This is a genomic window from Phycicoccus sp. Root563, from assembly GCF_001427915.1.
Lineage (GTDB): Bacteria > Actinomycetota > Actinomycetes > Actinomycetales > Dermatophilaceae > Pedococcus.
This window is the reverse complement of sequence record NZ_LMGM01000001.1, coordinates 2072588-2129059: the sequence shown is the minus strand read 5'-3', so window position 1 is coordinate 2129059 and position 56472 is coordinate 2072588. Positions and strand designations below refer to the sequence as shown.

Annotated in this window: 58 protein-coding genes, 1 tRNA gene, 1 other RNA gene and 1 pseudogene (1 of these 61 running past the window's edge); 46 read left to right on the top strand and 15 right to left on the bottom strand. The window is 72.0% G+C overall.

Annotated features, from left to right (window positions below):
* The 22 genes from fliF to ASD62_RS09985 all read left to right on the top strand — a co-directional run.
* Positions 1-371: the 3' portion of a flagellar basal-body MS-ring/collar protein FliF gene (gene fliF / locus ASD62_RS10090; RefSeq protein ID WP_056915850.1), read on the top strand. It extends 1222 nt beyond the left edge of the window; 371 of the gene's 1593 nt are visible here — the last part of the coding sequence; the start codon falls outside the window, past its left edge; its stop codon occupies positions 369-371.
* Positions 371-1390, top strand: a complete 1020-nt coding sequence (gene fliG / locus ASD62_RS10085) for a flagellar motor switch protein FliG (RefSeq protein ID WP_056915849.1) — start codon at positions 371-373, stop codon at positions 1388-1390. The genes fliF and fliG overlap by 1 nt, the downstream gene beginning before the upstream one ends.
* Entirely contained in the window at positions 1374-2039 is a 666-nt protein-coding gene (locus tag ASD62_RS10080) for a FliH/SctL family protein (protein WP_157581428.1), read from the top strand. Before fliG ends, ASD62_RS10080 begins: the two co-directional genes overlap by 17 nt.
* Positions 2036-3334 carry a FliI/YscN family ATPase gene (locus ASD62_RS10075; RefSeq protein WP_056915847.1) on the top strand — a complete coding sequence of 433 codons (1299 nt, stop codon included), beginning with the start codon at positions 2036-2038 and terminating at the stop codon, positions 3332-3334. Before ASD62_RS10080 ends, ASD62_RS10075 begins: the two co-directional genes overlap by 4 nt.
* Positions 3331-3759 (top strand): hypothetical protein, encoded by a 429-nt coding sequence (locus tag ASD62_RS10070; protein ID WP_056915846.1) that lies wholly within the window; start codon positions 3331-3333, stop codon positions 3757-3759. Before ASD62_RS10075 ends, ASD62_RS10070 begins: the two co-directional genes overlap by 4 nt.
* Positions 3756-4775 (top strand): transglycosylase SLT domain-containing protein, encoded by a 1020-nt coding sequence (locus ASD62_RS10065; RefSeq protein ID WP_056915845.1) that lies wholly within the window; start codon positions 3756-3758, stop codon positions 4773-4775. Before ASD62_RS10070 ends, ASD62_RS10065 begins: the two co-directional genes overlap by 4 nt.
* Entirely contained in the window at positions 4772-6358 is a 1587-nt protein-coding gene (locus ASD62_RS10060; RefSeq protein ID WP_056915844.1) for a flagellar hook-length control protein FliK, read from the top strand. The genes ASD62_RS10065 and ASD62_RS10060 overlap by 4 nt, the downstream gene beginning before the upstream one ends.
* A gap of 8 nt (positions 6359-6366) precedes the next feature.
* Entirely contained in the window at positions 6367-6858 is a 492-nt protein-coding gene (locus ASD62_RS10055) for a flagellar hook assembly protein FlgD (RefSeq protein WP_056915843.1), read from the top strand.
* Positions 6859-6861: 3 nt separating this feature from the next.
* Positions 6862-8106 carry a flagellar hook protein FlgE gene (locus ASD62_RS10050; protein WP_056915842.1) on the top strand — a complete coding sequence of 415 codons (1245 nt, stop codon included), beginning with the start codon at positions 6862-6864 and terminating at the stop codon, positions 8104-8106.
* Between the two features lie 270 nt (positions 8107-8376).
* Complete coding sequence (locus ASD62_RS10045) at positions 8377-8628, top strand: flagellar FlbD family protein (protein ID WP_056915841.1); 252 nt, start codon at positions 8377-8379, stop codon at positions 8626-8628.
* Between the two features lies 1 nt (position 8629).
* Positions 8630-9406 carry a motility protein A gene (locus tag ASD62_RS10040; RefSeq protein WP_056915840.1) on the top strand — a complete coding sequence of 259 codons (777 nt, stop codon included), beginning with the start codon at positions 8630-8632 and terminating at the stop codon, positions 9404-9406.
* Positions 9403-10311, top strand: coding sequence for an OmpA family protein (locus tag ASD62_RS10035; protein WP_056915839.1), 909 nt, complete (start codon positions 9403-9405; stop codon positions 10309-10311). The genes ASD62_RS10040 and ASD62_RS10035 overlap by 4 nt, the downstream gene beginning before the upstream one ends.
* A 2-nt stretch (positions 10312-10313) precedes the next feature.
* A complete protein-coding gene (fliL, locus tag ASD62_RS10030) occupies positions 10314-10781 on the top strand; it encodes a flagellar basal body-associated protein FliL (RefSeq protein ID WP_056915838.1) in 468 nt (155 codons plus the stop codon).
* 189 nt (positions 10782-10970) lie between these two features.
* Complete coding sequence (locus ASD62_RS10025; protein ID WP_056915837.1) at positions 10971-11843, top strand: flagellar motor switch protein FliM; 873 nt, start codon at positions 10971-10973, stop codon at positions 11841-11843.
* Positions 11844-11869: 26 nt separating this feature from the next.
* Positions 11870-12262, top strand: coding sequence for a flagellar motor switch protein FliN (gene fliN / locus ASD62_RS10020; RefSeq protein WP_056915836.1), 393 nt, complete (start codon positions 11870-11872; stop codon positions 12260-12262).
* Positions 12259-13251 (top strand): flagellar biosynthetic protein FliO, encoded by a 993-nt coding sequence (locus ASD62_RS10015; protein WP_056915835.1) that lies wholly within the window; start codon positions 12259-12261, stop codon positions 13249-13251. The genes fliN and ASD62_RS10015 overlap by 4 nt, the downstream gene beginning before the upstream one ends.
* Positions 13244-14218 (top strand): flagellar type III secretion system pore protein FliP, encoded by a 975-nt coding sequence (gene fliP, locus ASD62_RS10010; protein WP_235529307.1) that lies wholly within the window; start codon positions 13244-13246, stop codon positions 14216-14218. Before ASD62_RS10015 ends, fliP begins: the two co-directional genes overlap by 8 nt.
* A 17-nt stretch (positions 14219-14235) precedes the next feature.
* Positions 14236-14505, top strand: a complete 270-nt coding sequence (locus ASD62_RS10005) for a flagellar biosynthetic protein FliQ (RefSeq protein ID WP_056915834.1) — start codon at positions 14236-14238, stop codon at positions 14503-14505.
* Positions 14505-15281: a flagellar biosynthetic protein FliR gene (gene fliR / locus ASD62_RS10000; protein ID WP_056915833.1), complete on the top strand. Its 777-nt coding sequence runs from the start codon at positions 14505-14507 to the stop codon at positions 15279-15281. The genes ASD62_RS10005 and fliR overlap by 1 nt, the downstream gene beginning before the upstream one ends.
* A complete protein-coding gene (locus tag ASD62_RS09995) occupies positions 15278-16417 on the top strand; it encodes a flagellar biosynthesis protein FlhB (RefSeq protein WP_056915832.1) in 1140 nt (379 codons plus the stop codon). The genes fliR and ASD62_RS09995 overlap by 4 nt, the downstream gene beginning before the upstream one ends.
* A gap of 54 nt (positions 16418-16471) precedes the next feature.
* The gene (flhA, locus tag ASD62_RS09990) at positions 16472-18523 is read left to right on the top strand and encodes a flagellar biosynthesis protein FlhA (RefSeq protein ID WP_056915831.1); all 2052 of its coding nucleotides are present in this window, start codon (positions 16472-16474) and stop codon (positions 18521-18523) included.
* A gap of 1 nt (position 18524) precedes the next feature.
* Positions 18525-18857, top strand: a complete 333-nt coding sequence (locus ASD62_RS09985; RefSeq protein ID WP_056915830.1) for a hypothetical protein — start codon at positions 18525-18527, stop codon at positions 18855-18857.
* A 54-nt stretch (positions 18858-18911) separates the two neighbouring features.
* On the opposite strand, the gene ASD62_RS09980 is transcribed toward ASD62_RS09985, so the two are convergent.
* Positions 18912-19304 carry a hypothetical protein gene (locus ASD62_RS09980; protein ID WP_056915829.1) on the bottom strand — a complete coding sequence of 131 codons (393 nt, stop codon included), beginning with the start codon at positions 19302-19304 and terminating at the stop codon, positions 18912-18914.
* 85 nt (positions 19305-19389) lie between these two features.
* Between ASD62_RS09980 and ASD62_RS09975 the strand changes: the two genes are divergently transcribed.
* Complete coding sequence (locus tag ASD62_RS09975) at positions 19390-19971, top strand: GNAT family N-acetyltransferase (RefSeq protein WP_056917302.1); 582 nt, start codon at positions 19390-19392, stop codon at positions 19969-19971.
* An 11-nt stretch (positions 19972-19982) separates the two neighbouring features.
* Here ASD62_RS09975 and ASD62_RS09970 read toward each other — a convergent pair whose 3' ends face one another.
* Positions 19983-20516: a LytR C-terminal domain-containing protein gene (locus tag ASD62_RS09970; RefSeq protein WP_056915828.1), complete on the bottom strand. Its 534-nt coding sequence runs from the start codon at positions 20514-20516 to the stop codon at positions 19983-19985.
* 64 nt (positions 20517-20580) lie between these two features.
* Positions 20581-20877 carry a type II toxin-antitoxin system VapB family antitoxin gene (locus tag ASD62_RS09965; RefSeq protein ID WP_056915827.1) on the bottom strand — a complete coding sequence of 99 codons (297 nt, stop codon included), beginning with the start codon at positions 20875-20877 and terminating at the stop codon, positions 20581-20583.
* Between the two features lie 88 nt (positions 20878-20965).
* On the opposite strand from ASD62_RS09965, the gene ASD62_RS09960 reads away from it, so the two are divergent.
* Positions 20966-22570: a helicase HerA-like domain-containing protein gene (locus tag ASD62_RS09960; protein WP_157581427.1), complete on the top strand. Its 1605-nt coding sequence runs from the start codon at positions 20966-20968 to the stop codon at positions 22568-22570.
* 190 nt (positions 22571-22760) lie between these two features.
* On the opposite strand, the gene ASD62_RS09955 is transcribed toward ASD62_RS09960, so the two are convergent.
* From ASD62_RS09955 to ASD62_RS09945, 3 genes are all read right to left on the bottom strand, one after another.
* Complete coding sequence (locus ASD62_RS09955; protein ID WP_056915826.1) at positions 22761-23642, bottom strand: DUF559 domain-containing protein; 882 nt, start codon at positions 23640-23642, stop codon at positions 22761-22763.
* 165 nt (positions 23643-23807) lie between these two features.
* On the bottom strand, positions 23808-24731 hold the full coding sequence (locus ASD62_RS09950; RefSeq protein ID WP_056915825.1) for an AEC family transporter: 924 nt from the start codon (positions 24729-24731) through the stop codon (positions 23808-23810).
* Between the two features lie 10 nt (positions 24732-24741).
* Positions 24742-26649 (bottom strand): propionyl-CoA synthetase, encoded by a 1908-nt coding sequence (locus ASD62_RS09945; protein ID WP_056915824.1) that lies wholly within the window; start codon positions 26647-26649, stop codon positions 24742-24744.
* A 239-nt stretch (positions 26650-26888) separates the two neighbouring features.
* Here ASD62_RS09945 and ASD62_RS09940 point away from each other — a divergent pair, with 239 nt between their 5' ends.
* Positions 26889-27383, top strand: coding sequence for a hypothetical protein (locus ASD62_RS09940; RefSeq protein ID WP_157581426.1), 495 nt, complete (start codon positions 26889-26891; stop codon positions 27381-27383).
* An 8-nt stretch (positions 27384-27391) separates the two neighbouring features.
* On the opposite strand, the gene ASD62_RS09935 is transcribed toward ASD62_RS09940, so the two are convergent.
* Positions 27392-27949 carry a hypothetical protein gene (locus ASD62_RS09935; RefSeq protein WP_157581425.1) on the bottom strand — a complete coding sequence of 186 codons (558 nt, stop codon included), beginning with the start codon at positions 27947-27949 and terminating at the stop codon, positions 27392-27394.
* Between the two features lie 124 nt (positions 27950-28073).
* Between ASD62_RS09935 and ASD62_RS09930 the strand changes: the two genes are divergently transcribed.
* From ASD62_RS09930 to ASD62_RS09890, 9 genes are all read left to right on the top strand, one after another.
* Positions 28074-29900 (top strand): glycoside hydrolase family 3 protein, encoded by a 1827-nt coding sequence (locus ASD62_RS09930; protein WP_082580688.1) that lies wholly within the window; start codon positions 28074-28076, stop codon positions 29898-29900.
* Between the two features lie 11 nt (positions 29901-29911).
* Positions 29912-31261, top strand: a complete 1350-nt coding sequence (locus ASD62_RS09925) for an exo-beta-N-acetylmuramidase NamZ domain-containing protein (protein ID WP_056915821.1) — start codon at positions 29912-29914, stop codon at positions 31259-31261.
* Between the two features lie 18 nt (positions 31262-31279).
* Complete coding sequence (locus tag ASD62_RS09920; RefSeq protein WP_056915820.1) at positions 31280-33004, top strand: serine hydrolase domain-containing protein; 1725 nt, start codon at positions 31280-31282, stop codon at positions 33002-33004.
* A 29-nt stretch (positions 33005-33033) separates the two neighbouring features.
* The gene (locus ASD62_RS09915; RefSeq protein WP_056915819.1) at positions 33034-33921 is read left to right on the top strand and encodes a MurR/RpiR family transcriptional regulator; all 888 of its coding nucleotides are present in this window, start codon (positions 33034-33036) and stop codon (positions 33919-33921) included.
* Positions 33922-33991: 70 nt separating this feature from the next.
* Positions 33992-35002 (top strand): N-acetylmuramic acid 6-phosphate etherase, encoded by a 1011-nt coding sequence (locus ASD62_RS09910; RefSeq protein ID WP_082580686.1) that lies wholly within the window; start codon positions 33992-33994, stop codon positions 35000-35002.
* Positions 34999-36291, top strand: a complete 1293-nt coding sequence (locus tag ASD62_RS09905) for an extracellular solute-binding protein (protein WP_056915818.1) — start codon at positions 34999-35001, stop codon at positions 36289-36291. Before ASD62_RS09910 ends, ASD62_RS09905 begins: the two co-directional genes overlap by 4 nt.
* A complete protein-coding gene (locus ASD62_RS09900; protein WP_056915817.1) occupies positions 36288-37187 on the top strand; it encodes a carbohydrate ABC transporter permease in 900 nt (299 codons plus the stop codon). The genes ASD62_RS09905 and ASD62_RS09900 overlap by 4 nt, the downstream gene beginning before the upstream one ends.
* Positions 37184-38107: a carbohydrate ABC transporter permease gene (locus ASD62_RS09895; protein ID WP_056915816.1), complete on the top strand. Its 924-nt coding sequence runs from the start codon at positions 37184-37186 to the stop codon at positions 38105-38107. The genes ASD62_RS09900 and ASD62_RS09895 overlap by 4 nt, the downstream gene beginning before the upstream one ends.
* 13 nt (positions 38108-38120) lie before the next feature.
* Positions 38121-39065 carry an N-acetylglucosamine kinase gene (locus ASD62_RS09890; protein WP_235530676.1) on the top strand — a complete coding sequence of 315 codons (945 nt, stop codon included), beginning with the start codon at positions 38121-38123 and terminating at the stop codon, positions 39063-39065.
* Positions 39066-39290: 225 nt separating this feature from the next.
* Here ASD62_RS09890 and ASD62_RS09885 read toward each other — a convergent pair.
* Both ASD62_RS09885 and ASD62_RS09880 read right to left on the bottom strand, forming a co-directional pair.
* Positions 39291-39378 (bottom strand) — tRNA-Ser (locus tag ASD62_RS09885).
* Positions 39379-39419: 41 nt separating this feature from the next.
* Entirely contained in the window at positions 39420-39881 is a 462-nt protein-coding gene (locus tag ASD62_RS09880; protein ID WP_056915815.1) for a DUF3817 domain-containing protein, read from the bottom strand.
* Between the two features lie 59 nt (positions 39882-39940).
* On the opposite strand from ASD62_RS09880, the gene ffs reads away from it, so the two are divergent.
* Positions 39941-40039, top strand: an RNA gene (ffs, locus tag ASD62_RS19760) — signal recognition particle sRNA small type.
* Between the two features lie 146 nt (positions 40040-40185).
* On the opposite strand, the gene ASD62_RS09875 is transcribed toward ffs, so the two are convergent.
* Positions 40186-41598, bottom strand: coding sequence for a hypothetical protein (locus tag ASD62_RS09875; RefSeq protein ID WP_056915814.1), 1413 nt, complete (start codon positions 41596-41598; stop codon positions 40186-40188).
* Positions 41595-42278 (bottom strand): ABC transporter ATP-binding protein, encoded by a 684-nt coding sequence (locus tag ASD62_RS09870; RefSeq protein ID WP_082553437.1) that lies wholly within the window; start codon positions 42276-42278, stop codon positions 41595-41597. The genes ASD62_RS09875 and ASD62_RS09870 overlap by 4 nt, the downstream gene beginning before the upstream one ends.
* A 140-nt stretch (positions 42279-42418) precedes the next feature.
* Between ASD62_RS09870 and ASD62_RS09865 the strand changes: the two genes are divergently transcribed.
* The 4 genes from ASD62_RS09865 to ASD62_RS09850 are packed head-to-tail and all read left to right on the top strand — an operon-like array spanning position 42419 to position 46524.
* The gene (locus ASD62_RS09865) at positions 42419-44818 is read left to right on the top strand and encodes a DNA polymerase III subunit gamma and tau (RefSeq protein WP_056915813.1); all 2400 of its coding nucleotides are present in this window, start codon (positions 42419-42421) and stop codon (positions 44816-44818) included.
* Between the two features lie 5 nt (positions 44819-44823).
* Entirely contained in the window at positions 44824-45354 is a 531-nt protein-coding gene (locus tag ASD62_RS09860) for an SRPBCC family protein (protein WP_056915812.1), read from the top strand.
* 26 nt (positions 45355-45380) lie between these two features.
* Entirely contained in the window at positions 45381-45980 is a 600-nt protein-coding gene (gene recR, locus ASD62_RS09855; protein ID WP_056915811.1) for a recombination mediator RecR, read from the top strand.
* Positions 45973-46524, top strand: a complete 552-nt coding sequence (locus tag ASD62_RS09850) for a DUF5063 domain-containing protein (protein ID WP_056915810.1) — start codon at positions 45973-45975, stop codon at positions 46522-46524. Before recR ends, ASD62_RS09850 begins: the two co-directional genes overlap by 8 nt.
* Before the next feature lie 66 nt (positions 46525-46590).
* Here ASD62_RS09850 and ASD62_RS09845 read toward each other — a convergent pair whose 3' ends face one another.
* Both ASD62_RS09845 and ASD62_RS09840 read right to left on the bottom strand, forming a co-directional pair.
* Positions 46591-47727: an ABC transporter permease gene (locus ASD62_RS09845; protein ID WP_056915809.1), complete on the bottom strand. Its 1137-nt coding sequence runs from the start codon at positions 47725-47727 to the stop codon at positions 46591-46593.
* Positions 47724-48638 carry an ABC transporter ATP-binding protein gene (locus ASD62_RS09840; protein ID WP_056915808.1) on the bottom strand — a complete coding sequence of 305 codons (915 nt, stop codon included), beginning with the start codon at positions 48636-48638 and terminating at the stop codon, positions 47724-47726. The genes ASD62_RS09845 and ASD62_RS09840 overlap by 4 nt, the downstream gene beginning before the upstream one ends.
* A 181-nt stretch (positions 48639-48819) precedes the next feature.
* Here ASD62_RS09840 and ASD62_RS09835 point away from each other — a divergent pair, with 181 nt between their 5' ends.
* On the top strand, positions 48820-50103 hold the full coding sequence (locus tag ASD62_RS09835) for an aspartate kinase (RefSeq protein ID WP_056915807.1): 1284 nt from the start codon (positions 48820-48822) through the stop codon (positions 50101-50103).
* Positions 50100-51188 (top strand): aspartate-semialdehyde dehydrogenase, encoded by a 1089-nt coding sequence (locus tag ASD62_RS09830; protein ID WP_056915806.1) that lies wholly within the window; start codon positions 50100-50102, stop codon positions 51186-51188. Before ASD62_RS09835 ends, ASD62_RS09830 begins: the two co-directional genes overlap by 4 nt.
* Before the next feature lie 34 nt (positions 51189-51222).
* Here the strand turns inward: ASD62_RS09830 and ASD62_RS09825 are convergent, their stop codons facing one another.
* Complete coding sequence (locus ASD62_RS09825) at positions 51223-51717, bottom strand: hypothetical protein (protein ID WP_056915805.1); 495 nt, start codon at positions 51715-51717, stop codon at positions 51223-51225.
* Positions 51718-51848: 131 nt separating this feature from the next.
* On the opposite strand from ASD62_RS09825, the gene ASD62_RS09820 reads away from it, so the two are divergent.
* Entirely contained in the window at positions 51849-52709 is an 861-nt protein-coding gene (locus ASD62_RS09820; protein ID WP_056915804.1) for a LytR C-terminal domain-containing protein, read from the top strand.
* 93 nt (positions 52710-52802) lie between these two features.
* Positions 52803-53789, top strand: a complete 987-nt coding sequence (locus ASD62_RS09815) for a M15 family metallopeptidase (RefSeq protein WP_056915803.1) — start codon at positions 52803-52805, stop codon at positions 53787-53789.
* Here ASD62_RS09815 and ASD62_RS19750 read toward each other — a convergent pair.
* Complete coding sequence (locus tag ASD62_RS19750) at positions 53722-54141, bottom strand: hypothetical protein (RefSeq protein WP_082580681.1); 420 nt, start codon at positions 54139-54141, stop codon at positions 53722-53724. The two genes, ASD62_RS09815 and ASD62_RS19750, sit on opposite strands and share 68 nt — an antisense overlap.
* A 1-nt stretch (position 54142) precedes the next feature.
* Between ASD62_RS19750 and ASD62_RS19745 the strand changes: the two genes are divergently transcribed.
* From ASD62_RS19745 to ASD62_RS20685, 3 genes and pseudogenes are all read left to right on the top strand, one after another.
* The gene (locus ASD62_RS19745) at positions 54143-54688 is read left to right on the top strand and encodes a L,D-transpeptidase (RefSeq protein ID WP_082580679.1); all 546 of its coding nucleotides are present in this window, start codon (positions 54143-54145) and stop codon (positions 54686-54688) included.
* A gap of 43 nt (positions 54689-54731) precedes the next feature.
* Positions 54732-55931, top strand: coding sequence for a pyrophosphate--fructose-6-phosphate 1-phosphotransferase (locus ASD62_RS09805; RefSeq protein ID WP_056915801.1), 1200 nt, complete (start codon positions 54732-54734; stop codon positions 55929-55931).
* 187 nt (positions 55932-56118) lie between these two features.
* Positions 56119-56472: pseudogene (locus tag ASD62_RS20685) on the top strand (hypothetical protein); the annotation flags it as partial.

Below are 56472 nucleotides of genomic sequence, written 5' to 3'. Positions count from 1 at the left end.
CGGCCGCGGCCACGGCCAAGAAGGAGCTCGACGCGGCGGCCGCCGACAAGAAGCGCGCCGACATGATCAGCCTGGGCAAGACCGTCGGGCTCGGCGTCCTCATCCTGCTCGCCCTCGTCATCGGCCTCCTGCGCTCGCGTCGCCGTGGCGGACCGGCCGCCCCGCAGGAGATCGAGGTGTACCGGGTCCCGACCGGACCGGCGCCCGTCGACGCCCTGCTGGAGCAGGCGGAGTCGCGCTCGGCAGCACCGCACCGCGAGAGCGTCGGCGAGCTGCGTGCGCAGTCCCGCGAGACCATCGGCACCCTGGCACGCGAGCGCCCCGACGACGTGGCCCGCCTCCTGCGCGGCTGGATCGCGGACGGCAGCTGATGACCGTGATGACGACGGAGCTCACCGGGCTCCGCAAGGCGGCCGTGCTCCTGGTGCAGCTCGGCAGCGAGGACTCCGCGCACGTCCTGCGTTCGCTGCGCCCCAGCGAGGTCGAGGCCCTCACGGCCGAGATCGCCCGGCTCGACGGCGCCGACCTGCACACGCAGGACGTCGTGCTCGGCGAGTTCACCTCGATGGTCCGCGCCCAGGAGTACTACGTCCAGGGTGGCATCGAGCTGGCCGAGGAGATGCTCGTCAAGACCCTCGGCCCCGAGCGCGCCAAGGACGTCCTGTCCCGCCTGAACACCTCCCTCTCGCAGACGCCGTTCGCGTTCCTGCGCCGCGTCGACGCGCGCCTGCTGCTGACGTACCTGCAGGACGAGCACCCGCAGACCATCTCGCTCGTGCTCGCCCACATGGCCACCGACCAGGCCGCCATCCTGCTCAGCGGCCTCCCGGAGGAGATGCAGGCCGACGTCGCGCACCGCCTTGCTGTCATGGACCGCACCGCACCCGAGATCGTGCGGCAGGTCGAGAGCCACCTCGAGCACCGCCTGGCCAACCTCGTGCAGAGCTCGGACTACACGTCGGTCGGGGGCCTCGGCCCGCTCGTCGGCATCATCAACAGCTCCGAGCGCTCGACCGAGCGGCTCATCCTCGAGGGCCTCGAGCAGCGCGACCCCGAGCTCGCCGAAGAGGTCCGGGCACAGATGTTCATGTTCGAGGACATCGTCAACCTCGACGACCGGGCGGTCCAGGCCGTGCTGCGCCAGGCCGACACCAAGCAGCTGGCCCTGGCCCTGAAGGGTGTCTCGACCGAGGTGCGGGACAAGATCACGCGCAACATGTCCGAGCGTGCGGGCGCAGGCCTCGTCGAGGAGATCGAGGTCATGGGCCCGGTCCGGCTCAAGCAGGTCGAGGAGGCGCAGGCCGTCATCATCCGCCTGATCCGCTCCCTCGAGGAGTCCGGCGACATCATCGTCTCGCGCGGGGGTGGCGGCGATGACCTCGTCCTCTGACCTGCGTCCCGCGACGGTGCTGCTGCGCAGCTCCGCCACGGCCGGGGTGCGTCCCGCCCTGTTCTCGACCCGGCAGCTCAGCCACGCCTCGGGTGTCGTGGGAGCCGGCTCCGTGTCGTCCCAGCAGTTCGAGGAGGGGCACGACGCCGGGTACCAGGAGGGCCTGCTCGCGGCAGCCCGCGAGCAGGAGCTCTGGGTCGAGCAGGCCGCGGGCCGCGAGCAGGCCGCCCGGGCCGAACGCGACCGCCGGTTCGCCGCCGAGCTCGACGCCCTGCGGGCCGCCGTCGCCGACGCGACCGCGTCCGCGACCGTGGCTGACGTGTATGCGGTCGCCGTGCCGATGGCGGTCGAGATCGCCGAGGCCCTGGTGGGCCACCACCTGCGCGTCGACGACTGCGCCGCCCGCGACGCGGTCGAGCGCGCCCTCGTCGGCATCCCGCGGGGCTCCGACGTGACGGTGCACGTCCACCCCGACGACACCGAGCTGACCCCCGACTCCCTCGCGGACCTCGTGCCCGGCTGCGCCGTGCACGTCGTCCCGGACGCCTCCGTCGAGCGCGGTGGCTGCCTCGTCGACATCGGCGACCGCACCATCGACGCCCAGCTGGGCGCGGCGCTCGCCCGGGTCCGGGAGGTGCTGTCCTCGTGAGCCCCGTCCTCGACGACCTGCTGCGTGCCGCCCGGCCCCGCGTGACCGGGCGGGTGACCCGTGCCCTCGGTGTGGGCATCGAGGTCTCCGGTCTCGACGTCGCCGTGGGTGAGGCGGTCGAGGTCCTGGGCGACCAGGGCCCGATCCTCGCCGAGGTCGTCGCGCTCGACGGCGACGCCGCGCGCTGCCTGCCCGTCTCCGACCTGCGCGGTGTCCGCCGCGGCGCCGTCGTCGCCTCCACCGGTGGCCCCCTCCGGGTCCCGGTCGGGGCCGGCCTGATCGGCCGCGTGGTCGACGCCCTCGGCCGGCCCATCGACGGCGGGCCGGCCCTGTCCGACGTGACGTGGGAGACCTCGGACGGCACGCCCCCGCCGGCGATGACCCGCGACCGGATCGACACCCAGCTCGGCCTCGGCATCCGTGCCATCGACACCCTCGTGCCGTGCGGTCGTGGCCAGCGCATGGGCATCTTCGCCGGGTCCGGCGTCGGCAAGTCCAGCCTGCTCTCGATGATGGTCCGCGGCACCGAGGCCCCGGTCTGCGTGCTCGCCCTGGTCGGTGAGCGCGGTCGCGAGGTGCGCGAGTTCGTCGAGCACGACCTCGGCCCCGAGGGCCTCGCGCGGGCGGTCGTCGTCGTGGCGACCTCCGACGAGCCGGCCCTCGTGCGCCTGCACGCCGCCTTCACCGCCACCCGCATCGCCGAGTGGTTCCGCGACCAGGGCCAGGACGTCCTGCTCTGCATGGACAGCGTCACCCGCGTGGCCATGGCGCAGCGCGAGGTGGGCCTCGCCGCGGGTGAGCCACCGGCCACGCGCGGCTACCCGCCGTCGGTGTTCGGCCTGCTGCCGCGCCTGCTCGAGCGTGCCGGCACCTCCCACTCCGGCAGCATCACCGGCCTCTACACGGTGCTCGTCGAGGGCGACGACATGAACGATCCCATCGCCGACTCCGTCCGCTCGATCCTGGACGGCCACATCGTCCTCGACCGCCGGCTGGCGACCTCGGGCCACTTCCCCTGCATCGACGTCCTCGAGTCGGTCTCGCGGACCACCCGTGCCCTCACCGACGGGCCGCAGCGGGCGGCCGCGTCGTCCCTGCGCCAGCTGCTGGCAGCCCGTCGCGACGCCAAGGACCTGGTCGAGATCGGCGCCTACGTCGCCGGGAGCAACCCGCTGGTCGACCGTGCCCTGCAGTTCTCCGCCCCCATCGACCTGTTCCTGCGCCAGGACCTCGACGACGTCGCCGACCTCGGTGAGAGCTGGTCGGCCCTGCACCAGCTGGCAGGTGCGATGTGACCGCCCGTCGTGACCGCCTCGCCGTCGTGCTGAAGGTGCGCAAGATCCAGGAGGAGCGCCGTCAGGCCGATCTCTCCCGGGCCCTCGCCGACGCCGCCGTGGCCCAGGGCCACGCGGACGCTGCCCTCGAGCGCTACACCGACGTCACGCAGGCCCCCCAGGTGCTCGGTGCCGCGGCGTTCGTCGCTGCCCGCGCCCTGGCCAGTGGCCGCGCCGAGCAGGTCGCCGTCGCCACGAGCCGGCACGAGCTGGCCGTCGGCGAGAGCGACCGGGCGCGGGCGCTGCTCACCGAGGCGATGACCCGCACCTCGGGTCTCGAGCGCCTCGTCGAGCGCGAGGACTTCATCGCCCTCCGCGGGCTGCTGGCCGCAGACCAGCGGGCTGCCGAGGAGAGCGCCGGCGCGCTGAAGCGAGGCCTCTCATGAGCATCGACACCGTCGGCCCCGCGGGCGCGCTCGCTCGGATCGCTGCCATCCAGAGCCGGTTCACCGTCGCGGCCCCGACCGCGACCACGAGCACCTCGGCGACGTCCGCCGCCGCCACGACCGCCACCTCCGGGTCGACCTCGACGTCCTTCGACGACGTGCTCGGTAGCGCCCTCGACCAGGTCAAGGCCCTTCAGGCGCAGTCGATCTCGGGTGCCTCGAGCACTGGTGGCGACCTCGGTGCCCGGGCGGTGGACGCCGCGAAGAAGTACCTCGGCGTCCCCTACGTGTGGGGCGGCACCGACCCGGCGAAGGGCCTCGACTGCTCCGGCCTGGTGCAGCGGGCGTACGCCGACGTGGGCGTGACCCTGCCCCGTGTCGCCGCCGACCAGGCGCGGATGGGGACGGCCGTGCCGGACCTCGCCCACGCGCGGCCCGGGGACCTCGTCGCCTTCGGCAGCCCCGTCGACCACATCGGCATCTACGTCGGCGACGGCAAGATGGTGGTGGCCCCGCGGGCCGGCCAGGACGTCAAGATCCAGGACGTCTACCGCACCCCCACGGCCATCCGGCGCATCGCGGCGCCGGCCGACCCGTCCTCCGCCGCCGTGGGTGGCACGGGTGGCCCGGCCGGTGTGCCGGCCCAGCTCAAGAGCCTGTTCGCCAGCGCCGCCCAGCGGTATGACGTCCCGGTCGCCCTGCTCACGTCGGTCGCCAAGGCCGAGAGCGGCTTCAACCCGAACGCCGTCAGCCCCGCCGGTGCGGTGGGCCTCATGCAGCTGATGCCCGCCACCGCCCGGGGCCTCGGGGTCGACCCGCGCAACCCGGCGCAGGCCATCGACGGTGCGGCGCGCCTGCTCGCCAGGCACCTCGACACCTTCGGGTCCACCTCGCTGGCGGTCGCCGCCTACAACGCCGGCCCCGGTGCCGTGCAGCGGTACGGCGGTGTGCCGCCCTACCGGGAGACCCAGCAGTACGTGCAACGCGTGATCGGCTACATGGGAGGTGCCGCGTGACCCGCGTCGAGATGTTCCCCGTCGCCCCGGCGACCCCCGTCACCGCACCGGTCGGCGGCCGCAACGCCGACGACGGTGCGGGCTTCGAGGTGGCCATCCGCTCCCAGCTCGACTCCGGTCGCGGTGTCCACGCCCGCGACCGGGTCGACCCAGCGGACCCCCGTGGCCGTTCCACCGTGAGCGAGCGCAGCCAGCGCCCCACTCCTGACTCGGTGTTCGAGCGCCCGGACCGTCCGATCCAGTCGGACCGCACGGACCGCACCGACCACCCGCACCACCCGATCCGTCCCGGCCACCCTGGCCACCCCGCGCGGTTCGAGCGGCCGACCCGGGACGAGTCCTCGGCCGGGCCCGTCCACGGCAAGGACCCCTCAGCGAGCTCGTCGAAGGGCGCAGGGGACTTCGTCGCCCGCGCGTCGCAGCCGTCCTCCGAAGCAGACCACGCACCCGAGCCCGGCACGACGACGGCCGTCGGTACCCCGACGACCGGGGGCGAGGCGACGGTCGTCGCGGCGGGTGCGACCTCGTCCGCCACCTCCAATCTGAGCGCCTCGACGCCGGGTGCCCCCGACGGCACGTCCGCCGTCGCCGCGGCGACCCAGGCCGAGGCGACCGCTGCCACCGACGCCCTCCCCACCGGTGCCGGTGACGTGGCGGCAGGGACCCCGGCTGCGGGCACGACCGACGCCGACCAGGTCGCGGCTCGACCCGAGGGCGGCCAGTCCGGTGGAGCACAGCCCGGTGAAGCCCAGTCCGGTGGCGCCCAGTCCGGGACCGGGCAGGGCGGCGCCGGTCAGCAGGGTTCCGGCCAGTCCGAGGGCCCCGTCCCGACCCTCGTGCACGGCCGCCCGGCATCCCTCGGTGGCGTCGCCTCGTCACGCGCCGACGCCGGCACGGACACCTCGGTGACGGGGGCGGCGCCGACCGGCCAGGTCACGCCTGTCGACGCTGCCACCGTGCCGGTCACGGCGGGCGTCGCCCCGGCCCTCGCCGCGGCGACGGTCACCTCGGGACTCACCTCCACGGCCGCAGCCGATGCCGCTGCGGCGGCGTCGGCGACCGCACCGGCCGCACCCGCCACGGGCACCACCGCTGCGTCCCCCGCAGCGACGGCCCCGGCAGCCAACCCCGTGGTGCCGCTGCCCCCGCAGGCGCAGGTGCTCAGCGCGGTGTCGCCCCTGCTGACCGGTCCGGACGGGACGCACCGCGTCACCGTGCACCTCGAGCCCGAGAACCTCGGCAAGGTCCGGGTCCAGCTCTCGCTCAGTGGGGGAGAGGTGGCCCTGCACCTCATCGCCGCCGACGCCGCCACCCGGGAGACGCTGCGACAGGGGCTGCCGGAGCTGCGGGCGCAGCTCGAGCAGTCCGGCCTGCGGACGGCGGAGATGGACGTCCAGTCCGGACCCTCCGACCTCTTCGGCCAGGCCGGGGCGGGTGCCGGCACCAGCGGTGGCCACGCGCCGCGGACCGGGCACGGCGCCATACCGCACCACCGCACGACCACCGCCGACACCGCCCTGCCGAGCCCGAGCCCCACCACCCGCTCCCTGTCCCACGACGTCGCCCTCGACGTCAGAATGTGAGCCCGTCCATGACGACCCCGATCGGTTCGAACCCCGCGGCCACGGCCGCGGCGTTCAACGCCCAGGCTGCCGCCAACGCGGCCGCGGCGACCCAGGGAACCTCGAAGACGTCGACCGGCAACGAGATGACCGGCGACGCGTTCCTCAAGCTGCTCGTCGCCCAGCTGAAGTACCAGGACCCGAGCAAGCCCGTGGACAGCGCCGCCTTCATGGCGCAGACCGCGCAGATGCAGATGGTCGAGACCCTCCACGAGCTCGTGGCCCAGAACGCCGCCGTCATCGCCGGCCAGAACAGCCTCAACGCCCTGACCCTCGTGGGCCAGCGCGTCACCTACTCCGTGGGCAGTGCCACTGCCACCGGCACCGTCGACTCGGTCAAGCTCACCGCTGCCGGGCCGAAGCTCATCGTCAACCACACCGAGGTGCCGCTCAGCACCGTCACCGAGGTCGGCACCGCCACCTCGTCCACGTCTTCCGCCCCCACCACCGCAAAGGACTGACCCATGCTTCGCTCCCTCTTCTCCGCCGTCTCCGGTCTGCGCAGCCACCAGACGATGATGGACGTCATCGGCAACAACATCGCCAACGTCAACACCACGGGCTACAAGTCCGGCCAGACGGTCTTCGAGGACACCCTGAGCCAGGCCGTGCGCAACGCCGGTGGCGCCTCCCAGGGTGGCGGCGGCACGAACGCGGCCCAGGTCGGCCTCGGTGTGCGGGTCGCCGGCATCGCCACGAACTTCAGCCAGGGCAGCACCCAAGTGACCGGCCGCCAGGGCGACATGGCCATCCAGGGCGACGGCTTCTTCGTCGTCCAGAAGGACGGCCAAGCGATGTACACCCGCGCCGGGTCGTTCTCGTTCGACTCGCTGGGCAACCTGACCACGCCGGAGGGCGCCACCGTCCAGGGCTGGCCCGCCGCCAACGGCGTCATCAACACCAACGCCTCGACGAGCGGTCTCAAGCTGCCGTTCGGCCAGGTCCTCGCGCCGACGGCCACGGGCACCATCGACATCGGTGGCAACCTGCCGTCCGACGCGGCCAACGGCGCCAGCGTCACCCACAGCATCGACATCTTCGACGCCCAGGGCCGGACCATCCCCGCCTCGACGACGTACACCAAGACCGGCACCAACGCCTGGACCGCGACGACGACCGTCCCCGGCGCCAACGGCAGCCCGGTCACCGTCGGCACGACGAACCTCACGTGGAACCAGACCACCCAGAAGTTCAACACCGACACCATGACCCTCGGCCGCGCCGCCATGGCGACCGCGGGCTACACCTTCCCCGGCGACGTCACGATGAGCATCGGTGGCGACGCGACGCCGCTGACGCAGTTCGCCGGCTCCAGCTCGGCCACCGCCCGCACCCAGGACGGCTCGACCATGGGCCAGCTGCAGAGCTTCACGATGGACACCAGCGGCATCCTCGTGGGCGTCTTCTCCAACGGCCTCACCGAGAAGCTCGGCCAGGTCGCGATCGCGAACTTCGCCAACCCCGGTGGCCTCGAGAAGGCCGGGGACTCGATGTACCGCGGCAGCGCCAACTCCGGCCAGGCCCAGGTCGGCGTCGCCGGCACCGGCGGTCGCGGCCAGCTCAACAGCGGCGTCCTCGAGATGAGCAACGTCGACCTGGCCCAGGAGTTCACCAACCTCGTGGTCGCCCAGCGCGGCTTCCAGGCGAACTCCCGCGTCATCTCCGCCTCCGACGAGATCCTCCAGGACCTGGTCAACCTCAAGCGCTGAGCCTGGCGCTGGACCACCCACCACGGGCGGTGGGGTGCGGGAGAGCCGCGCCCCACCGCCCGTCGTCATGCCCGCGGTCGGGAGGCTCGTCGTGCCCACCGCCGGCCCGGTGGTCGGCCCGGCGCCATACCCCGCCGGTCCGGTCCGGCCGCCTGCGTCCCTTTCCGGACGTGGGCACCCAAAGCCCCTCAGGTATGGCGCGGGGCTGCCGATAAGAGGGGTGCGCGCCACGGATGGTCGCGCTTGTTTGGACCCAAGGACGGACGCACCATGATCGCTGTCACGCGCCGAAACGGCACATGTTTCGCACTCAACCCTGACCTCATCGAGCGGGTCGAGGCCACCCCCGACACCGTCATCACCCTCGTGGGTGGGACGCGCTACGTGGTGACCGAGTCGGTCGAGCAGGTCGTGGCCGAGGTGCGCGACTTCCGGGCCGCGGTCATCTCCGCCGCCGACTTCGTCCAGCACTCACCGTCGCAGCGCGCAGGCCTGCACGCCGTCCGGGACTCGGACATCTGAGATGGAGATCGCAACCCTTCTCGGCATCGTCGTCGTCTTCGGGGCGGTCGTCGCCTCCCTCATCATGGAGGGCGCCTCGCCGACCTCCATCCTCCTGCTCCCGCCGATCATCCTCGTCTTCGTGGGCAGCATCGGTGCCGCCATGGCCGGTGGGTTCATCACCGACATGGGGCTGATCTTCAAGCAGCTCACCCTGGCGTTCACCGCCAAGGAGCCCAAGAGCGACGAGGTCGTCGCCGAGCTGGTCTCCATGGCGGACACCGCCCGCCGCGAGGGCCTGCTGGCCCTGGAGGAGCGGGCCCGCAGCATCGAGGACCCCTTCCTCAAGGACGGGATCGAGATGACGGTGGACGGCACCGACGGTGACGAGATCTACGACGTCCTGCACACCCAGATCGCCACCCGTCGCAAGCGCGACAAGCTCGGCATCAAGTTCTTCGCCGACATGGGCGGCTACGCGCCGACCATCGGCATCATCGGCACCGTCATCGGCCTGATCCACGTCCTGGGCAACCTGGGCGCACCGGAGAAGCTCGGCGAGCTCATCGCCAGCGCCTTCGTCGCCACCCTCTGGGGCGTCATGAGCGCCAACGTCATGTGGCTGCCGATCTCGAGCAAGCTCAAGCGCGTCAGCGAGGCGGAGATCGCCCACATGGAGCTGCTGCTCGAGGGCGTCCTCGCGATCCAGTCGGGCACCAGCCCGCGGGTCGTCGAGAAGCGGCTCCGCGCAGCCCTGGCCGACGGAGGCGGTGGCGACGTCGCTGCCGAGGCCGCATGAGCGCCCGGGCCGGCGGCGGTCGCCGCCGGGCCGAGGAGCACGAGGAGCCCGAGCACGAGAACGCCGAGCGGTGGCTCCTCAGCTACGCCGACATGATCACCCTGCTCATGGCGCTGTTCATCGTGCTGTTCGCCATCAGCCAGGTCGACCAGGCCAAGCTCATCGCCCTGTCGAACGGGCTCGAGCAGTACTTCGGTGAGCCGGCGGCGGTGTCCGCGTCGACGGGCATCCTCAACGGTGGTGTCCAGGGCCAGCCCGACAGCAAGGCGATCGGTCCGACGCCCCCGGAGAGCATCGTCCCGGTCCTCGTGAAGCCCAGCACGTCGGGCGAGGCCTCCGACGCGGGCAAGGGTGCGGGCAAGGGCGCCGGCACCGGTACCGGCAAGTCCCAAAAGGACGACCTCACCGCCATCCGGGACCGCATCGCGAAGTCGCTGGCGGCCAAGGGCCTGTCCGGGTCGGTGCAGTTCCAGGTGCGCGACCACGGGCTCGTCGTCAACGTCGTCACCGACCGCGTGCTGTTCGACGCCGGTGAGGCGACCCTGCGGCCCGAGGGGCGCAAGGTGCTCGACGCCGTCGCCCCGATCCTCAAGACCCTGCCCAACGAGCTCACCGTCGAGGGGCACACCGACAACGTGCCGATCACGGGCCAGTTCCCCTCCAACTGGGAGCTGTCGACGGAGCGGGCGACCACGGTGCTGCGGTACGTCCTCAGCCGCGGGGTCGCCGGCTCGAAGATCTCGGCCTCCGGGTACGCCGACCAGCGCCCGCTGTCCTCCAACGCCACGGCCGCCGGCCGGGCCCGCAACCGCCGGGTCGCGATCGTCGTGCACGCCCTGCCCGAGTCCACCGTGCAGACCACCTCCAAGTCCGCCTCGTCCATCCCGTCCATCCCAGGAGACTGACCATGAGCGCCACCGCCACCGCGCCGGCCCCTGTGGCCGCCGCCCCCGAGCCCAAGGGCAAGAGCAAGAAGCTCCTGATCGTGATCGTCGTGGGCGTCCTCGTCCTCGGCGGCGCCGGGTACTGGTTCTTCCTGCGCCCCTCCGGGGACACCGCCGCCGCGAAGGTCCCCGTGCCCGGCAAGGTCGCCGACCTCGAGCCGCTCACCCTCAACCTCGCCGACGGCCGCTTCCTCAAGGTCGGGCTGTCCCTGCAGCTGTCCGCGGACGCGAGCGCCGGTCACGGCGCCGACGAGTTCAACGGCGCCAAGGCGCGCGACGCGGCGATCCAGATCTTCGGCCAGCGCACGTACGCCCAGCTCCTGGCACCCAAGGGGCGCGAGGCCGCCCGCAAGGCGCTCGACACCGAGGTGAAGCACCGGTACGAGGGCGAGGTCCTCAAGGTGTACCTCACCGAGTTCGTCATGCAATGACCCCCTGACCCGGGTGGGGACGCGTGAGGTCCCCCGTCCACGCGCCCCCAACCCGAACAGCTCCACCGCACCGCCGCCCACCGCGGCGGTGGTCACCCGGCCAGAGCCGCCTCCCTCGTGGGGTCGTCCTTTCGGCCGGGTTCTGGACAAAGCCTCAGGTGGGCACCCCACCTGCCGATCTGGGGCTTCGTGAGTGCCGAGCCGTTGTCCTACGACTTCCGCAGTCCGGGCCGGCTCAGTCGTGAGCGGGTGCGGGCCCTGCAGGTCGCGAACGAGACCTTCGCCCGTCAGCTGTCGACGGTGCTCTCGACGACCCTGCGGACCGTGGTCCACGCCCGCGTGCTCTCCGTGCGCCAGGTGACCTACGACGAGTACATCCGCACCGTGCCCAACCCCAGCCTCCTGGCGGTCCTCTCCTTCGAGGAGCAGCCCGGCACCGCGCTCTTCCAGCTGCCGATGGGCGTGGTCATGAGTGTCATCGACCGGCTGCTGGGCGGCGCCGGCGGCAGGGTCCAGCCGATCCGTGCCCTGAGCGACATCGAGACCACCCTCGTGCGTGACCTCGTGCAGCGGGTCGCCGCCGAGCTGACGTATGCGTTCGAGAGCCTGGCGCCCGTCCGGGCCGGCCTCGAGACGCTCGAGTCCAACACCCAGTTCCTCCAGGTCGCCGTGCCCGCGGACCCCGTGGTGGCCAGCGAGGTCGAGGTGCGCATCGGCGACCAGGCCGCGACCGCCACCCTCTGCATGACCCTCGCCACGCTCAAGCCGATCCTCGCGTCCGTCGACGCGCTGTCGGCCGTGGCCGCCGCCGACAGCCGCGTCCTGGCTGCGGCCCGCGTGGTCGAGGCCCGCCTCCAGCAGGTCGAGATCGACGTCACCGTGGCCTTCCGCGAGGTGACGCTCACCTCTGCGGAGGTCTTCTCGCTCGCGGTCGGCGACATCGTCCCGCTGCGCCACCCCGTGGCCGAACCGCTCCTCGTCGCCGCGGACGGCGTCCCGGTCGCCTCGGCCACCCCCGGCAGCCACGGCAAGCGGCTCGCCGCCCAGATCGTCACCCCCTGATCCCCGCCCCACCCGAAGGACACACCATGAAGTTTGACGAGACCCAGGTCGCCGACTCCCCGGTCGACGCGCCGGTCGACGTGCCGCTCGAGGGTGTCCCCGCGCCCGCGGCTGCCTTCCAGCCGCTGGTGGGTGGCTCGCCGTTCGCCGACGTCGACCCGCGCCGCCTGCACCTGCTGCGCGACGTGGAGATGGGCATCAGCGTCGAGCTCGGCCGGACGCGCATGAAGGTCCAGGAGGTGCTGTCGCTCGCCCCCGGTGTCGTCCTCGAGCTCGACCGCGCGGCCGGGAGCCCGGTCGACGTCCTGGTCAACGGCACGCTCATGGCCCGGGGCGAGGTCGTCGTCGTCGACGAGGAGTTCGCCGTCCGGATCACCGAGGTCGTCAGCGCAGAGGCTGACGCGCGGGGCCGGGCATGACCGACGGCTCGGTCGTGCTGGCGGTCCTGCGCCTGCTCGTCTCGCTCGCCGTCGTTCTGGTGCTGCTCGTCATGCTGGCCCGCTGGGCCTCCAAGCGCGGCCTCGGCTCCGGCCGTCCGGGTCGCTCGACGGTCGAGGTCGAGGTGCTGTCCCGTCGTTCGCTGGGCAAGGCCTCCACCCTGCAGGTGGTCAAGGTCGGCTCGCAGGTCATGGTCCTCGGGGTGACCGACCGTGGGGTCACCGTCCTCGGCGAGCTCGGCGACGAGGACGTCGTCCCTGCCACGCCGCCGCTGTCCGTCGTGCGCTCGGTGCTGCCCGCGGGCGTCTCGTCGATCGCTCCTGCCGTCTCCCCGGGTGCCCCGGTCACGCCCGCCGCCCACCCGCTCGTCGCGTCGGACCCCGGTGCGTCCGCTGCGGGGCCGTTCGATCCCTCCGCGTCCGCCCAGGCCTGGTCGGCGCCCCTCACCGCCCCGGTCGCGGCGCCGGCCGTCACCCCTGCGCGCTCGGCCACCTGGGCCGAGGCCGAGAACCGCGCCCTGGTCGCCGCCGGCCTGCAGACCCGCAGCAGCGCCCGCGCCGCCCGCGAGGCGAGCAGGGCGAACCGGCCCCGCCGCCTGTCCCTCGGCGCGCTCGCGCCCGCCGCCCGCCCCCGCCGCCAGCACCGGTCCGCCCAGGCGGTGCCGACCCTGCACGCGATCCAGGCCCTCCAGTCGGCCCAGGCCCCCGAGGCGGCGCAGGGTCTCCACTCGGCGCAGGGTCTCCAGTCGGCGCAGGGTCTCCAGTCGGCGCAGGGTCTCCACTCGGTCCCGGCGGCCCCCGCCCTCCAGCTGGCCCAGCCCGCGCAGAGCCGACGGTCACGTCGGTCGCGCACCATCGTCACCCCGGTCGACTCCCGCGCGACGCGTCGGGCGGCCCAGGCACCGACCGGGTGGCCGTGGAACGCTGCCGCCGTCGTCCTCGGCGCGACTGGGATCAGCCGACGTGGCTGAGCTCTCCCGCGCGCTCCGGCGTCCTGCCGGAGCCGTCTGGCTGCGCCGCGGTGTCGCGGTGGGACTGCTCACCCTCTCGGCGGTGGGCCTGTCGGGCGCCGTCGCCCAGGCCGCACCGTCCGCGGCCGCCTCCTCGACGCAGGTCGGCGTCGCGTCCGTGGCCCCCGGCTCGGTCACCGGCGTCCGGGCCGCCACGGCTCGGACCGCCACCCCCGCGCTCGCCGCCACGACGCCGTTCTCGGTGCCCGGCGCCATACCCTCGCTGGTCGCCGCGCCCACCCCCACCCCGTCGCCCACGTCGACCGGTGGCGTCTCCGTCGAGGTCGACCCCAGCCTGGGCAAGCCCAGCCAGACGGTCAGCATCATCCTGCTGCTCACGGTGCTCTCGGTGGCACCGGCGATCCTCGTGCTCTGCACCTCGTTCACCAAGATCATCGTCGTGCTGTCCCTGACGCGGAACGCGCTCGGCACCACGACCATCCCGCCGAACCAGGTGCTCGCCGGCCTGGCCCTCTTCCTCAGCCTCTTCATCATGTCGCCGGTGCTGTCGGCGATGAACGACTCCGGGGTGCAGCCCTACCTCAAGGGCGAGATCACGCAGAGCCAGGCGTTCGACGCCGGCGTGAAGCCGCTGCGCGAGTTCATGATGAAGCAGACGCGTCCCGCCGAGCTCGCGACGATGGTCAAGCTGAGCGACCAGGCCGCACCGGCCACCCCCGACGACGTCCAGCTCACGACGCTGATCCCCGCCTTCGTGCTCTCGGAGCTGAAGTCGGCGTTCATCATCGGGTTCGTCGTCTTCATCCCCTTCCTCGTCATCGACGTCGTCGTCAGCTCGGTGCTGATGTCGATGGGCATGATGATGCTGCCCCCTGCCCTGATCTCGTTGCCCTTCAAGCTGTTGCTCTTCGTCATGGTCGACGGCTGGAGCCTGATCGCGACCGCCCTCGTGCAGAGCTACCACTGAGGGACCGGGGGACGACAGTGACCGATGCCGACGTGGTGCACATCGGCCTCCAGGCGATGATCCTGGCGGCCAAGCTCTCCATGCCCGTGCTCCTCGTGGCCCTCGGCATCGGCTTCGGCGTCTCGCTGCTGCAGGCCGTGACCCAGGTGCAGGAGGTCACCCTCTCCTTCGTCCCCAAGCTCATCGGGGTCGCCATGGTCATCCTCGTCGCGGGTCACTGGATGCTCCAGGAGACCATCGCGTTCACCAAGGCGATGTTCACGATGCTCCCGCAGCTGCTGAGCTGATGCGGGCCAACCTGTCGGCGGACACCCTCGTGGTGCTGCTCCTCGCCACGGTGCGGATGTCGGCGTTCTTCGCCATCGCCCCGCCCTTCAGCAGCCGGTCGGTGCCGGCCCGCATCAAGGCGGCGCTGGCCTTCGCCCTGGCGCTGTGCCTCCTGCCGAACCTCAAGGACCAGTCGCCCACCATCAGCTTGCCGTCGCTCGTCGGCGCCACCCTGTGGCAGGTCGCGGTCGGCATGACGATGGGGTTCGTCGTGCACCTCGCCATGGCCGCCATCCAGGCCGCCGGTGAGCTGATCGACCTCGCCAGCGGGTTCACCCTCGCCAGCCTCTACGACCCGCTCTCCAACGTCTCCAGCAGCATGTTCGGCCGGGTCCAGCAGCTCCTCGCCATCACGCTGCTGTTCGCCGCCAACGGCCACCTGATCCTGGTGCGCGGGTTGATGATGACGTTCGAGACGGTGCCGCTGCGCCCGCTGTCGATCGGTGACCTGGCCCGCCTCGCCACCGACGACCTGGGCCGGTTCCTCGCCGGCGCGCTGCAGATCGCCGCGCCCGTGCTCGTGGTGCTGTTCCTCGCCGAGCTCGCGCTGGGCCTCGTGAGCCGGGCCGTGCCCACCCTGAACATCTTCGCGATGAGCTTCCCCGTGAAGATCCTGCTCGCCATCTCGCTGGCCGGGGTGGCGTTCTCGCTGCTCCCCGGTGCCGTGAGCAAGCTGCTGGACCAGGCGACCCACGACATGGTCTCGGTGGCCACGATGATGGGGACGCGCTCGTGAGCGACAAGGCGTCCAAGACAGAGAAGCCGACCCCGCAACGCCAGCAGGAGGCCAAGAAGGACGGCCAGATCCCGCGGACCGCGGACCTGAGCGCGTGGGTCGCGGTCATCGTCGCGTCGGTGCTGGTCCCGAAGCTGGTCCACGGTCTCGCCGACCTGTTCCGCGACCTGCTCGGGGAGCTCCAGCGCGTCATCGTCGAACCGGATCCCGCGATCGCGATGCAGGTGCTCAAGACGGCCGGCATCCACAGCCTGCTGCTGCTCGCGCCGCTGATGGGCGCCATGGTGGTCGCGGCACTCGTGAGCAACGCCGCCCAGGGCGGCATCCGTATCTATGCCAAGAAGTTCAAGCCGAAGTTCGAGACGCTCAACCCGGCCAAGGGCCTGAAGAACCTCGTGGGCATGCACGCTGCCTGGCAGCTGGTGAAGACCCTGCTCAAGTTCGTCGTGTTCGGCTGGATCGGGTACCGCGCCGTCCGCGACATCACCGAGCAGATCTCCACGAGTGGCCAGTGGTCCCTCGGTGCGTCGGTCGGGGCCGCGGCCGGCTCGGCCCTGAGCATCCTGCGCGTCATCGCCGCGGTCGGGCTGGTCCTCGCCGCGGCCGACTACGTCATGGAGCGTCGCCGCATCGGGTCGTCGCTGAAGATGAGCCTCGAGGACATCAAGCGCGAGAACAAGTCCTCCGAGGGCGACCCGCTGCTCAAGGGCATGATCCGCGGCAAGCAGCGCGAGATGAGCCGCAACCGCATGATGTCCGACCTCTCGTCGGCCGACCTGGTCCTGGTCAACCCGACGCACGTCGCCGTGGCGCTCGCCTACGAACCCGGCCGGGGCGCGCCCCGCGTCGTCGCCAAGGGGGCCGGCCTCGTCGCGGCCAAGATCCGTGAGGACGCGGCCGAGCTCAAGCTGCCCCTCGTCGAGGACGTGCCGCTCGCACGCATGCTCTACCGCAGCTGCCAGATCGGCCAGGAGATCCCCGCCGAGCTGTATGACGCGGTGGCGGGAGTGTTCGTCTTCGTCATGGGCCTGCGCCAGCGCGGCGCCGCGCGAGGCTTCCACCGCAACCCCAACGCCGCCCGCACGGCACCGCCGGCCCTGCTCGAATCCTCAGGTGCCCGCCGTGCGGGTCGATAGGAGGCGTGCCATGACAGCTGCCGTCACCACCCACCCCGCGCAGGCCGAGGTCCGATGAAGAGCCGGATCGGCCAGATCGGCATCCCCGCGGGCATCGTCGCGATCGTCGTGATGATGGTGGTGCCGCTCCCGAGCGTGGTCCTCGACATGCTCCTCGCGGTGAACCTCACCTTCTCGGTGCTGATCCTGCTCGTGGCCCTGAACGTCAAGCGGCCCCTGGACTTCGCGGTCTTCCCGTCGTTGCTGCTCATCGGCACGCTCTTCCGCCTGGCCCTCAACGTCAGCGCCACGCGCCTGGTGCTGCTCGACGGCTTCGCGGGCAAGGTCATCGACGCGTTCGGCCACTTCGTCGTCGGCGGGTCGATCATCGTCGGCCTCGTCATCTTCATCATCCTCGTCGTCATCCAGTTCGTCGTCATCACCAACGGTGCCGGGCGCGTGGCCGAGGTCGGGGCGCGGTTCACCCTCGACGCCATGCCCGGCAAGCAGATGGCGATCGACGCCGACCTCAACTCGGGCCTGATCGACGAGGACGAGGCGCGCCGCCGCCGTGCCGACGTCTCGGCCGAGGCGGACTTCTACGGCGCGATGGACGGTGCCTCCAAGTTCGTCAAGGGCGACGCCATCGCCGCCATCGTCATCACCCTGGTCAACCTCATCGGCGGCCTCATCATCGGTGTGGCCCAGCGCGGCGAGAGCCTGAGCGACGCCGTCGCGACCTACAGCCTGCTGTCCGTCGGCGACGGCCTGGTCTCGCAGATCCCTGCGCTGCTCATGTCGATGTCGACCGGTCTCATCGTCACCCGTGCCACCACCGCGCAGGACATGGGCAGCGACCTCGTCGCCCAGTTCGGTGCCCAGCGCCAGCCGATCCAGGTCGCCGGTGTCGCCGTCGCGGCCCTCGCGGTCATCCCCGGCCTGCCCAAGCTCCCCTTCCTCATCGTCGGTGCCGCGGCCCTGCTCATCGCCCGCACGCTGCCCAAGGCAGGGGAGAAGGAGGCCGCGGACGAGCGCGCAGCGGCCGCCGCCCTGCCGCCCGGCCCGTCGGCCGACAGCCCCGAGGTGCTCGCCCACGACATCCGCGTCGAGCCGCTCGAGCTCGAGCTCGCCTACGACCTCATCGGCCTCGTCGACGCCAGTGCAGGCGGCGACCTGCTCGACCGCGTCAAGGCGTTGCGGCGCAAGCTCGCCCACGAGCTCGGCATCGTCATCCCGCTGGTTCGGACCCGGGACAACATCGACCTCCCGCAGCACACGTACGCCATCCGGTTGCACGGCGTCGAGGTCGCGCGCGGAGAGGCGCCGGCCGGCATGGTCCTCGCCATCGGTGACCACCTGGCCGCGCTCGAGGGCACCCCGACGAGGGAGCCCGTCTTCGGGCTGGAGGCCAAGTGGGTCCCGGTGCACCAGCGGGGTCGCGCCGAGGCGGTCGAGGCCACCGTCGTCGACCGTTCGTCCGTCGTCACGACGCACCTCGCCGAGGTCGTCCGCCAGCACGCCCACGAGCTGCTCGGTCGTGAGGACGTCAAGCTGCTCGTCGAGGCGGTGCGGGCCACCCACCCGGCCGTCGTCGAGGAGATGACGCCCTCCCCGCTGACCCTCGGCGAGGTCCAGCGCGTCCTCGCCGGGCTGCTCTCCGAGGGCGTCGGCATCCGCGACCTGGTCCGCATCTTCGAGGCGCTGTCGCTGCGCGCCCGGGTCAGCACCGACCCCGACTCCCTCGTCGAGGCCGCCCGGCTCGCCCTGGGCCCGGCCATCGCCTCGTCGCACGCGGTGGGCGGCGAGCTTCACGTCCTCACCTTCGAGCCGCGGCTCGAGCAGCGGCTCCTGGAGTCCCTGCGCGGCGGCGAGAACGGGGTGCAGCTCCTCGTCGACCCGTACTTCGCCGAACGCCTCGCCACCGAGGCCGTTCGGGTGTCCCAGCGCGCCGAGCAGTCGGGTGTCCAGCCCGTGCTGGTCTGCGCGCAGCCGCTGCGACGAGCGGTCCGCCGCCTCGTCGAGCCCGGCGCACCGCAGCTCGCGGTGCTCGCCTACTCAGAGCTCGGCGGCCACCTGCGCCTGACCACGGCAGGGGTCGTCGACGTCGTGGAGAGCGTGGTGTCCTGACATGGCCAAGAAGTCCCGTCCCGCAGCCACCGCCGCCCCGGCGACGAACGGCTCCAGCCGGTTCAAGTCCAGCGTCCTGCTCGGCGCGATGCTGTTCGCGCCGGCGGCCTTCCTCGTCCTGCGCGGCAACCTGTCGGTCAACGAGGCGCTGGTGCGCTTCGGCTGTGCGCTGGCGTTCGCGATGATCGGGACGGCCGTCGTGATCTCGAGCCTGCCGGCCGAGGACCGCGGTCCGTCCGCGGAGGACCAGGCGCAGCGGATGGCGGACGCCCCGGCCCCGGTCACGGAGTCCACGACGTCCATGGGGGTCCCGGTGACCCAGCCCGTCGGCTGAGGCACGCGGCACACCGTCCCGCGGTGACCGCCGGGGCGAGGTCCTCGGTGGGCCTCAGACGATGCTGAGCAGCGCCTGGGCGTAGGCGCACTCGGGGTCGGCGTCGGTGAAGGTGGCCGGGCCCTCGGGGCCGGACACGTCGACGGCCCAGGAGTCCCCGTCGCGGTGCAGTCCCGCGAACCGGTCGCCGAGCAGCTCGCGCAGCTGGTCCTCGCGCGGCAGCCACAGGGCGCTGTCGAGGGTGACGGAGTCGAGGGCCCACTCGGTCGTGCCGTTGAACCCCAGCAGGGGCTGGCCCTTGAAGGTGTGCACGTCGATGGTGAGGTGGCTGATCCAGAAGACCTCCCCGAGGACGTTCGGCTGGTCGATGGTGAAGCGGTCCCCGGGCACCGGCTCCCAGAGCACCCCACCCTCACCGAGGCTGCGGGCCAGCTCGACCGTGATCATGGTCCGAGCCTACGTCCCGGTCGCGCCTGCTGCCGTGGCGCGGAACCCGGTGGCCCGCCGGCTCCGGGTGCGGCACGGTGGGGTGGTGCCCCAGCCCCCGCTGCAGACCGCCCGCCTCGACCTCGTGCCGCTCGCCGACGAGCACCTCGAGCTCGAGGTGGAGCTCGACTCCGACCCCGACGTGCTGCGCTACCTCTGGGGTCGGGCCAGGACGCGCGACGAGGTCGAGCGCAACCACGTGCAGCGGCGCCGGCGGGCGGAGGTGGTCGACGGCCTGGGGATGTGGGTCGGCTTCCTGCGCACCGTCGAGCGCGCGCCGGAGGACCGTTTCGTCGGGCTGTGGATGCTGACGCCTCCCCACGGCCCGAGCCAGGATCGCGTGACGGGGGAGGCCGACCTGGGGTACCGCATCCTGCGCCGGCACTGGCGGCAGGGCTTCGCCAGCGAGGGGTCGAGGGAGCTGCTGCGCCACGGGTTCGAGGTGGTCGGCCTGTCGCGGATCTTCGCGCAGACGATGGCCGTGAACGCCGGCTCCCGGGCGACGATGACGAGCATCGGGATGCAGTTCGCCCGCGCGTTCCACGAGCACCACGACGACCCCGTGCCCGGCAGCGAGCAGGGGGAGGTCGAGTACGAGCTGCGCCGCGAGGACTGGGAGCTGCGCTGACGACGTCGGGGTCAGCAGGTCTTCGTCGTGGTCGCCGTGGCAGTCGGTGTCGGTGTCACCTTGGGGGCGGCGGTGAGCTTCGTGTACTTGTCGCCGAGGACGAGGTCCACGGAGGAGTCGGTGCGGCTGTCCTTGACCGCCTTCGAACCCTTGACGAGGCCGAGGACGAGCTTGCTGCCCTTCGCCCCGGTCGGTCCGAACCTCACCTCGGCGGCGATGGTGACCTTGCGCTGCAACGGGTCGTTGGCCACGGTGGAGACCCGGAACCCGCGCTTGCGCACGTCGGTGGCGGTCTTCGCGGCGAGGCCGGCGCGGTCGGTGGCGTTGTAGACGTTGACGGTCACGTCGGCCGGCAGGACGGGTCCGGCCGTGGCGGTGCAGCTCGGCCGCGGCGTCGCGCGGCGTTCGTCGGAGGCCTGGTAGTACGAGTAGGCGTACCAGAAGGCGAAGAACAGCATCAGCGCCACGATCCCCAGCGTGATGAGGGCGCGGCGACGTCTCGCGCGACGAGAGCTCGACGCCCCCGACTCCACGATGTAGCTCACACCCACCTCCGCCTACGTCACGCCCCGACGCGCAGCCTGTCGCCGACCGGGACCTGCTGCGGGGCTAGTCAAGCACGAGGACGCGCGCGTGCAGGGTAGGTCGCTGCTGAAGGGCGGCACGCAGTGCGCGGTGCAGGCCGTCCTCGAGGTAGAGGTTGCCCTCCCACTCGACCACGTGGGCGAAGAGGTCGCCGTAGAACGTCGAGTCCTCGGCGAGCAGCTGTCCCAGGTCCAGCGTCCGCTTGGTGGTGATCAGCTCCTCGAGGCGCACCATGCGCGGGGGCACCTCGGCCCAGTCGCGTGGCGAGTCCTTGCCGTGGTCCGGATACGGCTTTCCCTCGCCCACCTTCTTGAAGATCACCCAGCAACCATAGGGGTATGCCGCGGGCGGCCCCAGCCGTGCGACCGCCTCCCCGACGGCCTGCCGAGCGGCCGGGAGCCGCACTAGAGTGCCGAACGTGACCGAGAACGCGAGTGCCGACCCGTCCGCGCAGTCCTCCGAGCAGCTCGACGCCATCCGCGCCGGCTACTCCTTCACCGGTGGGGCGCTGCTGTTCGGTGCCGCGGTCATCGACGGGACGGCGCATCCTGACGCGCCGGTCAAGGTGCCGCTCGCGACGCTGAACCGGCACGGACTCGTCGCCGGCGCCACCGGTACCGGCAAGACGAAGACGTTGCAGCTCATGGCCGAACAGCTCTCCGGCCAGGGCGTCCCCGTCTTCCTCGCCGACATCAAGGGTGACCTCTCGGGCATGGCCACCGCCGGCGTGGCCAACGACCGGATCACCAGCCGCTCGACGGAGGTCGGGCAGCAGTGGGTCGGCACGGCATACCCGACCGAGTTCCTGTCCCTCGGCGGACTGGGGCAGGGCATCCCGATCCGCGCGACGATCACGTCGTTCGGCCCGACGCTGCTCTCGAAGGTGTTGGGCCTCAACGACACCCAGGAGTCGAGCCTGGGACTGGTCTTCCACTACGCCGACTCGAACGGTCTCGCGCTGCTGGACATCAAGGACCTGCGCGAGGTCGTCTCCTTCCTGACCTCCGACGAGGGCAAGGCCGACCTGAAGGGCCTCGGTGGCCTGTCGTCGGCGACTGCCGGGGTCATCCTGCGCGAGCTGATCGCGTTCTCCGACCAGGGCGCCGACGCGTTCTTCGGTGAGCCGGAGTTCGACACCGCCGACCTGCTCCGCACCGCGGCCGACGGCAAGGGGCTGGTGACCTGCCTCGAGCTTCCCGCGGTGCAGGACCGGCCGGCGCTGTTCTCGACGTTCCTCATGTGGATGTTGGCCGACCTGTTCCACGACCTGCCCGAGGTCGGCGACGCCGACAAGCCGAAGCTCGTCTTCTTCTTCGACGAGGCGCACCTGCTGTTCGCCGACGCGAGCAAGGCGTTCCTGTCGGCGATCGAGCAGACGGTGAGGTTGATCCGGTCCAAGGGGGTCGGCGTCTTCTTCGTCACCCAGAGCCCCAAGGACGTGCCGAGCGGTGTGCTCGCCCAGCTCGGCAACCGGGTGCAGCACGCCCTGCGCGCCTACACGCCCGAGGACGCGAAGGCGCTCAAGGCTGCGGTGTCGACCTACCCCCACAGCAGCTACGACCTCGAGGAGCTCCTCACCAACCTCGGCACGGGCGAGGCCGTCGTCACGGTGCTGTCCGAGCGGGGTGCGCCCACCCCCGTGGCCTGGACCCGGATGATCGCGCCCCAGTCCTTGATGGCTCCGTCCGACCCGGCCCTGGTCACGAGCCTCATCGCCGCGTCGTCGCTGTCGAGCAAGTACGCCGCGGTCGTGGACCGCGAGTCGGCGTACGAGAAGCTGCAGGCGCGTCTGCAGGCAGCCCCGGCCGCCCCCGCGGCGCCGGCGCCCTCGCCCGCTGCCCCGGCCCCCGCACCCGCGGCCCCCAAGCCGGCCCGACCGGCCAAGGAGCAGCCCGGGATCGTCGAGCAGGTCGTGCAGTCGAGCGCGTTCAAGTCGGCCCTGCGCTCTGCCGGCACCGTGCTCGGCCGCGAGATCACCCGGTCGATCTTCGGCACCGCCCGCCGCTCCCGCTGACCCGCGCCTTACCCCTCCTGTGGCGACGACCCGCTGACCCGCGCGCCTTACCCCTCCTGTGGCGACGACCCGCTGACCCGCGCCTTACCCCTCGTATGGCGACCGCCCGACGATCACCTCGCGTCGGTCGTTGCGGTGTGCGCACATGTGGGATCGGGCCGGAGGCGAGGTGATCGTTGGCCGGTCCCGCTCAGGCCGTCGACCGGAGGTGCGCCCGCTGGGCGACCGCCTTGGCGAGCATCTCGGCAACCCACGCCGGACGCGTCATGACCTGCGACCACGTGAAGCGCAGGACCAGCCAGCCTGCGCACGTGAGCCTCGTGTAGCGCGCGACGTCGCGATCCATGGCATCGCGCTCACCGTGGTACTCCATGCTGTCCGCCTCGAGGGCGATCCGGAGGGACTCGTCGGCGAGATCCACCCGGCCCACCCATCCGCGATCGTCGTCGATCCGGACCTGGCAGCGCACGTCGAGGCCCGGTACTCCCAGGGCGACAGCGCGCAGAGCCGACTCGAACGGGTTGGCCGCCAGGGGCGAGGCCTGCGCGAAGACGCGTCGGGTGCGTGATCGGTGCAGGCGAGGCACGTCGGTCAGCCGGTTCGAGAGCTGGGAGGGATGCACGGAGCGGTCCCGGAGGGCGGAGTCGGTGATGGCGAGCGCCTCGGCGAAGGGCAGCAGGGCGGCGCAGTCGAGGAGGGTGCGTTCCCTGGAGGTGACCCAGCTGTCGACGATGTCTCCCGGCGCCAGGGTGCGCCATCGCAGGTCGACCTGGGCGCGGTCGTCGCGGGAGATGTTGCGTCCGCGTGGGACGCAGATCTGCGGCCGGCGGGGCTCCCACATCCTCGCCCAGCCCCAGTGGGAGGCCGCGCTGATGAGCACCGCCGTCCCCGTCAGCTCGTGCGCCAGACGTCGTGTCCGGTCGTCGGTCGGCAGCGCGTACCGGCCCCGGGACGCCCGGGTCACCTCGCCGCTGGCGACGGCGCGCTCGAGCTCCCCGCGGGTCACCGCGCGCAACAGCTGCTTGCGCGGGGCGATGCCACCCAGCTCAGCAACGGCTGCTGCCACGTTCATCTGGTCAGTCTCGGCGATCGGTGAGATCGATCCTGGAGTTCTCCACAGCCCCACCACCCGACGACACGCTCGCAGCGGGACTGGAGGTGGTGAGCGCGACCGTGGCCAGCGCGGTGGCGAGGTGATCGTTGGCCGGTCGGCGGCCGGCAGCGCGGTGAGGTGGGGTCAGCCGAGGACGGCTGCTGCCACCAGGATCACGGGGACCGCGCCCACGGTGGTGATGAGGATGGTGTCGCGGGCCAGGACGGTGGCCCGGTCGTAGCGGCTGCCGTGCACGAAGATGTTCTGCGCCGTCGGCAGCGCCGAGGTGACGACGATGGCGAGCAGTGCCGGCCCGTGCACCCCGAGGACGACCGCGCCGACGAACCACGCCACCGCGGGCTGCACCAGCAGCTTGATGGTCGAGGTCGTCGCGAGCTCGGCCACCGAGCCGGCCCGCCCGAGCCCGGGTCCGAGGCGCAGCGCGATGCCGTACGCGATGAGCATGCAGGGCACCGCCATGTTGCCGATGAGGGTGAGCGGGTCGCGCACGATCGGCGGCAGCGTCCACCCGGTCAGCGACAGCCCGAGACCGGCGAGCGACCCGACGGTGAGGGGGTTCCGGAACGGCCGGGCGACCACCTGCCACACCGACGTCGGACGCCCTCGCACGTCGGCGTCGAGCAGCGACAGGGCCAGCGGCTGGAGCACGAGCAGCTGGAGCAGCAGGGTCGGGGCGACCAGGGCCGCGTCGCCGAGGACGTAGCTTGCCACCGGGATGCCCAGGTTCCCCGCATTGACGTATGACGCGCACAGCGCGCCGATGGTGCCCTCACCCAGGCCGCGGTGCCAGACCCACCGGGCCAGGGCGGCGTACAGGGCGACGCAGACGACCACGGCGGCGCCGGAGGCCACGAGGTTGGCCGAGAGCACCGCGTGGACGTCGGCGCGCCCGAGGGTGATGACCATGAGGGCCGGGCTGGCCACGAAGAACGCGATCCGCGACAGCACCTGCTGGGCGCCGAGGTCGACGACCCGCAGGTGGGCGAGCAGCGCGCCGACGCCGATGACGACGGCAATGGTGACGAACCCGGTGAAGACTCCCTGCACACGCAGGAGGTTAGGTCGCCGGGCGGAGCACGGGTGTCAGCGTCTCAAGGACGCTGGCGTCCTCGATGGTCCCCGGGACGTTCGGGGTCTTCCCGTCGGCGATCTCGCGCATCGTCTTGCGCAGGATCTTGCCCGACCGGGTCTTCGGCAGGGCACCCACGATGTCGACCTGCCGCAGGGAGGCGACGGCGCCCACCTCGTCGCGCACCCGCTGCACGAGCTCGGCGCGGATCCGCTCACCGTCGGCGTCGACGTCCACCCCGGACCGCAGGACGACGAGGCCACGGGGGACCTGGCCCTTGAAGTCGTCGGCCACCCCGATGACCGCGCACTCGGCCACGGCGTCGTGGCCCGCGAGCGCCGCCTCGATGGAACCCGTGGAGAGCCGGTGCCCGGCGACGTTGAGGACGTCGTCGGTGCGTCCCATGACGTAGAGGTAGCCGTCCTCGTCGAGCAGGCCGCCGTCGCCGGTGAGGTAGTAGCCGTCGAACGCCGAGAGGTACCCGGCGACGTAGCGCTCGTCGTCGCCCCAGAGGGTCGGCAGGGTGCCCGGCGGCATCGGCAGCTTCAGGCAGATCGCGCCCTCGGTGCCCGCCGGCACCCGGCGACCCTGCTCGTCGAGCACGTGCACGGCATACCCGGGGGCGGGGACGGTGGGCGAACCCGCCTTGAGCGGCATGGGTTCGAGACCGCGCAGGTTCGAGGCGATGGGCCAGCCGGTCTCGGTCTGCCACCAGTTGTCGACGACTGGGACGCCGAGGCGCTCGGTGGCCCACTCCCACGTGTCGGGGTCGAGGCGCTCGCCGGCCAGGAACACCGTCTCCAGGGAGGAGAGGTCGTGCTGCGCGATCAGGGCTCCCTCGGGGTCCTCGCGGCGGATGGCCCGGTAGGCCGTGGGGGCGGTGAACATCGCCTTCACGCCGTACTTCTCGATCACCCGCCAGAACGCGCTCGCGTCCGGCGTCCCGACCGGTTTCCCTTCGTACAGAACGGTGGTCGCGCCGGTGAGCAGGGGCGCGTAGACGATGTACGAGTGGCCGACGACCCAGCCGACGTCGCTGGCGGTGAACCACGAGTCGCCGGGACCGATGCCGTAGACGTTCTCCATCGACCAGCGCAGCGCGACCGCGTGGCCGCCGTTGTCGCGGACGATGCCCTTCGGGCGCCCGGTGGTCCCCGACGTGTAGAGGATGTAGAGCGGGTCGGTGGCGGCCACCTCGACGCAGTCGGCGGGTTCGGCATCGGCCACGAGCTCGTCCCAGTCGAGCTCCTCCCAGTCCGTGTCGCGCTCACCGACAGATGCGCGGGCTTGCTCGCGCTGCAGCACGATGACCGACTCCGGCTTGTGGCTGCTGCGGTCCAGGGCTGCGTCGAGCATCGGCTTGTACTCCACGATGCGGGTCGGCTCGATGCCGCAGCTGGCGGAGACGATGACGGTCGGCTTCGCGTCCTCGATGCGCGCGGCGAGCTCGGCCGGGGCGAACCCCCCGAAGACGACCGAGTGCACCGCGCCGAGCCGGGCGCACGCGAGCATCGCGACGACCGCCTCGGGGACCATCGGCATGTACACGATGACGCGGTCGCCCTTCTCCACCCCGAGCGAGGCGAGCGCGCCGGCGAACGTCGCGACCCGGTCGAGCAGCGCGGCATACGTGAAGGTCTGGGCGGTGCCGGTCACGGGGCTGTCGTAGTGCAGGGCCGGCTGGTCCCCACGGCCCGCGGCGACGTGCCGGTCGAGGGCGTTGAAGCAGGTGTTGAGCGTGCCGCCGGTGAACCACCGGTAGAACGGCGGCCGGTCGTCGTCGAGCACGCGCGGTGGTGGGGTGATCCAGTCGATGGCCGTCGCGGCGCGACCCCAGAACGCGTCCGGGTCGGCCAGGCTCTCGTCGTATGCCGCGCGGTAGGCCCCGTTGCTCATGGCCCCATCGTGCGTCCCACCGGGCGTTCGCGCCACAGTCGGTCCGCGCCGGTGCGGTGGGAGTGCGCCGCGTCGCGCCGAGCGGTCGGGGTGAGGCCGGCTCGGCCTGCGGTGGGGGATCGTCTGGACGCGTGGCTTACGGCATTTGCATGTTGAGTCAGCCGTTCGGCCGAGGGACGATCGCCCTCCCGAGGTGCTACGACCCGTCGTCCCGGGACCCGAACAGCCTGGAGGCCGCCGTGAAGAGCACCCGAGGTCCTCTCGTCCTCGCCGTCGCAGGCGCCGTGCTCGCCGCGGTCAGCGCAGTGACGGCGCTGGCGGCCAGCCTCGGCGCGCAGGCGCGGGGGAGCGGCGCGTACGGCGTGGTCGCCCACGAGGGGTGGGCGCCCGGCTCGGTGCCGGCGCTGGTGATGCTCGCCGGCCTGCTCCTCGTCGGGGTCGGTGCCGCGCTGCACGACGGCCGCCGACTGCGCGCGACGACGACGCCGCGCACCGCACCGCGGTCCGGGGCCGTTCCCGCCGCACCGCCCGCGACCGTCCGGGTGCCCCCGCCCGTCGGGCCGGTGCGCCCGGTGTACCTCATCACGAGCCTCCCCGAGCGGGTGCTCGCACCCGTCCCGACGCCGCGACCTCGGACCACGCGACCTCGGACCACGCGACCTCGGACCACGCGCCCGCGGCACAGCGCGTCGGGCGCACGGCTCGAGCTGGTCGGGGCCTCCCGCCGGCGCTGAGTCGCAGGTCAGTCCTGCGGCTGGGTGGTGAAGCGGATCCAGGCGGAGGAGTCCCTCTGCCAGAGCAGGACGAGGGCCCAGGCCCCGAGCAGCAGCATGGCCAGGGCGAAGACCCGGGCGAACAGGCCCGCCGTCGGCAGGAGCCCGCCGAAGAACGCCCCGATGGCCACGGGCAGCAGGCCGCAGGCGATCCATCTGCCCCACCTGGAGCCCCTGAGGGTGGTGCGGGCCATGACGAACCACGTGACCGCCGCGATGACCGCCCACACGACGGTGACGGTCAGGCTGATCATGACGACCCGGTCGAGGTCGTCCGCGCCGACGGCTGCCCCCTGGGCGCGGGACTCCCCGGCGAACGCGGCGCGCAGGTCGTTCCGCGTGAGGAACGCCCGGCCGATCTCCAGCAGGCTCAGCACCCCGGCGAACTGCATGACGCGCGAGGCCTCGACGATCGAGCGTGGGGGGACCACCGGACTCCCCGGGCGCCAGACCGGCCGCTCCGGGCGTCGCCCGTCGCCCGCGCCGTCTGCGCTGAGCGCGCCCCGCCACTGGATCTGTCGCGCCATGGCTGCATCATCCCCCACGGGCCAAGACTCGGCAAAGAACTCTTGCCCGGGTTGTCCGGATGTGGGTAAGTTGCAAATCATCGACCTATTGCGTCAATGGTTTACATCTTGCCCAGGAGGCACCATGTCCAGCTCTCCCTTGACCCGCCGGGCCCTCGTGGCCGGCACCGCCGGTGCGGCGCTCCTCGGTTCGCTGGTCGTCCCGGCCGCGGGAGCTGCCACCTCCAGTGGCAACGACCACGGGCCAGGGTGGCAGCACGGCTGGGTCACCTCGACGCTCAAGCGGATGACGCTGGAGGAGAAGGTCGGCCAGCTGTTCATCCAGAACGTCTACGGCAAGGACGCGACCACCCCGGACGCACGCAACATCCCCCTGTACGGCGTCGCGTCGCCGGCGGAGGTGGTGCAGAAGTACCACCTCGGTGGAGTCATCTACTTCGCCTGGACCGACAGCGTCCAGGACCCGCCCCAGATCACGGCCCTCTCGAACGGTCTCCAGGAGGCCGCGCTCACGCAGCCGCACACCAAGGTCCGCATCCCGCTGCAGGTCGCCACGGACCAGGAGCAGGGCGTCGTCACCCGGATCGGGCCCCCGGCGACGCAGTTCCCGGGCTCGATGGCGCTGGGCGCGAGCCGCAGCACCGACGACGCCCGCACCGCCGCGAGGATCACCGGGGAAGAGCTCAAGGCGATGGGCGTCAACACCGACTTCGCCCCTGACTCCGACGTCAACGTCAACCCGCTCAACCCCGTCATCGGCACCCGCTCGTTCTCCTCGAACCCCCAGCTCGCGGCGAGCATGGTCGGCGCGCAGGTGCGCGGCTACCAGGACGACGCCGGCATCTCCTCGTCGGCGAAGCACTTCCCGGGCCACGGGGACACCGCGACCGACAGCCACGTCGCCTTCCCGGTCATCACGCACAGCCGCCAGCAGTGGGAGCAGCTCGACGCCCCGCCGTTCAAGCAGGCCATCGCCGACGGCATCGACATGATCATGACGGCCCACCTCAACTTCCCCGCGCTGGACGACTCCGGGGACCCCGCGACCCTGAGCAAGCCGATCATGACCGGCCTGCTGCGCAGGGAGCTGGGCTACAAGGGCGTCATCGTCACCGACTCCCTCGCCATGCAGGGCGTCCGTGACCTCTACGGCGACCCGGAGGTCGCTGTCCGCGCCCTCTCCGCCGGGGTCGACCAGCTCCTCATGACCCCCGCCATGGACGATGCGTATGCCGCGGTGATCGGTGCCGTCAGGAGTGGCCGGATCAGCCGGGCCGACCTCGACGCCAAGGTGCGCCGGGTGCTCGAGCTCAAGGTCCACCGCGGCATGGTCGCCCACCCCTACGCCGACCCGACCGCCCTCGACCGTGTCGTCGGCACCCCTGCCCACCTCGCCACGGCGGACGCGATCACCAACCGCACCACCACCCTGGTGAAGAACGACGCGGGGACCCTGCCGCTCGCCACCGCGGGCACGAAGGTGCTCGTCACCGGGTATGGCGCGACGACGACGAAGACCCTCGCCGACGGCCTCGCCGCCCACGGGGCGACCACGAGCGTCAAGGAGACCGGCACCTCACCGACCGACGCCCAGATCGCCGGTGCGGTGGCTGCTGCGGCCACGCAGGACGCCGTCGTCGTCACGACGATGAAGGCCTGGGACAAGGCCGTGACCGACCCTCGTGGCGGCCAGCAGAAGCTCGTCGAGCAGCTCGTGGCCACCGGCAAGCCGGTCATCGTGGTCGCCACCCGCGACCCGTACGACATCGCCTACCTGACCGAGGCCTCGACCTACCTCGCGACCTACTCCTACAGCCCGGTCGCGATCCAGGCCGTCGCCCGGGTCATCGCCGGAGAGGTCGCCCCCACGGGCAAGCTCCCGGTCGACATCCCGGCCGCGGGCGACCCCTCGACCGTCCTCTACCCCTTCGGCCACGGCCTGACCTACTGATCGGACGACCGATGTCGCACCAGACCCACCTCAACCGTCGTCAGCTGCTCAGGGCCGCCGGCGCAGGAGCCCTGGTCCTGCCGGCCTCGGTGGCCGCCACCGCCGGCGCCGCCACCCCCGCCGCCACCCCCGTGACCGCCGCCGCGAACCCGGCGGGGGCGCCATACCCGAACCGCCCGGTCGCGACGGGGGCCCAGCGGGCCGCCGCGGACGGGTGGAGGGCGCTGGCGGGTCAGAAGGTGGGCATCATCACCAACCCCACCGGCGTCCTCACCAACCTGCGGACCATCGTCGACGAGATGCACGAGGCCGGGACGGTCGACATCGTCGGGGTGTTCGGGCCGGAGCACGGGTTCCGCGGGACCGCGCAGGCGGGCGACTCCGAGGGCACGCACACCGACCCGCGCACCGGGCTGACGGTCTACGACGCCTACGGTGCCAACGCCGCGAAGATGGAGCAGCTGTTCCGCGCCGCGGGGGTGGAGACGGTCGTCTTCGACATCCAGGACGCCGGCGCGCGGTTCTACACCTACATCTGGACGATGTACACGGCGATGCGGGCGGCTGTCGCCACCGGTGCGAGGTTCGTGGTCCTCGACCGGCCGAACCCGTTGGGCGGCAAGGCCTACGGACCGATGATGACGACGGCGTACACCTCCGGAGTGGGCGCCAAGGAGATCGTCCAGGCCCACGGCATGACCGTCGGCGAGCTCGCGCGGTACTTCGACGGCGAGTTCCTCACCGCCGACGCCGGCGGTCGCGTCAGCGAGCTGTCCGTGGTCGAGGTCTCCGGCTGGCGACGGGACGTGCCGTATGCCGAGACCGGGCTCCCGTGGGTGATGCCCAGTCCCAACATGCCCACGGCCGACACGGCGCTGGTGTACCCGGGGACGGGGATGTTCGAGGGGACCAACCTGTCCGAGGGCCGCGGCACGACCCGGCCCTTCGAGCTCGTGGGGGCGCCCTACGTCGACCACCGGTGGGCGGAACGCCTTGCAGCACGGTCGATCCCGGGCGTCGCCTTCCGCGAGGCGTACTTCACGCCGACCTTCAGCAAGCACCTCAACACCGTCTGTGGTGGCGTGCAGGTGTCGGTGACCGACCCGGCGAGGTTCGACCCGGTGCGCACCGGTGTCGAGATGCTCGTCGCCGCGAAGGCGCTCTACAAGGACTTCGCCTGGCGGGTGGACAACGACCCGCGCCCCTACTGGATCGACAAGCTGAGCGGTTCCACGAGGCTGCGCGAGCAGGTCACCGCCGGGGCCGGCGCCGACGAGGTGGTCGGCGCCTGGCAGGCAGAGCTGCGCGACTTCGACCGGCGGCGCCGGCAGTACCTCATCTACCGCGGCCCGGCCGCCTGAACCGGACGGTGGACCACCATGCACCTGCGTCCGACCCTGCCCTCGAGCGTGGTGGCCTGCGCGCTCGTCCTGAGTGGTGCCCTCGTGGCCGCACCCGCCGTGGCTGAGGACTTCAGCAAGCCCTTCAAGGGATTCGCCCCACCCAACACCGTGCTGCACGACGCGCCACCGGCCGCGGTCGGGCTCGACCCCGGGCCGGTCGCGACGGCGGTCGACCAGATCCGCGCCCACGAGACGGCGCCGGTGGGCGGCCACCCCATGTACGCGGGCGCGGTCGGCCTGATGGGCCACGACGGCAAGGTCGTCGAGCGGGACGCCAGCGGGTTCGCGCTCAGGTACGCCGACGCCACGACCGAGCTTCCGCGGGACCAGTGGGTCCCCATGCGCGACGACACCGTGTTCGACCTGGCGTCGGTGTCCAAGCTGTTCACCTCGCTGGCCGTCGTCCAGCTCGTCGAGGAGGGCAAGGTCGCGCTCGAGGCCCCGGTGGCCACCTACCTGCCCGAGTTCGCCGCGGGCGGCAAGGAGGGGGTCACGATCCGTCAGCTGCTCACGCACACGTCAGGTTTCCCGGCCTGGCTGCCGCTCTGGAGCAAGTACCCCGACAAGGCCGCGCGGATCAAGGCCGTCCTGGACCAGCCGCCGACGAACCCGCCGGGTTCCACGTACCTCTACAGCGACCTCAACCTCATCACCCTCGGCGTGGTGGTCGAGAAGCTGCGCGGCAAGCCGCTCGACGAGGTCGTCGCGGAGCGCATCACACGGCCCCTGGGCATGCGTGACACGGGCTACAACCCCAGCGACCGGACGCGAACAGCGGCCACCGAGTACCAGACGGCCCCGGCGCGCGGCATGGTCTGGGGCGAGGTGCACGACGAGAACGCCTGGTCCCTCGGAGGTGTCGCCGGCCACGCAGGTGTGTTCTCGACGGTCGACGACCTGGCCGTCCTCAGCCAGGCCCTGCTCAACGGAGGGACCTACAGGGGCCACCGGATCCTGTCGAAGCAGAGCGTCACGTCCCTCATCACCAACTTCAACGGTGACTTCCCGGGAGACGACCACGGCCTCGGGTTCGAGCTCAACCAGCGCTGGTACATGGATGCGCTCTCGGGCCCGCAGACGGCCGGGCACACCGGGTACACCGGCACCTCGATCGTCATCGACTTCGCCTCGCGTTCGTTCGCGATCCTGCTGACCAACCGGGTCCACCCCTCCCGCAGCTGGGGCAGCATCAACCTGGCGCGGCGGGAGTGGGCGGGGGGCCTGGCGCAGGCCATGAGGGTGCGCCCCGCGCACGGTGACACGGCGTGGTTCAGCGGCGCGAAGGACGCGACGACCAGCACGCTCGCGACTCCACCCCTCGAGGTGCCGGCGAGGGGCGGGCGCCTCGGGTTCGACCTCTTCCTCGACACCGAGGAGAGCGACCTGCTCGCGCTCGAACGGTCGACCGACGGCGGGGCGACATGGGCGCCGCTGCCCTTCACGGTCCGCGACCGGGGAGAGACTACCCAGAGCGACGGCGTCGCCTCGGGGAGCGGGGACCGCAGGTGGGTGCAGGCGCGGGCCGACCTCCCCGGCGGGAGCCAGGTCCTGCGGTGGCGCTACACGACCGACGCCGCCTACCTCGGACGCGGCGTCTACGTCGACGACCTGCGGGTGGCCTCGGGCGGCCGGGTCGTGCTGGACGGGGAGAAGAGCCCCGGGGACTTCGTCGCGCAGGGCTGGATGCTGGCGTCACGATGACGCAGGAGGCGAAGCCGTACGGTAAGCCCATGCCCCCCCGTGCCGCTGACGCCACCGTGCCGACCGTGCCCCTCCTGGTGCGCCTGCGCGGGATCCGTCCCTCGTTGTCACCGGCGGAGGACCGCGTCGCCGAGCAGGTGCTCGCCGACCCCAGGGCCGCTGCTGCGCTGACGATCAGCGAGCTCGCCGTCTCCGCCCAGACCTCGGAGACGACCGTGCTGCGGTTCTGTCGTCGGCTCGGGCTCCCGGGCTACCCCCAGCTCCGGCTCGGGCTGGCGGAGGAGAGCGCGCAGCCGCGGGCGGGCGGGGCGACCGACACCGACATCAGCGCCAAGGACACGATCGACGACATCATCGCCAAGGTGGCGTTCGTCGACGCCAGCGCGGTCGAGGAGACCGCCCAGCAGCTCGACCGACCCAGCCTCGCCGCCGCGGCGGCAGCCGTGGCGGCCGCGAAGCGCGTCGACATCTACGGCATCGGTGCCAGCGCCATCGTCGGCACCGACCTCCAGCAGAAGCTGCACCGCATCGGGGTCGTGGCCTTCGCCTGGAACGACCCCCACATCGCCCTGACGAGCGCGACCCTGCTGGGCAAGGGGGACGTGGCCATCGGGATCTCCCACTCGGGCACGACCTCGGAGACCATCGAAGCGCTCGACGCAGCCCGGAGCCGGGGTGCGACGACGATGGCGATCACCAACTTCCCGGTGTCCCTGCTCGCGGCTCGCGCGGACCTCGTGCTCACCACGGCTGCTCGCGAGACCAGCCTGCGGTCCGGGGCCACGGCCAGCCGCATCGCGGCGCTGACCGTCGTCGACTGCCTCTACATCGCGGTGGCCCAGCGCAACCTGCCCCGGGCCCGCAAGGCCGTCAAGGAGACCCGGCAGGCGGTGGCCAGCCACCACCTGCGTCAGTGACTCGGCACGGCCTGACTGGTCATTCATTTACGTCGTTGACGCATTGGGCGTAAGAAACTAACCTCACGGTGTGACCAGCGACGTGAGCGTCAGCGCGCCCACCGAGGAGCGCCACCCCGGCAGCACCGCCATCGACACCCAGCCGACCCTGGAGATCCTGCGGCTGCTCAACGACGACGACGCCCGGGTCGCCCCGGCGGTGGCCGAGGTGCTGCCCGAGCTGGCCGTCCTCGTCGACCGGGCCGTCACCGCCATCAGGACCGGCGGCACGGTGCACTACTTCGGCGCGGGCACCTCCGGGCGGCTCGCCGTCCTCGACGCCGCCGAGCTGCTGCCGACCTTCAACGCCCCCGACGGGCTGTTCGTCGCGCACCACGCCGGAGGCCTCGGCGCCCTCCTCCGTGCGGTCGAGAACGTCGAGGACGACGAGGGTGCCGGTGAGGCGGAGGCCTCGGCCCTCCGCGAGGGCGACATCGCGATCGGCCTCACCGCCTCGGGTCGCACGCCCTTCGTCGGCGGCGCCCTGCGCCGGGCCCGTGAGCTGGGGGCGATCACCGCCCTGGTGACCTCGAACCCGGAGGCCGGGCTCGCGCCATACGCCGACCACCTCCTCGTGGCCCGCACCGGGCCCGAGGTCCTCACGGGCTCGACCCGGCTCAAGGCGGGGACGGCGCAGAAGCTCGTCCTCAACTCGTTCTCGACGGCCGTGATGATCCGGCTCGGCCGGACCTGGTCCAACCTCATGGTCGACGTCGTCGCCACCAACGCCAAGCTGCGTGGTCGCGTGCTGCGCATCCTGCAGGAGGCCAGCGGCGCCGACGAGACCGACGCCCGCCTCGCGCTCGAGGCCGCCGACGGCGAGCTCAAGACGGCCCTGCTGTCGATGCTTGCCGGCACCGACGCGGCCACGGCCCGGCTGGCCATCGCCGACCACCAGGGATCGGTCGCGAGGGCGCTGGCCGACCTGGTGCCCGGCAGTGCCGCCCTCCTCCAGACCTCCTCCCCGGAACCCACCCCTTCCCCGCGAGATGGCTCCTCGGTATCCGTGGCGCCGAATCCCCTGACAGGAGAACGTTCATGACTCGTCGCACCCACAGGTCCATCGCCTCCGTGGTCGCCCTCGGCGCAGCCCTCGCCCTCACGGCGTGCGCGCCCTCCAGCGGCGGGGACGACTCCGGCGGCGGCAGCGGCGACACCACCCTGAGCGTGTGGTCGTGGCGGGTCGAGGACAAGGCGGCCTACGACACGATCTTCGCGGCCTACGAGAAGGCCCACCCCGGGGTGAAGGTCGACTTCAAGGCGTTCAAGGCCACCGAGTACAACAAGATCCTCGCCACCGGCCTCGCCGGCTCCGACGGCCCGGACGTCCCGCAGGTCCGGTCCTACGGCCAGCTGCAGACGACGGTCGCCTCCGACTCGCTCGTCCCGCTCGACGGAAAGGTCGACCTCTCCGGCTGGGACGAGAACGTCGTCGCCAGCGCCAAGGGCAAGGAGGACGGCAAGATCTACTCCGTGCCGCTCGCCCGCCAGACCACGGTGATGTTCTACAACCAGGACGTGTTCGACAAGGCCGGGCTCGAGGCGCCGACGACCTGGGACGAGTTCATGGCCGCCAACACGAAGTTCGCCGCCGACGGCCTCACGCCGATCGCGGTGGGGGCCAAGGACGACTGGACCCTGCCGATCGTCCACGAGGTCCTCGCGGCGCCGCGCTTCGGTGGCAAGACGTTCCAGGACGAGGTCACCACGGGGTCCAAGGACTTCACCGACCCCGACTGGGTGGCGTCGGTCAAGGTCCTCAAGGACCTCGAGAAGTTCATGCCGAAGAACGTCACGGGCGTCGCCATCACGGACGCGCAGACGCTCTTCACGGCGGGCAAGGCCGCCATGCTGCCGGGTGGGTCCTACGACCTCGCGGTGCTGCAGAAGGCGAACCCCGCGATGAAGATCGGGGTCTTCCAGGTGCCCCCGCCCCCGGGGTCGCCCAGCGGGGCCACGGCCACGACGGCCGGCTGGGCCGACGGCAACTTCGCGGTCTCCAAGAAGTCGAAGAACCAGAAGGCCGCCACCGACCTCGTCACGTGGATGTCGACCAAGGAGTTCGGCCAGATGGTCGCCGACGACGTGAAGCAGATCTCGGCCGTCCCCGGCGTCGAGTACAAGGACCCGCTGCTCAAGCAGATGAGTGAGAACTACGTGAAGTCCGGCTCGCCGTACCTGCTGCTCACGGACTTCCGCTACGGCTCGCCGTCCGGCACGGACCTGCTCGGCAAGGGCATCCAGCAGCTCCTGCTCGGTGGCAAGGACGCGTCCACGGTGAGCAAGGAGCTCGACACCGGCGTCAAGACCTGGTTCAAGCCGGCCGCGTGAGACGTCGTACGGGGCTGCTGTTCGTCCTCCCCGCCCTGCTGCTGTTCGGGGTGTTCGTGCTCTACCCGATGGCGACGGCGTTCTCCTACGCCTTCTTCGAGTGGCGGGGCACGGCGCGCGGAGCGTTCGCGGGCCTGACGAACTTCCGCACGCTGTTCACCAGGGCGCCGTTCACGACGGACCTGCCGCGAGCGCTGCTGCACAACGTGCTGTTCTTCGGCGGGACGATGGTGTTCCAGAACACCATCGGCCTCGGCGTCGCGTTCCTGCTGCACCGTCGGGCCCGGACCCGCCGGCTGCTCCAGACGCTCTACGCCATGCCCTACCTCGTCAGCCCGATCGTCATCGGCTACCTCTGGACGCTCCTGCTCTCGCCGACCTTCGGCCCGGTCAACCAGCTGCTGACGAAGATCGGCCTCGAGTCGTGGGCCCTTCCCTGGCTGGGCGACCCCAAGACCGCCCTGTGGGTGGTGGTGCTCGTGAGCGTGTGGCAGTGGATCGGCTTCCCCGTCCTCCTGTATGGCGCCGCGCTGGGTGGGGTGCCCGAGGAGCTCACCGAGGCTGCTCGTGTCGACGGGGCAAGCCACCGCCAGGCGTTCTTCAAGGTGACCCTGCCGTTGCTGGTCCCGGCGATCGGCACGGTGTCGGTGCTGACGTTCATCTTCGCCATGGAGGCGTTCGCGCTCCCGTACGCGTTCGGCGGGTCGACCGGGAACCCGGCGGGCTCGACGGACTTCGTGTCGCTGCTGTTCTACCGGACTGCCTTCGACTCCGGCTCGATCGACGCCATCGGCAGCTCGTCGGCGCTGGCGACCCTGTTGTTCCTCGTCATCTTCGGTGGCGCCCTCGGCGCCACCTCGGTCCTGCGTCGCCACGAACGGAGGATCACCGCATGAGCGTCGTCGTCCCGCCCGTGGCCTCCACCGACCGTGAGGGCCCGGTGCTGGCCCAGCCGCGCGGCCCGCGCGGCGGCCGTGGTGCCCGGTCCGGCTCCGGCGGCAAGCCGGTCGGGGGCACGACGGCGACCGTGGTGCTGTGGCTCTATGCCGCGATCGCCCTGGTCCCCCTGCTGCTCATGGTCCTCAGCTCGTTCCGGACCAACGCCGACCTCATCACCGACCCGTTGGGCCTGCCGTCGCCGATCTCGACGCAGAGCTACAAGGAGGCGTGGACCACCGGCAACTTCGCCACCTACTTCGGCAACTCGCTGCTCGTCACGGTCGGCGCCGTGGTGCTGTCGACCACGGTCTCGACGATGGCGGCCTACGCGCTCGCCCGCGTTCGGTCGAGAGCCTTCCGCTGGCTCGAGTCCCTGTTCCTGTCCGGGCTCATGCTCCCGATCCACCTCGCGATCCTGCCGATCTTCTACCTGTTCGACGGCCTCGGGCTGATCGACTCCCGGATGGGGCTCGCGCTGATGTACGGCGCGTCCGGGGTGCCGTTCTCGATCTTCGTGCTGACGACGTTCTTCCGGCAGCTGCCCGAGGAGCTCGAGGAGGCCGCCGCCCTGGACGGTGCCTCGCCGTGGCAGACGTTCTGGCGCGTCATGGTCCCGCTCGTGCGTCCGGCGCTGGCGACCGTCGCCGTCTTCCGCTTCGTGCCGATCTGGAACGACTTCCTCTTCCCGCTCGTGCTGCTGCGCCGCGAGGAGAAGTACACGCTGCCCGTCGGGCTCACCACCTTCTTCGGGGAGAACGCCACCAACTACTCGGCCGTGTTCGCGGGGCTCGTCATCACGACGATCCCCCTGATCCTGTTGTTCCTCCTCGCCACCAAGCAGATCGTCGCCGGATTGACCGCCGGCATGTCGAAGTGATCCCATCGCGGGCGTGAGCACCCTGGGCCGCGCGACGGTCGCGGCCGTGGACATCGGCGGTTCCGGCCTGCGCGTCCAGCTCTCGCACGGCACCGAGCCCGGTCCGGTCCGCACCGCCCCCGGCGTGCGGATCCAGCCGGGCGGGATCGACGTGTCTGCTCTGGCCGTGGCGGCCCGGGCGCTGGTGGCCGACGAGCTGCCCATGCAGGATCCGGACGTCGTCGTCTGGTCGATGCGGGGTCTGCTGTTCCTCGCCGACCGCACGGAGGTGATGCGGATCGTGCGCTCGTCGTTCGGTGCCCGTCGCACGGTGGTGGTCAGCGATGCCGTGGCCAACCTCGTGGGGGCGCTCGACGGGCTGCGTCCCGGCGCGGTCGTCGCCGCCGGGACCGGGGCGGTCGCCTTCGGCACCGACTTCGCCGAGACGTGGCGCCGGGTCGACGGCTGGGGCCACGTGCTCGGTGACGTGGGTTCGGGGGCCTGGCTGGGGCTGGAGGGCCTGCGGGCGGCGCTGCGGTCCTCCGACGGGCTGCCGTCGGGGTCGTCCGCCCTGCTGGAAGCGGCTCGTCCTTCCTTCGGCGAGCCCACCACCTGGCCCCGGCAGGTGATGAACGCTCCCGACGCCCCGGAACGGCTGGCCGGCTTCGCCCCGGCGGTGGCTGCGGCGGCGATCGACGGTGACCCGGTGGCGACCGCGCTCTGCGCCCACGCGGGGGAGGGACTCGCCGATGCCCTGGGGGCTGCGGCCTCCGGGCTGCCCGACCCGGTCCTGGTCGCCACCGGGGGAGTCCTCGCGGCCGCGCCCGTGCGGACGGCCCTCGAGCGGCGGCTCGCCCGCGACGGACGGGTCCTCGCACCGGCGCTGGGTGGGGCGCTCGACGGGGCCCGGTTGCTCGGCACCCACCTGCTGGAGGCGGGCACCCTGCCCGCGCACGCGGCATACCTGCTCGTCGACTGACCGGGTCGCCGTGGACGCGCCGGGAACCACCGGCGTGTTCACATCGAACCGGGGGCCGGGGCATGAGAAAAGGCCCCTCGCATGCTCGGGGCCCTACTCGTGTGGCGGAGGATAGGAGAGCCGCCTTCGCGGCCGGCTCGTTCCTCGCCGCCCGCTCAGGCTCCCGTCATCACCTACCCACCGCCAAAGAGAAAGACCCCCGCGCAAGCTTGGGGGTCATCTCTGTGGCGGAGGATAGGGGATTCGAACCCCTGAGAGCTTTCACTCAACACGCTTTCCAAGCGTGCGCACTAGGCCACTATGCGAATCCTCCGCGGGCGAGGCTACACGGGCGGGGGCCCTGTCCTGAAATCGTCAGCTGGAGGAGCTCGCAGGGGGCCCGACGAGCAGCGCGACGGTGGTCAGGGCAGCCACGGCGAGGAGGGCGACCGCGACCGCCGCGACCGGTCGGGCGAGCATCCAGGCCTGCACCTTTTCCGGCACCGAACGCGGGGACTCGCCGCCCCGCGCCAGGCGCCAGCCGCCCTCGAGCCGGCCGCGCCGCTCGGCCCGGCGGTCGAACCACACCGTCATGAACGGCGGCACCGCGCTCACCAGGCCGAGCAGGGTGAGGCGGGCCGACCAGCGCTGGTTGACCGCGACGAACACCGTGGTGAGGCAGTAGGCGATGAACACGACGCCGTGCACCATGCCAAACACCTGGACACCGAGCTCGGTCGTCCTCGTGCCGTACTTGAGGACCATGCCCGTGAGCAGCAGCGCCCACGTGACGGCTTCGGCGACGGCGAGACGGCGGAACAGCACGAGCGGAGTCATGGGCACCAGTGTCGCAAGAGGGGATTGGCTGCCACGGCACGGCCCCGTCTACACTTCTCGCAGGCACCCCGCGTGGTGGTACCTCTCCGAACTCCCCCAGGGCAGGAATGCAGCAAGGGTAGGAGAGCTCTTCCAGGTACGCGGGGTGTCCCTTTGTCGTTCCGGCCCCGTCGGCGAACCGCAAAGCGGGTGTCGTTCGGGAAAGCCCCCACAAATAAGTGCCGTCCTGCCGAGCAACTCCCGCTTTGCCCGCGCGGCGCAGCGGCGCAGCGGCGTTCGCCAGCTGCGCCGGTGGGGCCGGGGGTCAGGCGCGGTGGGCCTCGTCGAGGAGGCGGACGCGGCGCCGGCCGAACATGACGGCGGCGTATGACGCGAGCACCAGGACCATGAAGGCGTTCGTCAGGCTCGAGCGGGTGAGCAGCGCCGTCGCGGCCACGCCGCCGATCAGCGCGAGCAGCAGCGGCCGGGAGTACCAGAACCCGACGGAGATCACGGCCGAGCCGGGGGAGAACAGGGTCACCGGCGGCAACCCGCGGAACGCCGCCATGAGGTGTGTCCCGGCGACGAGCGCGGTCATCGCCACCGGCCAGAAGATCGCGGCGGGGCCGGCCGACGAGGTGGTCTCGACGACCACGCCGCAGACCACGGCCACTGCGGCGAACATCGCCGACGGGGTGATGAGGTGCGCCAGGGCCTCCTCGCCGAACGGCAGCCCAATCAGCGCCGGTGTGCCGGCGTTGTCGCCCTGCAGGCGCATGCCCTCGGACCAGGCGCCGTACCCGAGGTAGGCGGCCAGCACGCCGGCGAAGGCGACGATGTTGGGGACCCCGGGGGTCGTCGAGTGCGCCAGCGCCCAGCAGCCGGCGGCCGACAGGACGAGGCCGACGACGAACGTCCCGGGCGAGCGGCGCAGGCCGAGCAGGTCGCGCTCGGCGACCACCGTGACCCGTCCGCGGGCCCGCAGCCGGGTCCGGCGCAGGCGGGTGCTCGGTGCGGCGACGTCGAGGCGGGCTGCCCGCAGGTCGCCGGCGAGGACCGCTCCGCCCATGGTCACGGCACGAGCCGACTGGGTGCGCAGGCCGACGTGGTGCAGGGCCCGCAGCGAACGACGGCCACGCAGCACGGTGGCCGGACCGCGGTCGCCGGTGGGCCAGGAGCGCACCTGCCCCCAGAGCCAGGCACCACCCAGCGCGAGGCCGACGACGAGGCCGCCCAGGGTCGTCGGCAGCAGCACGACGACCGGGGCGATCCCGGCAGACACCATCCCCGTGCCGACGACGGCACCGGTGAGCAGGCCCAGGACCAGGCAGCCGGCGAGGCTGATCCGCCACCAGCGCCGGAGCACGACCGCGCGGTCGAGGGCGCTGGAGGCGACGTGGTCGAGGTAGGGCAGGTCGGGTACGACGGGGCCGCGGACCGACCCGAGCCGGTACCCCAGGAGCAGCGCCCCCACGACGATCCCCCCGACGACCAGGACGCCCTGGACACCGGTCAGGTGACGGGACAGCCACTGCGGGTCGACGAACTTGAAGAACGCGCGCGACGCGGGCACGCCGTAGACGAGGGAGGCGATGACGGCGACGTACGCGGCATACACGGCGTTGCCGTTGCCCTGCTCGGGCAGGCCGCCACGGATGACCTTGCGCGCCTGGGTGAGGCGACCTTCGTCCGTCGTGGGGCCGCTCGTCCCGGCGACCGCGTCGTCCCGCTCGCTCATGCGCCCGCGACGTCGACGACGCGGTCGGCGATCGCCTCGGTCATCACGGGGTCGTGGCAGGCGATCACGAGCGTCGCGCCCGCGGCCTTGCGCTCGACGAGGATCCGGGTGAGCAGCTCGCGCTTGTGGGTGTCGAGGCGCTGCTCGGGCTCGTCGAGCAGGAGCACCGTCGACGGCCGGAACAGCACCATCGCCAGGTGGAACAGCTGCTGCTGACCCGAGGACAGCTCGTGCGGGAACCGTTCCGACAGGTGGTCGATCTCCAGCGTCTCGAGGAGCGCGTCGGCCCGCTCGTCCGCGGTGGAGATCTGCCCGCCCCACGTGGAGTCGATGAGGACGAGGTGGTCGATGACGGTGAGGTCGCGGTATGCCGTGGGGGCACCCACGAGCGACGCCACCCCGGCGCGCGTGGCCGGGTCGCGCTCGTCGAGCGGGGCGCCGTTGAAGGTCGCCGAGCCCACGGACGGCTCGAGCGCGCCCGCGAGGATGCGCAGCAGGGTCGTCTTACCGCTGCCGTTCTCGCCGCGCAGGACGACGCACTGACCGGCCTTGGCTCTGAGGTCGATCGGCGCCAGCAGCACCGAGCCCTCGATGTCCTTGCCGGCGCCCTTGACCTCGAGGACGAGCGGGTTCGCCTTCGTCTTCGGGGTGGTCGTGCCCTGCTTGCCTCGCGCAGCCATGGATCTCCTGTCGTCGCCGACAGTCTGGCACCGGCTCCACGTCAGGGCTCGCAGGGTCGTCGAGGAGGGCCGGGCGGTGGCGGCGGACGCCCTCCGGCGGCCGCTGTGCCGTGTCAGGTGGGCCGACTAGGGTTCCGATCGTGAGCACCGCCCTGTACCGCCGCTACCGGCCCGAGTCCTTCGCCGACGTCATCGGTCAGGAGCACGTCACCGAGCCGCTCATGCAGGCGCTGCGCACGGGGCGCGTCAACCACGCCTACCTGTTCTCCGGCCCGCGCGGCTGCGGCAAGACGACCAGCGCCCGGATCCTGGCCCGCTGCCTCAACTGCGAGCAGGGCCCGACGCCCGACCCGTGCGGCGTCTGCGACTCGTGCGTGGCGCTGGCCCGGGGCGGCTCCGGCTCGGTCGACGTCATCGAGATCGACGCGGCCAGCCACGGTGGTGTCGACGACGCCCGAGACCTGCGCGAGCGCGCGTCCTACGGCCCGGCCCAGAGCCGCTACAAGATCTACATCATCGACGAGGCCCACATGGTCACGCCGCAGGGCTTCAACGCCCTGCTCAAGATCGTCGAGGAGCCGCCGGAGCACGTGAAGTTCGTCTTCGCGACGACCGAGCCCGAGAAGGTCATCGGCACGATCCGCAGCCGCACCCACCACTACCCGTTCCGCCTCGTGCCGCCGGGCCAGCTCTCCGACTACATGCAGAAGCTGTGCGCCCAGGAGGAGGTCGCGGTCGCCCCGGGCGTCCTGTCCTTCGTGACCCGCGCCGGCGGTGGCTCGGTGCGTGACTCCCTGTCCGTGCTCGACCAGCTCATCGCCGGCTCGACCGACGAGGGCCTCACCTACGAGAGCGCCGCGGCCCTGCTCGGGTTCACCGACGGCGAGCTGCTGGACGCCACCATCGACGCCTTCGCCGTGGGGGACGCGGCCGGGGTGTTCCACCAGGTCGACCGGGTCATCGAGACCGGGCTCGACCCTCGCCGGTTCGTGGAGGACCTGCTGGAGCGGCTGCGCGACCTCATCGTCGTGGCCGCCATCCCCGACGGGGCCTCGTCCGTGCTGCGCGGGGTGCCCGAGGACCAGCTCGAACGCATGCGCGAGCAGTCGGCGGCCTTCGGCAGCGGCGCCCTCTCCCGCGCCGCAGACATCGTCAACGCCGGCCTCACCGAGATGACCGGTGCCACCGCGCCCCGCCTCCAGCTCGAGCTGATCTGCGCACGCGTCCTGCTGCCGGGGGCCTCCGGCGAGAGCGGGTATGCCGCGCGGCTCGACCGCCTCGAGCGTCGCCTCGACGTCGAGGGCGTCCCGTCCAGTGCCGCCCGGCCGCAGGTGCCGGTCCAGCCGGTGGCGTCCGCGGCTCCCGCCCCGGCAGCCGAGCCGAGCGCCCCAGCCGCACCGACCCAACGCCCCGAGACACCGCTGTACGCGCCGCCCACCATGGCCACGCCGGTCGTCGAGCAACCGGCCGCGCCGACCCGGACGGACGAGCCGACGGACCGCGGCACCGAGCCGGAGCGCCGGGGCGCCGAGCGGGAGCATCGCGATGCCGAGCCGCCGACCGAGCCGCCGACCGGGACCGCCGATCCGGTCGCGCCCGAGCCGGCGCAGCCGTCGCCGGCGCAGCCGTCGCCGGCGCAGGCCGGGCCGTCGCAGCCGTCGCAGGCCCAGCCCCCTCAACCGCCCACGACCACGCCTACGACCACGTCGGCGACCACACCGGCCGTGGAGCAGGACCAGCCCCAGCCCGAGCGCGCGCCCACGGGCGGCATGGACACCGCGGCGATCCGCCGGGCCTGGCCGGACATCCTCGGCTGGATCTTCAAGCACAAGCGCACCACGTGGACGCTGCTGTCCGAGCACGCGACGGTGCACGAGTTCGACGGGCGCCGAGTGGTGCTCGGCATCTCCACCGTCGGCATCGCCAACACGTTCCGCCACGGCCCGCACGCCGATCTCGTGCGGCAGGCCCTGATCGACGTCCTCGGTGTGGATGCCAGGGTCGAGGGCATCCCCGTGCCCGACGCCCGGCTGGCTGCCCCCAGCGGGGAGTCGCACCCTGTGGTCGGTCCCGAGGAGACCTCGCGCGGCTTCCACGACCAGGCGGCCGGTGGCTCCGGGAGCACCGGGTCCGCCGCGGGGGCCACCCCCGGTCGCGGTGCGGCCGGAGGTTCCTCCGACGCCGGTGGGCGCGCTGCCACGGCATACGCCGCGAGCGGTGCCGTCGCACCCTCGCCCGCACCCGAGTCCGGCGACGGTGGCTGGGCCAGCGCACCGGCGGCGCCGGGCAGCGGCCCGAGCTGGGCCACCGAACCGGCCCCGGGAGCGCAGCCCATCGCCGTGGTCCCCGCGGCGCCGGGGTCCCTGCTGGCGCGGGCCAAGGCGGAGGTCGCGGCGGAGGAGCCCGAGCGGACGCCCGACACCTACATCGCCGACGACAGCGCTGCCAGCGACGACGACGAGGACATCGAGGCCGTGGGCGACGTGGGGCGGCCGGTGATCGAGCGCCTCCTCGGCGGCAAGGTCATCGACGAGGGCTGACCACTGTGCTCACCCGACCCACTCCCGCCGAACGCAGCGCCACCCTCCCCGGTGACGAGCTGGTCGATGCGGACGTGGTCATGGACCGCGCCTTCAGCCTCCCCGCACCACCCGAGGCGGTCTGGCCGTGGCTGGTGCAGCTCGGCAAGCGCCGTGCCGGGTGGTACTTCCCGGCCCTGCTCGAACGCGCCATCCCTCCGGCCAGGCGAGGCCTGCGACACCTCGACGCACAGCACCTCGACCTCGCCGAGGGCGACGTGATCCCCGACTGGGGTGGGCGCGACGCGACGTTCACCGTGGCCTCGATCGACCCGCCCCACCACCTGCTGCACACTTCTACCCGCGGCCGCACCCACCTGACGTGGTGCCTGCGGCTGACCCCCGAGGGGAAGGGTGGCAGTCGCCTGCACCTCCGGCTGCGGATGGCCCCGGTCAAGCACCCGGTCCTGGCTGCCCGGCTGGGCGGCCTGGTCGACCAGCTCACGGTGATGGGTCTGGCCGGTGGGCTCCGCGAGCGCGTCCGGTCCGGTGGCTGACACCCGCAGGGCATAGGCTCACGGATGTGTACGAAGGTGTGGTCCAGGACCTGATCGACGAGCTCGGCCGGCTTCCCGGCGTGGGCCCCAAGAGTGCTCAGCGGATCGCCTTCCACCTGCTGCAGTCCGACGCCGTCGACGTGACGCGCCTGGTCGACTCGATCACCGAGGTCAAGGCCCGGGTGCGGTTCTGTGCGACCTGCGGCAACGTCGCGGAGGGCGAGCAGTGCAGGATCTGCGCCGACCCCCGCCGCGACGGGACCGCGATCTGCGTCGTCGAGGAGCCCAAGGACGTCGTCGCCGTCGAGCGCACCCGCGAGTTCCGCGGCCGGTACCACGTGCTCGGGGGCGCGATCAGCCCGATCGAGGGCGTCGGTCCTGACGACCTGCGCATCAAGGAGCTGATGACCCGCCTCGCGTCCGGCGAGGTCACCGAGGTCATCATCGCCACCGACCCCAACCTCGAGGGCGAGGCGACCGCGAGCTACCTCGCGCGGTTCCTGCGCCCCATGGGCCTGAAGGTCACCCGCCTCGCCTCGGGCCTGCCCGTGGGTGGCGACCTGGAGTATGCCGACGAGGTCACCCTCGGTCGGGCGTTCGAAGGAAGGCGGTTGCTCGATGTCTGACGACCTGCGGATGCTGGCCGACGAGTCGGCCAACGACGCCAGGCACTACCTCGCGACGGTGACCGAGGTCGCCTCGGGCGCGGCACCCGACGCGGCGATCCCCATGACGCTGCTCGCGCTGTCGCAGGCGCTGGTCATGGGCACGCGCCTCGCCGCGATCCAGGACATCGTCCCGGCCGAGCGCTTCGAGGCCGACACGACCGACCCCGAGCTCGACCCGCTGCGCACCGGGTTCGCCAACCTCTTCGAGGGCCTCGACGAGTACGCGGACCTCGTCGACCCGGTCACCTCGGCCGAGCTGACCACGGGGTCGTTGTCCAACGACATCACCGTCGTCGCCGGGGCGCTCGCCCACGGGCTGCGCCACCACGACGCGGGCCGGCTGTCCGAGGCGCTCTGGTGGTGGCAGTTCAGCTACCTGTCCGACTGGGGTGAGCGGGCGGCCGCCGCCCTGCGCGTGCTGCAGTCCCTGCTCGGCCACATCCGGCTCGATGCCGACGAGGAGACCATCTCCGAAGCCGAGTTCGACGCACTGCACCCCTGAGGGCCACGCGCTTCGGAGCTGGTCCCCGAAGCCGAGTTCGACGCGCTGCACCCCTGAGGCCGCAGCTCAGGCGATGCGGGTGCCGTTCGGCAGCCGTCGGATGGGCGTCCGGAGACGGCGCCCGGCGACCACGGCCGCACCGCTGCCGGCGACCAGCAGGAATGCGAGCCCGTACGGCCATACGGGGGCCGTCTTCAGCGCGTTCTCCGACGGGTCGGTGAATCCGGTGTCCCCGGTGTTGGTGAGCATCGCGCACTCGTCGGTGGCCTGGGCGCTGGGCCCGTTGCGCGCCGACCGGGCACCGAGGCTGATCCACCGCAGCGGGGTGAAGCCGGAGGAGTACTGGTCGCCGCGCTTGCGGGGCTCCGAGGGCGCCGCGTCGGCGACGACGACGAAGGGGTTGAGCGGCAGCATCCACCAGATCCGCTCGGTGTGGGCCAGGGTCACGGTGCGGGTGAAGGTCGTGCAGTCCGCCGGGGTGGGTTGTCCTGCCTTGTTCAGCTGGTCGATCTGTTCCGGCGTCAGGGTGGGGTCGGCCGGGTCGACCGCCGGCGGCTGGTGCGTCTCGTACCAGTTGTCGGGGATCCCGAACACCTGGATCTTCTCCTCGCCGGTGACGAGGAAGGCCGACAGGGCGAAGCCGATGGTCGTGCCGAACACCAGGGCGCCCATCGTGAGGTAGGTCAGCACGGCCGAGGCGATGGGACGCGCGGTGAGGGTCGAGAACATCAGGCCCAGGGCGCAGACCACGGCGAGCACGAGCATGAGCACGACGACGGACAGGGCGATCTTGTCGCCGCGGACCCCACCCTCGAACCACGCCCACGCCATGAACGGCATCGCCGTGACGAGGAAGGTCATCGAGATGACCCAGGCCGCCACGAGCTTCCCCATGACGATGTCCCAGTGCGTGAGCAGGGTCGTCTGCAGGGTGGCCAGCACGCCGTGCTCACGGTCGCCGTTGACGGACGTGGCCGTCAGCGAGGGCACGATGAGCATGGCCAGGCCGAGCACGAAGAAGATGACGATGTCGTACATCGACTCGCCCGACCGCAGGTCGGCGTCGTTCGTCGCCCAGTAGGACAGGAACGCCACGAGCGCGATGATCGCGACCCACACGGCCAGCACGATCGGCCACTTCGACGTGCGGACCCGTTGCCGCAGCTCGAGGGTGGCGACCGTCATCATCCCGTCCCAGCTCATCGCCGGTCCTCCGTCGCTGCGAGGTAGGCGGTCTCGAGGGCTCCCTGGCTGGGGGCGAACGTCGTGACCCGGATGCCGTCACGCACCACGTCGGCGAGCAGCCGGGCCGCGTTCTCCTCGCCGGACACCTCCACCTCGGTGAGGCCGCCGCCGACGCGGCGGGCCGGGACGTGGTGGTCGGCGAGCCAGTCCGTGAGCCGGGACAGGTCGAGGGAGTCGATGCGCCACGAGGCGGTGCCGGTCGACACGAAGTCGTCGTCGAGCCGCTGGGTCTGCAGGCTCCGGCCCCGGGCGACGATGACCGCCCGGTCGGCGACCTCCTGGAGCTCGGTGAGGATGTGGCTCGACACGAGCACCGTCTTGCCCTGCGCCGCCAGGGCGCGCAGGACGTCGCGCAGCTCGATCCGGCTGCGGGGGTCCAGACCGGAGGCGGGCTCGTCGAGCAGCAGCACGCTCGGGTCGTTGATCAGCGCGCGGGCCAGTCCGAGGCGCTGCTTCTGACCCCGGGACAGGACCCGCGCGCGCCGGTCGCCGAGGTCCTCGAGGTGCACCGTCGCGAGCAGCTCCTGGGTGCGGGCGCGGGCCCGGTCCGGGGGGATCCGGTATGCCGCGGCGACGGTGTGCAGGACCTCCCTCACCGTGAGCGCGTCCCAGGTGCCGAACCCGTCGGGCATCCAGCCGATGCGCGCGCGGACCTCGGTGGGTTGCGTGACCGGGTCGAGCCCGTCGATGCGGATCGCTCCCTGGTCGGGGACGAGCAGCGTCGCGAGCATGAGCAGCAGCGTCGTCTTGCCGGAGCCGTTGGGGCCGATCAGCGCGGTGACCTCGCCCGGTGCGGCGGTGAGGCTGATGCTGTCGACCGCGAGGACGTCGCCGAACGCGCGGCGGACCCCCTGAACCTCGATGGTCATGGTTGACCGTATCCCTCCGCCGGTGCCGGTGACCGCCGTTTGACGGTGACGCGCCCGCGGGCGTTCCCGTCCGGCATACGGTTGCCGGGTCCCACGATGAGGACGGTCGATAGACTCGGCGCTCCGCGCGTGAACCCCACGCGAGAACCTGCACCGTCGTCTGGTCCCCAGGAGTTCCACCGTGCCGATCGTCGTCCAGAAATACGGCGGCTCATCGCTGGCTGACGCCGCCAGCATCAAGCGGGTCGCCCGCAGGATCGCCGAGGCCAAGAAGGCCGGCAACGACGTCTGCGTCGCCGTCTCGGCGATGGGTGACAGCACCGACGAGCTGCTCGACCTCGCCAACGAGGTCAGCCCGCAGCCACCGCCGCGCGAGATGGACATGCTGCTCACCGCCGGCGAACGCATCTCGATGGCCCTGGTGGCCATGGCCATCGCCGACCTCGGGTACACCGTGCGGTCCTTCACCGGCAGCCAGGCCGGGGTCATCACCGACTCCACGCACGGCAAGGCCCGCATCATCGACGTGACCCCGGGCCGCGTGACCGACGCCCTCGAGAAGGGCCACATCGTCATCGTCGCGGGGTTCCAGGGCGTCAGCCAGGACACGAAGGAGATCACCACCCTCGGCCGGGGTGGCACCGACACCACGGCCGTCGCGCTCGCCGCCGCGCTGGGCGCCGACGTGTGCGAGATCTACACCGATGTCGACGGTGTCTTCACCGCCGACCCGCGCATCGTGCCGGCGGCCCGCAAGATCGACCGGATCTCCAACGAGGAGATGCTCGAGCTCGCCGCGTCCGGCTCCAAGGTGCTCCACCTGCGCAGCGTCGAGTACGCCCGCCGGTTCGGCATCCCGATCCACGTCCGCAGCTCCTTCTCAGCGAAGGAGGGCACCATCGTCACGGACGCCCCAGCCCCCACCACCCCCGCAGGAGACACCGTGGAAGCCCCCATCATCGCCGGTGTCGCCCACGACCGGAGCGAAGCCAAGATCACGGTCGTCGGCGTCCCCGACCACCCCGGCAAGGCCGCCGAGATCTTCCAGACCTGCGCCAACGCCGAGATCAACATCGACATGATCGTCCAGAACGTGTCCGCGACGGACACGGGCCTGACCGACATCTCGTTCACCTGCCCCAAGACCGACGGCCAGACCGGGGTGCAGGCGCTGAAGAAGGTGCAGGAGTCGGTCGGCTTCAGCTCGATCCAGTACGACGACCAGATCGGCAAGCTGTCGCTCGTCGGCGCCGGGATGCGCTCGCACCCCGGGGTCTCGGCCACGTTCTTCCGGGCGCTGGCCGACACCGGGGTCAACATCGAGATGATCTCCACCTCCGAGATCCGGATCTCCGTGGTGACCCGGGCCGACCTGCTCGACGACGCCGTCCGCGCCGTCCACACGGCCTTCGGCCTGGACTCCGCCGACGGGGAAGCCGTCGTCTACGGAGGCTCCGGACGGTGACCTCCCTCGCCTCCAAGGCTCCCCGCCCGACCCTCGCCCTGGTCGGTGCCACCGGAGCCGTGGGGCGGGTCACGCAGCAGGTGCTCGCGATGCGGGCCGACATCTGGGGCGAGATCCGTGCCGCGGCCGCACCCGAGGACGCCGGCACCGAGCTGGTCGTCTGCGGGCGCGAGGTCGTCGTCCAGGAGCTCACGCCCGAGTTCTTCGACGGCGTCGACATCGCGCTGGTCGACCTGCCGTCGCCGGTTGCGGCCCACTGGGCGCCGATCGCGGCAGCCAGGGGCGTGGTCGTCATCGACAACAGCTCCGCGCTGCGCGGCGACCCCGACATCCCCCTCGTGGTGCCCGAGGTCAACCCGCACCAGGTGCGCAACCGCCCCAAGGGCATCCTGGCCAACCCGGGTGCCACGACGCTGACGATGATCGACGCCCTCGGCGTGCTGCACGCCGGGTGGGAGCTCACCGAGCTCGTCGTCGCCACCTACCAGGCGGCCTCGGGTGCCGGACGAGCCGGTATGGCGCGCCTGTACGACGAGATCGAGGTCGTGGCCGGGCACCGCGAGCTGGGCCACGCGCCCGGGGACGTGCGGCGGCTCATCGAGTTCGAGCTCGGGACGGACTCGCCGTTCCCGGCCCCGCTCGCCATGAACGTGCTGCCGTGGATCGGCGTCGCCGCCGAGGACGGCTGGACCTCCGAGGAGCTGAAGATCCGCAACGAGACCCGCAAGGTGCTGGGCCTGCCCGACCTGCGGGTCTCCGCGACCTGCGTGCGGGTCCCGGTGATCTCCACGCACTCGGTGGCGGTGCACGCGACCTTCGCGCGTCCCATCGACGTCGACGAGGCACGGCAGGCCCTGGTCGAGGCGCCGGCCGTCGTCGTGCTCGACGACCCGGACACGTTCGAGTTCCCCACCCCCAACGACACGGTGGGGTCGGACCCGCGGTTCGCCGGCCGGCTCCGTCAGGCGCTGGACTTCCCCAACACCCTCGACTTCTTCATCTGCGGCGACAACCTCCGCAAGGGTGGGGCGCTCAACATGGTCCAGGTCGCCGAGCTCGTCGCCAAGGACCTCGCGGTCGTCTGAGGTCCCCTCGTCCGGGGTCTGCGGTCGCGCGGACTCAGTCCTCCAGTGCAGCCTTGAGCTCGTCCTTGGCGACAGTGATCCTCAGGTGTCCCGAGGCGGGGAGCTCCAGGGCGACGCACCCTCGCAGGACGTCGACCTGAGGGGTCTCGAGGAGCAGGCAGATGGTCCGGCGACCCGTCGTCGTCAGCGTAAACTCGCCCTTGTCGTCGATCGTCACCAGTGAGCCGCCGGCGCGCGTGACGTCGTCATGTCGCACCCGGCCACCGAGGTAGGCAAGCTCTGCCTGCGGAGGGGTGTCGATCCCTGCCGCGCCGAGGAAGTCGCGCAGCCCGCCGTCGTCGAGCACGGCCAGCCTGCCCCCATCGAGGGGCGTGCCGGCCTTGCCCGCGGCGGCTGCCGAGACGACCGTCCCCTGGAGGGTGTCCGGTCCGCCGCACGCCCCGACGGTGAGCAGCAGGACCGCGCCCGCGGCCAGACCGGGGGCCAGTCGGCCGCGCAGGGCGGTCAGCGAGGTCGGGGGGAAGGTCATGGGGCGACATCCTCGCACCGGGATCGTCACGGCTCGGTGACGAAAGCCGTCGTGAGCGTGTCGCTTGACATGTGACTGGTGTGACTGGTGTGAACATTGTGAAAAGTCGGAGCAGGAGCCAGGGGGTAGGGATGAAGGACGAGGACCGCACACCGACGCAGGTGTGGCGCAACCACCGGCTGCGCCAGATCATGCTGTTCGTGACCATCCCGGGTGTTCTGCTCGGGACGGCGAGCATGACCGCGGCCTACTCCAGCGGCTGGATGACCCCGGCGCCGCCGAAGCCGGTCTGCCAGCCGACCGTCGTCCCCGCACCGGCGCGTGGCTCGTTCACCGTCAACGTCATGAACGCCACCGGCGTGGACGGGACGGCGGCCAAGGTCGCCACCGGCCTGACCAAGCGCGCCTTCAAGGTCGGGGGGATCAGCAACGCCCCCGAGTCCTGGTACGTCACCCAGCCGGCGGTGGTCCACCACGGCCCGGCCGGCCTGGACCAGGCCCTCCTCACCGCCGCGCAGATCCCCGGTGCCAAGCTCTTCGAGGACGTCCGCAAGGGCACGTCCGTCGACGTCGTCGTGGGCATCGGCTACAAGGACCTCGTGCCCATGCCCGAGCGGCTCAAGCCGATCCCGTCCGAGGTCTCGGTCAACGTCTACAACACCACCTACAAGACGGGCCTGGCCAAGGTCGTGGCCGACCAGGTCAAGGCCCGCGGCTTCAAGGTCAAGGACGTCTCCAACGACCCGTTGCAGACCATGCAGCTCGGGACCGCCGTGATCCGCTACGGCGAGGACGGAGACCTCGCGGCAGCCCTGCTCAGGCAGCACGTGCCCGGGGCCGAGCTGCTCAAGATCGACCGCAAGGGCACCCGTCTCGACCTCGTCATCGGCAACGCCTACACCGCGCTCACCCCCGAGGCGGACGTGCCGCCGCTGCCCGCGCGACCCAGGTCCGAGGTGCCCACGGTCGCCCGTCCCTGCAAGGACGGCTGACCGCACGCCCAACGCGTCACCATGGTCCGTCCTGCAGCCGCAGGGCGGACCGTGCTTGTCCGGGCGGGACGAAACGGGCACAGTGGTTCCCCGATGAGCTCCCCCCGCCGGTATGCCGTGTCCTTCCTCGCGCTGTCCCTCGCCCTGACCGTCGCACTGACCGCGGGGTGTGGGAACGACCCGTCGCCGAGGGCCTCGGGTGCGGTCCGCGCCACGACGCCGACCTCGACCGCCGTGCCGACCACGTCCGGTCCGACCACGTCTGCTCCGACCACGTCCGCGAGCACCGCCGCGACGAAGGGCAGCGCGACCACGGCGAGGCGCACGACCTCGACGCCGGTGCGCAAGGCGACCACGCGGCATACCCCGTCGTCGACGTCGACGCCGGTGAGGGCCCCGAAGCCGGTCACGGCGCTGGGGCCGGTGCCGCGGGCAGGGGCCGAGCCCTCGGTGCGGTTCCCGCGCAACGAGCCTGCCGTGGGTTCAGGGGCCAACGCGTCGGTCGGCGCCATCCCCGACGCCGCCTGGGCGAAGATGATCGGCTACTCGTGGACCGCAGGGTGCCCGGTCGGGCGCAGCCAGCTGCGATGGGTGCGGGTCAACTTCTGGGGGTTCGACGGCAAGCGCTCGCGCGGCTCGATCGTCGTGAACGCCTCGATCGCGGACGAGGCGGCAGCGGCATTCGCCCGGCTGTACGAGCTGCAGTTCCGCATCCGGCAGATGAAGCCGATGGACTCGAGCTGGGGCCGCAACCCCAAGGGGCCCGGGGCCGACGACTACGCCGCGATGGAGGCCGACAACACCTCGGCGTTCAACTGCCGCTACGTCGGGGGCGAGGAGGCCAGCAAGGTGTACAGCAAGCACGCGTACGGCACGGCCATCGACGTGAACGACTTCGAGAACCCGTACGTCGCGGACGACGGGACGGTGTACCCGGACCGGTACTTCCTCACCCGTCGCGGCCCGGCTCCGGGGGTCTTCTCCTCGAGCGGGAGTGCCGCGGTCCGGGCGTTCACCTCGCAGGGCCTGCGCTGGGGTGGGCTGTGGAGCAACCCCGACTATCAGCACTTCGACCGATGAAGCGCCCCCGCGCCTCGCTCCCCGCCGTGGCCGCGCCCGTGGTCCTCGGGCTGATTACGCTGACCGCCTGCGGCGACGACCGGCCGTCGACCACGGGGCCGACGACGGGCGCCGCGACCACGACATCGGCGACCTCCTCCTCCAGCACGGCGTCCACCACCACGGTGACTCCCACGCGCACCACCACGACCGGGGCGACCCCCACGCGGACCAGCGCCACGACGCGCAGGGCCACGCCCACCCCGATCCGCACCACGACCCGGTCCACGCCCGCGACCAGGCCCACGCCCGCGAGGACGACGCCGACGTCGAAGCCGAAGCCGAAGCCGTCGCCGGCCACGGCGACGTGCACGGTGCCCTCGGGTGTCCGCGCTGCCCAGGTCGTGCTCGTCGACTCCTCGGGGTCGTCGGCGACGGTGCGTGCCTGTCGCAGGTCCGGGGGCAGGTACCTGCTCGACCTCGGCCCCTACCAGGGGCACGTCGGACGCAACGGCGTCAGCTGGTCCAAGCGCGAGGGCGACCTGAGGACGCCGGCGGGGACGTACCCGCTCCGCGGCGGGTTCGGCGTCCGGGCCGACCCGGGTCTCGCGCAGGGGTGGTTCCGGGTCGACGCGAACGACGTCTGGGTCGACGACAGCGCCTCGTCCCTCTACAACACCCACCAGCGCAAGCCCGTCAACGGCCGCTGGAACTCGGCGGAGAACCTCCTCAACACCCCGGCCTACAACTACGCCCAGGTGATCGGCTACAACGAATCGCGCACTGCCGGCAAGGGTTCGGCGATCTTCTTCCACGTGGACACCGGGCGCGGAACGGCCGGCTGCGTCTCGCTCCCGACCGACGCCCTGCTCGCCGTGCTGCGGTGGGAACGGTCCGGCGCCGTGATGTCCATCCGCTGAGGCCGCTCTGGTCGTCCCCACGGCGACACGGCAGAGTGGGGCCATGCCTGTGAAGACCGTCGCCATGCTCACCGCCGGGGGCCTCGCGCCCTGCCTGTCGTCCGCCGTCGGCGGCCTGATCGAGCGGTACACCGAGGTCGCCCCTGATGTGCGGATCCTCGCCTACCGCAACGGATATGCCGGGTTGCTCACCGGTGACTCGGTGGAGGTCACCGAGGACGTGCGCGCGAGCGCCCGCCGGCTGCACGCGTTCGGCGGCAGCCCGATCGGCAACAGCCGGGTCAAGCTCACCAACGTCGCCGACTGCGTCAAGAGGGGCCTCGTCCAGGAGGGGCAGGACCCGTTGCACGTGGCGGCCGAGCAGCTGAGCCGCGACGGTGTCGACGTCCTGCACACGATCGGCGGCGACGACACCAACGGCACCGCAGCCGACCTCGCGGCCTACCTGCACTCGAACGGCTACGAGCTCACCGTGGTGGGCCTGCCCAAGACGATCGACAACGACGTCGTGCCGATCCGCCAGTCCCTCGGCGCCTGGACGGCCGCCGAGCAGGGGGCGGTCTACGCGCGCAACATCATCGCCGAGCACTCCTCCAACCCCCGCATGCTCATCGTCCACGAGGTCATGGGCCGCAACTGCGGGTGGCTCACCGCAGCCACGGCGCTCGAGCACCACCGCTGGGTCCAGGGGTCGCAGTTCGCGGGCTGGCTCGAGAACTCGCCCGAGCGGTGGGACGTCCACGCAGTCTTCGTCCCCGAGCGCCCGTTCGACATCGCCGAGGAGGCCAAGCGGCTGCGGGCGGTCATGGACGAGTCCGACGGCGTGAACCTGTTCATCTCCGAGGGTGCCGGCCTCGCCGAGATCGTCGCCTCCCTCGAGGAGTCCGGGGCCGACGTCCCGCGCGACCCGTTCGGGCACGTGCAGATCGACAAGATCAACCCTGGTCAGTGGTTCGCCGAGCAGTTCGCCGAGCTGCTCGGGGCGGACAAGGTGCTCGTGCAGAAGAGCGGGTACTTCTCACGCTCGGCCGCGGCCAACGACGCCGACCTCGCCCTCATCCGCCAGTGCACGGACTTCGCCGTCGATGCGGCCCTGCGGGGCGACTCGGGCGTCGTCGGGCAGGACGAGGAGCGGGGTGACGAGCTGCGGGCCATCGAGTTCGACCGGATCAAGGGTGGCAAGGCGTTCGACGCGTCGCAGGCCTGGTTCACCGGCTTGCTGGCGGACCTCGGCCAGGCGTAGGAGCTCCACCCGCTGTCTGTTTGGCCCCTGTCCACAGGGGTGGGCTGCGGGAGGTTGCCGTCCACAGGCGCGTCCGTTCCGGTTGACATCGTCGTGCCTGGTATGGCGCGAAATCTGTTGCAGTGCAACGTCTTTCGTCGGCGCTCAGGGTCGAGTCGTTGTCGGTGGTCGCCGGTAGTGTCGTGGCATGGATCAGGGGTTGACGTTGGAGCAGCGCCGTGAGCGTCTGGCGGCTGCCCGGGTGGCGTTGGCTGGTCTGGGGGACTGGTTGTGGCAGGCCGGTGGGGGTGCGGTTGGTGGTGTTGGCGGGTTGGCTGAGCTGTTGGGTGAGGTCGATGCGTTGGGGGCTGCGTGTGATGCGGCCAGGGTTGCGGTGGTGGGGGAGGCGATCGAGCGTGGGGAGCCCGGTAGCGGGCCGCAGGCGTTGAGTGTGGTGTCGTGGGTGCGTCGTCATGCTCCGTCGACGCGGGCTGGTGGTGCGCGGGCGGTGGTGGAGGTTGCTGCGGCGTTCGCCAAGGCGGCCAATGCGCCGGTGAGGGCT

Coding starts and splice junctions, on each gene's coding strand:
- ASD62_RS09935 (WP_157581425.1), bottom strand. CDS start 27,949: ATGGCGCGACAGATCCAGTGGCGGGGCGCGCTCAGCGCAGACGGCGCG.
- ASD62_RS09920 (WP_056915820.1), top strand. CDS start 31,280: ATGCACCTGCGTCCGACCCTGCCCTCGAGCGTGGTGGCCTGCGCGCTC.
- ASD62_RS09825 (WP_056915805.1), bottom strand. CDS start 51,717: ATGACCTTCCCCCCGACCTCGCTGACCGCCCTGCGCGGCCGACTGGCC.
- ASD62_RS09850 (WP_056915810.1), top strand. CDS start 45,973: ATGTCTGACGACCTGCGGATGCTGGCCGACGAGTCGGCCAACGACGCC.
- ASD62_RS09840 (WP_056915808.1), bottom strand. CDS start 48,638: ATGACCATCGAGGTTCAGGGGGTCCGCCGCGCGTTCGGCGACGTCCTC.
- ASD62_RS10050 (WP_056915842.1), top strand. CDS start 6,862: ATGCTTCGCTCCCTCTTCTCCGCCGTCTCCGGTCTGCGCAGCCACCAG.
- ASD62_RS09925 (WP_056915821.1), top strand. CDS start 29,912: ATGTCGCACCAGACCCACCTCAACCGTCGTCAGCTGCTCAGGGCCGCC.
- ASD62_RS10015 (WP_056915835.1), top strand. CDS start 12,259: ATGACCGACGGCTCGGTCGTGCTGGCGGTCCTGCGCCTGCTCGTCTCG.
- ASD62_RS10045 (WP_056915841.1), top strand. CDS start 8,377: ATGATCGCTGTCACGCGCCGAAACGGCACATGTTTCGCACTCAACCCT.
- ASD62_RS10065 (WP_056915845.1), top strand. CDS start 3,756: ATGAGCATCGACACCGTCGGCCCCGCGGGCGCGCTCGCTCGGATCGCT.
- ASD62_RS09930 (WP_082580688.1), top strand. CDS start 28,074: ATGTCCAGCTCTCCCTTGACCCGCCGGGCCCTCGTGGCCGGCACCGCC.
- ASD62_RS09955 (WP_056915826.1), bottom strand. CDS start 23,642: ATGAACGTGGCAGCAGCCGTTGCTGAGCTGGGTGGCATCGCCCCGCGC.
- ASD62_RS09815 (WP_056915803.1), top strand. CDS start 52,803: ATGAGCTCCCCCCGCCGGTATGCCGTGTCCTTCCTCGCGCTGTCCCTC.
- ASD62_RS09985 (WP_056915830.1), top strand. CDS start 18,525: ATGGCCAAGAAGTCCCGTCCCGCAGCCACCGCCGCCCCGGCGACGAAC.
- ASD62_RS10055 (WP_056915843.1), top strand. CDS start 6,367: ATGACGACCCCGATCGGTTCGAACCCCGCGGCCACGGCCGCGGCGTTC.
- ASD62_RS09805 (WP_056915801.1), top strand. CDS start 54,732: ATGCCTGTGAAGACCGTCGCCATGCTCACCGCCGGGGGCCTCGCGCCC.
- ASD62_RS09820 (WP_056915804.1), top strand. CDS start 51,849: ATGAAGGACGAGGACCGCACACCGACGCAGGTGTGGCGCAACCACCGG.
- flhA (WP_056915831.1), top strand. CDS start 16,472: ATGAAGAGCCGGATCGGCCAGATCGGCATCCCCGCGGGCATCGTCGCG.
- ASD62_RS09905 (WP_056915818.1), top strand. CDS start 34,999: ATGACTCGTCGCACCCACAGGTCCATCGCCTCCGTGGTCGCCCTCGGC.
- ASD62_RS09875 (WP_056915814.1), bottom strand. CDS start 41,598: ATGAGCGAGCGGGACGACGCGGTCGCCGGGACGAGCGGCCCCACGACG.
- ASD62_RS09945 (WP_056915824.1), bottom strand. CDS start 26,649: ATGAGCAACGGGGCCTACCGCGCGGCATACGACGAGAGCCTGGCCGAC.
- ASD62_RS09915 (WP_056915819.1), top strand. CDS start 33,034: ATGCCCCCCCGTGCCGCTGACGCCACCGTGCCGACCGTGCCCCTCCTG.
- ASD62_RS09980 (WP_056915829.1), bottom strand. CDS start 19,304: ATGATCACGGTCGAGCTGGCCCGCAGCCTCGGTGAGGGTGGGGTGCTC.
- ASD62_RS10080 (WP_157581428.1), top strand. CDS start 1,374: ATGACCTCGTCCTCTGACCTGCGTCCCGCGACGGTGCTGCTGCGCAGC.
- fliN (WP_056915836.1), top strand. CDS start 11,870: ATGAAGTTTGACGAGACCCAGGTCGCCGACTCCCCGGTCGACGCGCCG.
- ASD62_RS09880 (WP_056915815.1), bottom strand. CDS start 39,881: ATGACTCCGCTCGTGCTGTTCCGCCGTCTCGCCGTCGCCGAAGCCGTC.
- fliG (WP_056915849.1), top strand. CDS start 371: ATGACCGTGATGACGACGGAGCTCACCGGGCTCCGCAAGGCGGCCGTG.
- ASD62_RS10035 (WP_056915839.1), top strand. CDS start 9,403: ATGAGCGCCCGGGCCGGCGGCGGTCGCCGCCGGGCCGAGGAGCACGAG.
- ASD62_RS09895 (WP_056915816.1), top strand. CDS start 37,184: ATGAGCGTCGTCGTCCCGCCCGTGGCCTCCACCGACCGTGAGGGCCCG.
- ASD62_RS09845 (WP_056915809.1), bottom strand. CDS start 47,727: ATGAGCTGGGACGGGATGATGACGGTCGCCACCCTCGAGCTGCGGCAA.
- fliR (WP_056915833.1), top strand. CDS start 14,505: ATGCGGGCCAACCTGTCGGCGGACACCCTCGTGGTGCTGCTCCTCGCC.
- fliL (WP_056915838.1), top strand. CDS start 10,314: ATGAGCGCCACCGCCACCGCGCCGGCCCCTGTGGCCGCCGCCCCCGAG.
- ASD62_RS09870 (WP_082553437.1), bottom strand. CDS start 42,278: ATGGCTGCGCGAGGCAAGCAGGGCACGACCACCCCGAAGACGAAGGCG.
- ASD62_RS10040 (WP_056915840.1), top strand. CDS start 8,630: ATGGAGATCGCAACCCTTCTCGGCATCGTCGTCGTCTTCGGGGCGGTC.